The organism is Selenomonadales bacterium (assembly GCA_018335585.1).
Lineage (GTDB): Bacteria > Bacillota > UBA994 > UBA994 > UBA994 > UBA994.
The window spans coordinates 57200-114870 of the sequence record JAGXRZ010000046.1; the positions used below are offsets into that span (position 1 = coordinate 57200).

56 protein-coding genes (1 of these 56 cut by a window edge) are annotated in these 57671 nt (G+C 56.3%); 14 read left to right on the forward strand and 42 right to left on the reverse strand.

Going from position 1 to position 57671, the window contains the following annotated elements; translation table 11 throughout:
• The 15 genes from KGZ66_09045 to KGZ66_09115 all read right to left on the reverse strand — a co-directional run.
• Nucleotides 1-144: the 5' end (the start) of a cation:proton antiporter subunit C gene (locus tag KGZ66_09045; protein ID MBS3985731.1), read on the reverse strand. 204 nt of this gene lie to the left of the window's left edge; only the first 144 of its 348 coding nucleotides appear in the window; its start codon is at nucleotides 142-144; the stop codon falls past the left edge of the window.
• A gap of 10 nt (nucleotides 145-154) precedes the next feature.
• Nucleotides 155-595: an MnhB domain-containing protein gene (locus KGZ66_09050; GenBank protein MBS3985732.1), complete on the reverse strand. Its 441-nt coding sequence runs from the start codon at nucleotides 593-595 to the stop codon at nucleotides 155-157.
• Nucleotides 588-869 carry a hypothetical protein gene (locus KGZ66_09055; protein MBS3985733.1) on the reverse strand — a complete coding sequence of 94 codons (282 nt, stop codon included), beginning with the start codon at nucleotides 867-869 and terminating at the stop codon, nucleotides 588-590. The genes KGZ66_09050 and KGZ66_09055 overlap by 8 nt, the downstream gene beginning before the upstream one ends.
• Nucleotides 866-1108 carry a DUF4040 domain-containing protein gene (locus KGZ66_09060; protein MBS3985734.1) on the reverse strand — a complete coding sequence of 81 codons (243 nt, stop codon included), beginning with the start codon at nucleotides 1106-1108 and terminating at the stop codon, nucleotides 866-868. Before KGZ66_09060 ends, KGZ66_09055 begins: the two co-directional genes overlap by 4 nt.
• The gene (gene mnhG, locus KGZ66_09065) at nucleotides 1092-1400 is read right to left on the reverse strand and encodes a monovalent cation/H(+) antiporter subunit G (GenBank protein ID MBS3985735.1); all 309 of its coding nucleotides are present in this window, start codon (nucleotides 1398-1400) and stop codon (nucleotides 1092-1094) included. The genes KGZ66_09060 and mnhG overlap by 17 nt, the downstream gene beginning before the upstream one ends.
• 13 nt (nucleotides 1401-1413) lie before the next feature.
• Complete coding sequence (locus KGZ66_09070) at nucleotides 1414-1683, reverse strand: hypothetical protein (protein MBS3985736.1); 270 nt, start codon at nucleotides 1681-1683, stop codon at nucleotides 1414-1416.
• Entirely contained in the window at nucleotides 1683-2177 is a 495-nt protein-coding gene (locus tag KGZ66_09075; protein ID MBS3985737.1) for a Na+/H+ antiporter subunit E, read from the reverse strand. Before KGZ66_09075 ends, KGZ66_09070 begins: the two co-directional genes overlap by 1 nt.
• 80 nt (nucleotides 2178-2257) lie before the next feature.
• Nucleotides 2258-3097 (reverse strand): RnfABCDGE type electron transport complex subunit G, encoded by an 840-nt coding sequence (locus KGZ66_09080; GenBank protein ID MBS3985738.1) that lies wholly within the window; start codon nucleotides 3095-3097, stop codon nucleotides 2258-2260.
• Nucleotides 3098-3162: 65 nt separating this feature from the next.
• Complete coding sequence (locus KGZ66_09085) at nucleotides 3163-4191, reverse strand: glycosyltransferase family 4 protein (GenBank protein MBS3985739.1); 1029 nt, start codon at nucleotides 4189-4191, stop codon at nucleotides 3163-3165.
• 264 nt (nucleotides 4192-4455) lie between these two features.
• Nucleotides 4456-5133 carry a sulfite exporter TauE/SafE family protein gene (locus KGZ66_09090; GenBank protein MBS3985740.1) on the reverse strand — a complete coding sequence of 226 codons (678 nt, stop codon included), beginning with the start codon at nucleotides 5131-5133 and terminating at the stop codon, nucleotides 4456-4458.
• Complete coding sequence (locus tag KGZ66_09095; GenBank protein ID MBS3985741.1) at nucleotides 5130-5354, reverse strand: hypothetical protein; 225 nt, start codon at nucleotides 5352-5354, stop codon at nucleotides 5130-5132. The genes KGZ66_09090 and KGZ66_09095 overlap by 4 nt, the downstream gene beginning before the upstream one ends.
• 15 nt (nucleotides 5355-5369) lie before the next feature.
• Nucleotides 5370-5540 carry a hypothetical protein gene (locus tag KGZ66_09100; GenBank protein MBS3985742.1) on the reverse strand — a complete coding sequence of 57 codons (171 nt, stop codon included), beginning with the start codon at nucleotides 5538-5540 and terminating at the stop codon, nucleotides 5370-5372.
• Complete coding sequence (locus KGZ66_09105; GenBank protein MBS3985743.1) at nucleotides 5530-6516, reverse strand: HD domain-containing protein; 987 nt, start codon at nucleotides 6514-6516, stop codon at nucleotides 5530-5532. The genes KGZ66_09100 and KGZ66_09105 overlap by 11 nt, the downstream gene beginning before the upstream one ends.
• Nucleotides 6513-7691 (reverse strand): glycine C-acetyltransferase, encoded by a 1179-nt coding sequence (locus tag KGZ66_09110; GenBank protein MBS3985744.1) that lies wholly within the window; start codon nucleotides 7689-7691, stop codon nucleotides 6513-6515. The genes KGZ66_09105 and KGZ66_09110 overlap by 4 nt, the downstream gene beginning before the upstream one ends.
• Nucleotides 7692-7880: 189 nt before the next feature.
• Nucleotides 7881-8255: an NUDIX hydrolase gene (locus KGZ66_09115; protein MBS3985745.1), complete on the reverse strand. Its 375-nt coding sequence runs from the start codon at nucleotides 8253-8255 to the stop codon at nucleotides 7881-7883.
• Nucleotides 8256-8793: 538 nt separating this feature from the next.
• Between KGZ66_09115 and KGZ66_09120 the strand changes: the two genes are divergently transcribed.
• Nucleotides 8794-10281 (forward strand): aminotransferase class I/II-fold pyridoxal phosphate-dependent enzyme, encoded by a 1488-nt coding sequence (locus KGZ66_09120; protein MBS3985746.1) that lies wholly within the window; start codon nucleotides 8794-8796, stop codon nucleotides 10279-10281.
• 248 nt (nucleotides 10282-10529) lie between these two features.
• On the opposite strand, the gene KGZ66_09125 is transcribed toward KGZ66_09120, so the two are convergent.
• The 11 genes from KGZ66_09125 to murA all read right to left on the reverse strand — a co-directional run bounded on the left by KGZ66_09125 (nucleotide 10530) and on the right by murA (nucleotide 24614).
• Nucleotides 10530-11384, reverse strand: coding sequence for a response regulator (locus KGZ66_09125; protein MBS3985747.1), 855 nt, complete (start codon nucleotides 11382-11384; stop codon nucleotides 10530-10532).
• Between the two features lie 10 nt (nucleotides 11385-11394).
• A complete protein-coding gene (locus KGZ66_09130; GenBank protein ID MBS3985748.1) occupies nucleotides 11395-12663 on the reverse strand; it encodes a sensor histidine kinase in 1269 nt (422 codons plus the stop codon).
• 8 nt (nucleotides 12664-12671) lie between these two features.
• The gene (locus KGZ66_09135) at nucleotides 12672-14018 is read right to left on the reverse strand and encodes a TldD/PmbA family protein (protein MBS3985749.1); all 1347 of its coding nucleotides are present in this window, start codon (nucleotides 14016-14018) and stop codon (nucleotides 12672-12674) included.
• Nucleotides 14019-15410 (reverse strand): TldD/PmbA family protein, encoded by a 1392-nt coding sequence (locus tag KGZ66_09140; protein ID MBS3985750.1) that lies wholly within the window; start codon nucleotides 15408-15410, stop codon nucleotides 14019-14021.
• A gap of 24 nt (nucleotides 15411-15434) precedes the next feature.
• Entirely contained in the window at nucleotides 15435-16604 is a 1170-nt protein-coding gene (locus tag KGZ66_09145) for an LL-diaminopimelate aminotransferase (GenBank protein ID MBS3985751.1), read from the reverse strand.
• A 222-nt stretch (nucleotides 16605-16826) separates the two neighbouring features.
• Nucleotides 16827-17720 (reverse strand): DUF4392 domain-containing protein, encoded by an 894-nt coding sequence (locus KGZ66_09150; protein MBS3985752.1) that lies wholly within the window; start codon nucleotides 17718-17720, stop codon nucleotides 16827-16829.
• An 18-nt stretch (nucleotides 17721-17738) separates the two neighbouring features.
• Nucleotides 17739-19007, reverse strand: coding sequence for a hypothetical protein (locus KGZ66_09155; GenBank protein MBS3985753.1), 1269 nt, complete (start codon nucleotides 19005-19007; stop codon nucleotides 17739-17741).
• A gap of 65 nt (nucleotides 19008-19072) precedes the next feature.
• A complete protein-coding gene (panB, locus tag KGZ66_09160) occupies nucleotides 19073-19891 on the reverse strand; it encodes a 3-methyl-2-oxobutanoate hydroxymethyltransferase (protein ID MBS3985754.1) in 819 nt (272 codons plus the stop codon).
• 48 nt (nucleotides 19892-19939) lie between these two features.
• Nucleotides 19940-21202, reverse strand: coding sequence for a hypothetical protein (locus KGZ66_09165; protein ID MBS3985755.1), 1263 nt, complete (start codon nucleotides 21200-21202; stop codon nucleotides 19940-19942).
• A gap of 312 nt (nucleotides 21203-21514) precedes the next feature.
• Nucleotides 21515-23326 carry a GGDEF domain-containing protein gene (locus KGZ66_09170; GenBank protein MBS3985756.1) on the reverse strand — a complete coding sequence of 604 codons (1812 nt, stop codon included), beginning with the start codon at nucleotides 23324-23326 and terminating at the stop codon, nucleotides 21515-21517.
• Between the two features lie 40 nt (nucleotides 23327-23366).
• On the reverse strand, nucleotides 23367-24614 hold the full coding sequence (gene murA / locus KGZ66_09175; protein MBS3985757.1) for a UDP-N-acetylglucosamine 1-carboxyvinyltransferase: 1248 nt from the start codon (nucleotides 24612-24614) through the stop codon (nucleotides 23367-23369).
• Nucleotides 24615-25168: 554 nt separating this feature from the next.
• On the opposite strand from murA, the gene KGZ66_09180 reads away from it, so the two are divergent.
• Nucleotides 25169-26431, forward strand: a complete 1263-nt coding sequence (locus KGZ66_09180; GenBank protein ID MBS3985758.1) for an anion permease — start codon at nucleotides 25169-25171, stop codon at nucleotides 26429-26431.
• A gap of 8 nt (nucleotides 26432-26439) precedes the next feature.
• Here KGZ66_09180 and KGZ66_09185 read toward each other — a convergent pair whose 3' ends face one another.
• Genes KGZ66_09185 through KGZ66_09195 form a run of 3 tightly spaced genes read right to left on the reverse strand, consistent with a single transcriptional unit; the run spans nucleotide 26440 to nucleotide 30281 of the window.
• A complete protein-coding gene (locus KGZ66_09185) occupies nucleotides 26440-27633 on the reverse strand; it encodes a Ger(x)C family spore germination protein (GenBank protein ID MBS3985759.1) in 1194 nt (397 codons plus the stop codon).
• The gene (locus tag KGZ66_09190) at nucleotides 27617-28738 is read right to left on the reverse strand and encodes a GerAB/ArcD/ProY family transporter (protein MBS3985760.1); all 1122 of its coding nucleotides are present in this window, start codon (nucleotides 28736-28738) and stop codon (nucleotides 27617-27619) included. Before KGZ66_09190 ends, KGZ66_09185 begins: the two co-directional genes overlap by 17 nt.
• Complete coding sequence (locus KGZ66_09195) at nucleotides 28731-30281, reverse strand: spore germination protein (protein MBS3985761.1); 1551 nt, start codon at nucleotides 30279-30281, stop codon at nucleotides 28731-28733. The genes KGZ66_09190 and KGZ66_09195 overlap by 8 nt, the downstream gene beginning before the upstream one ends.
• Nucleotides 30282-30656: 375 nt before the next feature.
• Between KGZ66_09195 and KGZ66_09200 the strand changes: the two genes are divergently transcribed.
• From KGZ66_09200 to KGZ66_09225, 6 genes are all read left to right on the forward strand, one after another.
• Entirely contained in the window at nucleotides 30657-31946 is a 1290-nt protein-coding gene (locus KGZ66_09200; protein MBS3985762.1) for a 4Fe-4S binding protein, read from the forward strand.
• 94 nt (nucleotides 31947-32040) lie between these two features.
• Nucleotides 32041-32325 carry a serine kinase gene (locus KGZ66_09205; protein MBS3985763.1) on the forward strand — a complete coding sequence of 95 codons (285 nt, stop codon included), beginning with the start codon at nucleotides 32041-32043 and terminating at the stop codon, nucleotides 32323-32325.
• Nucleotides 32322-32651, forward strand: a complete 330-nt coding sequence (locus tag KGZ66_09210) for a (2Fe-2S) ferredoxin domain-containing protein (protein MBS3985764.1) — start codon at nucleotides 32322-32324, stop codon at nucleotides 32649-32651. The genes KGZ66_09205 and KGZ66_09210 overlap by 4 nt, the downstream gene beginning before the upstream one ends.
• Nucleotides 32652-32669: 18 nt before the next feature.
• Entirely contained in the window at nucleotides 32670-33140 is a 471-nt protein-coding gene (locus KGZ66_09215; GenBank protein MBS3985765.1) for an NAD(P)H-dependent oxidoreductase subunit E, read from the forward strand.
• Between the two features lie 11 nt (nucleotides 33141-33151).
• Complete coding sequence (nuoF, locus tag KGZ66_09220) at nucleotides 33152-34792, forward strand: NADH-quinone oxidoreductase subunit NuoF (protein MBS3985766.1); 1641 nt, start codon at nucleotides 33152-33154, stop codon at nucleotides 34790-34792.
• Nucleotides 34776-36497 carry a [FeFe] hydrogenase, group A gene (locus KGZ66_09225; protein MBS3985767.1) on the forward strand — a complete coding sequence of 574 codons (1722 nt, stop codon included), beginning with the start codon at nucleotides 34776-34778 and terminating at the stop codon, nucleotides 36495-36497. Before nuoF ends, KGZ66_09225 begins: the two co-directional genes overlap by 17 nt.
• Nucleotides 36498-36601: 104 nt before the next feature.
• Here the strand turns inward: KGZ66_09225 and KGZ66_09230 are convergent, their stop codons facing one another.
• The 8 genes from KGZ66_09230 to KGZ66_09265 all read right to left on the reverse strand — a co-directional run bounded on the left by KGZ66_09230 (nucleotide 36602) and on the right by KGZ66_09265 (nucleotide 46304).
• A complete protein-coding gene (locus tag KGZ66_09230) occupies nucleotides 36602-37411 on the reverse strand; it encodes a hypothetical protein (GenBank protein MBS3985768.1) in 810 nt (269 codons plus the stop codon).
• Nucleotides 37412-37502: 91 nt separating this feature from the next.
• A complete protein-coding gene (gene pstB, locus KGZ66_09235; GenBank protein ID MBS3985769.1) occupies nucleotides 37503-38261 on the reverse strand; it encodes a phosphate ABC transporter ATP-binding protein in 759 nt (252 codons plus the stop codon).
• 1 nt (nucleotide 38262) lies between these two features.
• On the reverse strand, nucleotides 38263-39105 hold the full coding sequence (pstA, locus tag KGZ66_09240; GenBank protein ID MBS3985770.1) for a phosphate ABC transporter permease PstA: 843 nt from the start codon (nucleotides 39103-39105) through the stop codon (nucleotides 38263-38265).
• 3 nt (nucleotides 39106-39108) lie between these two features.
• Entirely contained in the window at nucleotides 39109-40065 is a 957-nt protein-coding gene (gene pstC / locus KGZ66_09245) for a phosphate ABC transporter permease subunit PstC (GenBank protein MBS3985771.1), read from the reverse strand.
• Between the two features lie 107 nt (nucleotides 40066-40172).
• On the reverse strand, nucleotides 40173-41630 hold the full coding sequence (pstS, locus tag KGZ66_09250; GenBank protein ID MBS3985772.1) for a phosphate ABC transporter substrate-binding protein PstS: 1458 nt from the start codon (nucleotides 41628-41630) through the stop codon (nucleotides 40173-40175).
• Nucleotides 41631-41705: 75 nt separating this feature from the next.
• On the reverse strand, nucleotides 41706-42485 hold the full coding sequence (locus tag KGZ66_09255) for an EFR1 family ferrodoxin (protein MBS3985773.1): 780 nt from the start codon (nucleotides 42483-42485) through the stop codon (nucleotides 41706-41708).
• A gap of 60 nt (nucleotides 42486-42545) precedes the next feature.
• Entirely contained in the window at nucleotides 42546-44036 is a 1491-nt protein-coding gene (locus tag KGZ66_09260; GenBank protein MBS3985774.1) for an IS1182 family transposase, read from the reverse strand.
• A gap of 57 nt (nucleotides 44037-44093) precedes the next feature.
• Nucleotides 44094-46304, reverse strand: a complete 2211-nt coding sequence (locus KGZ66_09265; protein MBS3985775.1) for a PAS domain S-box protein — start codon at nucleotides 46302-46304, stop codon at nucleotides 44094-44096.
• A 191-nt stretch (nucleotides 46305-46495) separates the two neighbouring features.
• On the opposite strand from KGZ66_09265, the gene pepF reads away from it, so the two are divergent.
• The 3 genes from pepF to KGZ66_09280 are packed head-to-tail and all read left to right on the forward strand — an operon-like array spanning nucleotide 46496 to nucleotide 50661.
• Nucleotides 46496-48286, forward strand: coding sequence for an oligoendopeptidase F (gene pepF, locus KGZ66_09270; GenBank protein MBS3985776.1), 1791 nt, complete (start codon nucleotides 46496-46498; stop codon nucleotides 48284-48286).
• A gap of 6 nt (nucleotides 48287-48292) precedes the next feature.
• Entirely contained in the window at nucleotides 48293-50092 is a 1800-nt protein-coding gene (locus tag KGZ66_09275) for a 4Fe-4S binding protein (GenBank protein ID MBS3985777.1), read from the forward strand.
• Complete coding sequence (locus tag KGZ66_09280) at nucleotides 50089-50661, forward strand: indolepyruvate oxidoreductase subunit beta (protein MBS3985778.1); 573 nt, start codon at nucleotides 50089-50091, stop codon at nucleotides 50659-50661. Before KGZ66_09275 ends, KGZ66_09280 begins: the two co-directional genes overlap by 4 nt.
• Before the next feature lie 2 nt (nucleotides 50662-50663).
• Here KGZ66_09280 and KGZ66_09285 read toward each other — a convergent pair whose 3' ends face one another.
• From KGZ66_09285 to KGZ66_09295, 3 genes are read right to left on the reverse strand one after another with little or no spacing between them, the layout of a single operon-like run.
• Entirely contained in the window at nucleotides 50664-51017 is a 354-nt protein-coding gene (locus KGZ66_09285) for a DUF2085 domain-containing protein (protein ID MBS3985779.1), read from the reverse strand.
• The gene (locus KGZ66_09290) at nucleotides 51014-52108 is read right to left on the reverse strand and encodes a beta-lactamase family protein (protein MBS3985780.1); all 1095 of its coding nucleotides are present in this window, start codon (nucleotides 52106-52108) and stop codon (nucleotides 51014-51016) included. Before KGZ66_09290 ends, KGZ66_09285 begins: the two co-directional genes overlap by 4 nt.
• 21 nt (nucleotides 52109-52129) lie before the next feature.
• Nucleotides 52130-52891 carry an NYN domain-containing protein gene (locus KGZ66_09295; protein ID MBS3985781.1) on the reverse strand — a complete coding sequence of 254 codons (762 nt, stop codon included), beginning with the start codon at nucleotides 52889-52891 and terminating at the stop codon, nucleotides 52130-52132.
• Nucleotides 52892-53182: 291 nt separating this feature from the next.
• On the opposite strand from KGZ66_09295, the gene KGZ66_09300 reads away from it, so the two are divergent.
• The 3 genes from KGZ66_09300 to KGZ66_09310 all read left to right on the forward strand — a co-directional run bounded on the left by KGZ66_09300 (nucleotide 53183) and on the right by KGZ66_09310 (nucleotide 55423).
• Nucleotides 53183-53554, forward strand: coding sequence for a M23 family metallopeptidase (locus KGZ66_09300; protein ID MBS3985782.1), 372 nt, complete (start codon nucleotides 53183-53185; stop codon nucleotides 53552-53554).
• Nucleotides 53555-53565: 11 nt separating this feature from the next.
• Nucleotides 53566-54108 (forward strand): DUF4256 domain-containing protein, encoded by a 543-nt coding sequence (locus KGZ66_09305; protein ID MBS3985783.1) that lies wholly within the window; start codon nucleotides 53566-53568, stop codon nucleotides 54106-54108.
• 151 nt (nucleotides 54109-54259) lie between these two features.
• The gene (locus KGZ66_09310; GenBank protein MBS3985784.1) at nucleotides 54260-55423 is read left to right on the forward strand and encodes an OFA family MFS transporter; all 1164 of its coding nucleotides are present in this window, start codon (nucleotides 54260-54262) and stop codon (nucleotides 55421-55423) included.
• An 8-nt stretch (nucleotides 55424-55431) separates the two neighbouring features.
• Here the strand turns inward: KGZ66_09310 and KGZ66_09315 are convergent, their stop codons facing one another.
• Both KGZ66_09315 and KGZ66_09320 read right to left on the reverse strand, forming a co-directional pair.
• Complete coding sequence (locus KGZ66_09315) at nucleotides 55432-56700, reverse strand: helix-turn-helix domain-containing protein (protein ID MBS3985785.1); 1269 nt, start codon at nucleotides 56698-56700, stop codon at nucleotides 55432-55434.
• Between the two features lie 109 nt (nucleotides 56701-56809).
• Complete coding sequence (locus tag KGZ66_09320; GenBank protein ID MBS3985786.1) at nucleotides 56810-57268, reverse strand: hypothetical protein; 459 nt, start codon at nucleotides 57266-57268, stop codon at nucleotides 56810-56812.
• Between the last annotated feature and the right edge of the window lie 403 nt (nucleotides 57269-57671).

Here is a 57671-nt window from a genome sequence, read left to right on the forward strand (position 1 = left end):
ATAGCCAATAGCGACAAAGAACAAGAACAGCGACGTGTCCATGATGTTCATCCCCATGATTTTTTTAAGCAGGTTGTTGTGAGTAAGCATAGTATGAAAGCCAATAATAAAGAGCATTACAGACGTTAAGTAGTAGATGTTCATCCATAGTCGCTCAATGATGGCCATCCGGTCCTGCGCCCCCTTCCAGCAGTTCTTGGAACAGCGTAAACACCGTGCCGGCGACCTTTGCTCCGATGCCTAGTGTCACCAGCAAGATCATGCCGCTGCTCCAGAGGCGACCCGGTTCCCCGGTCGGAAATACTCCCTGGTTGGTAAGGAAGTGTCGTCCTACCAAGATACCCACAAGGCCCGCGCCTACGTAGATTAGTGCTCCGCCTACCTCAAACAGGAGCGATGTCTCGTGCTTTAGGCGGTGCTTCTTGGCCGTAAACCGATAGACTAGGCTATAGAAGATAAAGCTCGCGCCGATGATGGTGCCGCCGGAAAAGCCCCCACCTGGCGAAAGGTGGCCGTGAAAAAGAATGTACGCGCCAAAGAGCTGCGTGGCTGGGATAAGCACTCTCCCAAGCATCTCTAGAATCATGTCATGCATGTTCGTACCCTCCGTAGAGCGCGGCCCCTACAGCTACGACCGCCACAAACAAGACGGTGGCCTCGCCTAAGGTGTCGTAAGCGCGGTAGTCGATGATAATCGCGGCGATAGTGTTAAGTGCACCGGTATCGCGCACACTATCGGATAGGTACTTCTGCATAATGCCTTGGTGAGCGGGAGCGCTCGCGTCGCCATACAGCGGCATCTCCGCAACCATCAGCGTCAGCAGCACGCCGATGCCAAGCAAAATTATTACGGTTATGGTCTTTCTCATTCTTCGTGCCTCCCGGTGCGGCTGATGGCGGCAAGAAACAAGAGCGAGGTTGCCCCGGCACCGATGGCGGCTTCAGTAATGGCGACGTCAGGCGAATGCAGCTGTTGCCAGATAATGGACATGACCATGCTGTAGGCACCGAAAATAATCGTCGCGCTGAGCAGGTCCTTAGTGCGCGCCACGACTATAGCACAGACCACCAGAAATGCCAACAAGAGGACATTAATTGCCGCTAGCATGCTTGTCCTCCCTTCGCGTGCGGTAAACGGCTCGCGCCATATAATGCGCCGCTGCCGGGGTTGTAACCCACAAAAAGACAATAAGCAGGATGACCTTAAGCACAAGGTATACGTTGCCGCCCTCAAAGAATGTTAGGCCGACCAATACCAGTCCGGCACCCAAGGTATCACATTTTGTCGTAGCATGCATGCGCGAGAGCGCGTCGGGGAAGCGCAGCAGACCGACCGTGCCGGCCGTGAAAAAGAACAAGCCCGCAAAGAGAAACGCTGTGCCAATAAGGGTTGCGATCATAGTTTCGTACCTCTCATACGATGGTGCCCCGTTCGATGTAGCGAGCCACTCCTATAGTTAAAAGGAAGCTTATTAGCGCGTAGACGATGGCGACGTCAAGGTAATACGGGACTTCATGAAAAATGTAGCCAATGAGCATCAGCACGACTACCGTTTTTGTGCCGATAACGTTAATCGCCACAACTCTATCAGCGGGCGTCGGGCCCACAACTGCGCGATACAAGGACGCGAAAGTGAGCAACATGAGCCCTAAACACGTAACCAAAAGTACGGTTCGTTCCATTAATGTCGCCTCTCTATCTCTGCCAGCAAATTCTCGATGTGCCAGCCGGCAAGTCCGGCCGCGGCGCCGTCCGTCAGGGCATGTACGACGAAGTTTCCTTGCGCCGGCGCTTCGACCGAGATTGTGCCCGGCGTCAGGGTAATGCTGTTCGCCAGGAATACGCGCATCATCGGCTCCTTGAGCTTGCTCTCGTGCGTGACAAACTGCGGCTTTATGTCTAACTTGCGCGCGAAAGCGAGTTCGGCAACTTGCACGGAGGCCTTGATGACGTCAACGATTAAGTACCTAACATAAGTCAGCCAAGCGGAAAGGTTTGTACGGCTGATGTGCAGGTCATTGGTGAAACTAAGCAGCAGGTCGCGGTTAACAAAGGTTACTAACCCCGCCACCAGCCAACCGGTAATTACAGACTGAACATCAAAACTTTGCGCAAACAGCATCCAAAGCAGGAACAAAGCCAGAGTCCAGCCGAATAGTCGAGTATACCGCGACACAAAAATCCCCCCACAAAGTTAAGAGCTACCACCAACATGACGGCAGCCCTTATAGCTCACTCTGTTCTCGCGCGTCTATCCTACCTGTTAGGTGCCTTTTCTAATGCATCGATGACTGCTGACACAAAGCCTTCACTCGAGCCGGTCGCGCCCGAGACGGCGTCAACTTCTGGGTCTTGCTCGCGGATTACGGCCTTAGCCAGCTCCACGAAGGCGGGATTAGCATACTCCGGCGTGTCTTGATGGGCCAAAACCCTGACACTTTCCACTCGGCCGGACTTGACGGTGACTAAAACTCTAACCGGCCCAAACAAGCCGCTTCCTTCACCCTGATACTCGCCGTCAGGAATAGTCGCGAGGTCGCGCACAAATCTGTCGACCGGAACAGGCGGCGCTGCGCCTAGGACGTGCTGTCCAAACATGAGCAGTGCATTCCTCACCCCGGCAGTTACGCCACGTACCGACAATGTCGCGCCGGAGATGGCTTGGACATCGCCTCCCACCGCCAGTGGGTCGCGCGCCGTCTTGCCGGTGAACTGACGCAGAAACGCCGAGGCCGCTACCCGGTCTCCGATTCCCGGCGTCTCGCGGTGCCCGGTAATGCGCACGCCCTGCGCCGCTCCGGACATGTCGACTGCGACTAACAGGTTGATAGGACCTGCGTAGCCGCTACCGGCGCTCTGCATTATTGCTCCCACGGGCTTTCCGTCTTTAGTGGCTAGAAAGAAGGTGACACCGTCACGCGTTGTTTCCTCGAATCTGTCGGCGACAGGCAAAAGATCGCCGAGTGCCCGTTGTAGCTCAGCTTGTTTGCGCTCGGCTATGACGACGCTAGTGACAGAGTGAGTGGCCGCTAAGGCTGCTCCCGCAATAGCGCAGATTAGAGCGAGTGTGACGCTTAGCTTAAAAACTTCCCTCATGTGTAATCCCCTACCTCGGTGATTGCTTGACTATTTCTTTGCTTATTCTAGCACAGTGTAGCCCCTTAACCAAGAGAAAGATGTCCGCGCGAGTAAAGCGCCAAAAACTCTCGCGCTGTGCGCTCCCACGTAAAAACGCGACTGCGCAAGAACCCGGCCTGTGCCATTGTCTTCTGTAGCATGGAGTTTGAGATTAGCGCGAGCAGCCCGTTAGCCCACGCCTTAGCGTCAGCAAATTGGCGAATAAAATGTCCGGCTTGCGGTCCTACCACCTCGGGCACGCTCCCGCGCAGGCTAGCCACAACCGGTAGCGCCGTGGCCATTGCGGGTAGACAATCGTGTCCCGCCGCGGCGCGGTCTTGTGTCGGGTAAAGGAACATGTCGGCCGCTCGATAGATTTTTGGCTGAAGAGGGGTGCTGCCAACGACCAAAATCTTAACGCGGCTCAGTTCTGTGCCAAGCGGACAATTTTGCAGTAGCTCCAGCCCTTTTGGGTCATGCGCTGTGTGGGCCAACAACAGAACCTTCTCGTCCGGCTCCACTTCCCAGAGCAGGCGCTGCTTTTGTCGCTCCCGCATAAGTCCTCTATCGCCGTGTGCGGGAAGGAAGACCGACCCATCAACACCGGGGTAAACGACGTTCACGCGCAAGCGCAAGCCATAGAACCTCCCGATAAAGAGGTTCTTTAAGAAGAAGCTATGGACGACTACTTGGTCGACTAAGCAGAGCGACAGGCGCAGGTCACGGCGTGAAATTGCGTCTTGGGCAAGGGGCCGCAGCGACTGCAAGTGGAGCAGCACATAGCCTTGATAGGTTTGGCGTAAGGCGGGCACTAGCCACGGGCAGTTCTCAACGTGCACTGCTGTCGGCCGCGTTTCCCGAAGTACCTGTCGCAGCACTTCCGCAGAAAAAACGAGCGGCCAACGGTATAGGCGTATTCCGAGCACCTCCGGTGCTTGCATGCCGGCCGGCAACAGGATCGATACCTCTATTCCTTGGCGCGACAGCAGTGCGGCCACCGTAAAGACTGACGGATGTGACTCGTCCACTTCGAGCGTCGAACCGTCCGGCGGCAGTACATATAGAACTTTCACCCTGCACTCCCCCAACGCGCACTTTACCTCAGTGTACGCAGGTGAGCGGTGGGCGGTGAGGCGCGAGCCGCCAGGAAATTGTCGCTTGTGGCTTGTCGCTTGTGGCTTGGGGAGAGGCTTTAGGCTTGAGGCTTGAGGCGTTAGAAGAACGGGCTTTGAGCTTTGAGAGCACGCTCTGTCTCCACGAAGTGCGAAGTGCGAAGTGCGAAGTGCCCGTCCTCTGCGGAGCACGAAGCACGCTCTCTCTACCAGCAGCCCCCATCTTCATAGGTTACTAAAGATCAAATAAAGCCCTACGCCGACAAACAGCAGGCCGGCTACGTACGCGCCATAGTCCCAGTAGCGACTTAGACCGCGCCAAGCGCGGAGGGCTCCCGCTGCGCTTCCCACAAGCAGCAGCGGCACGCCCTGCCCTATCCCAAACGCAAACAGCAGTAGCCCACCCGTATAGATGCGCCCGGAGGCCGCAGCAACACCGACGATGACGCCAAGTACTGGCCCCGCGCAGGGTGACGCTGCAAACCCAAACACCAATCCCACTATGTAGGCCCCGAGCAACCCATCCGTGCGCAGAGGAAGCTTACTAATGGCGGAAACAGGTAGCTGAATGAGCTGCATCAGACTAAGTCCCATCAAAACCAGCACTGCGCCTAGCAAGAGCGGCAGAAAGTCGGAGGTGATGCCAATCATGCCGCCTAGGAGGGCTGCTACCACCCCGAGCCCCGTAAAGGCGCTGGCCAGCCCGAGGATTAGACAGAGCACAAGGAGCAGGCTACGGCGCGTCTTTATGCCCTTAAAGACGCCTACATAGCCCAAAACCAACGGCATCATCGCAATGATGCAGGGAGAGAGGCTAGTTAATACCCCGACTGAAAATGCAGCCAGCAAGGCCCAACCAAGCTGCCCCGCCAGTATGTTCTGTAGCGTTTCCAGTGCAATCATGGGTCAAGCCCCTGCAGCAGAAACTGCCGCAGTGTTTCCTTAGACATACCCCCGACGCGTTGCTGTTCACGCCCGGTTGCGGAAATCATCACGAAGTGAGGGATAGTCCGCACGTTGAAGCGCAGAACGAGCTCCCCCGTCTCCCTTTCCGTCGTATCCGCGACAACAAAGGCGACCTGTGTGCCAAACTCGGCCTTAAGTTCCCGCACCGCGGGATACATTATTACACAGGCGCGTCAAGTGTCCGCGGTAATCATAACGAACACCGGCCTGCTCTCCGCTATCGCGCGCTGAAACGCCGTAAAGGGCTGGCGGGTCTTTAGGTCGTCGCCGCCACCCGGCCGAGCCAGAAACCAGGCCACGGCTGCGACGAGCAAAACAAGTACCAGAGATACGCTACGTTTCACTCTTATCGCCCTCCCAGACATCTGCTAGGATGCTTCGCTCAAGGCGCCTGTCCCACGCCGACCAGCGCTCGCCAAGCGAAAGGGTCTCGTTAATTATCTTGTCGACCTGAGCTAGTCTGCTACTGGTTAAGTCGGCTAGGTGCAGTGCCACGGCGTTAGCGGTTTTCGGTTCCTCAGGCGAGCCCCATTCCCGCTGGCCGTGGTGACTAAGGACGAGATGCTTTAGTTCATCTCGCAGGGCCGTCGGGAAGGCGGGCAGGCCCTCTGTCAGACTTCCGATTAGCTCTGCTCCCAGCACCACATGGCCGATGAGTTTGCCTCTATCTGTAACTTCAAACCCAAAGGCGCGCGGCTCGTATTCCTCGGTTTTAGCGGCGTCATGAAAGATTGCCCCTGTAAGCAGCAGGTCGCGGTTTAGGCGTGCGCCTTGCACCTCTGCCATGCGCTCGGCATAGGCTATGACTTCTAAGGTATGCATAAGGAGCCCACCTACATGGGCGTGGTGTACGTCGCGACCGGCAGGTGCCTGCTGGAAAGCATGCTGCACGCCAGGCAGCGAAAAATAGCGTGACAATAAATCCCGCAAACACGGGGTTTTGATGTTCGACATAATCGCCTCTAGTTCGCGCCACATTTCGGCAAGCGGACGCGGCGGAGGAGTAGAAAAGTCAAGGGCGTCAACGTCTGCAATGTTCGCGCGCGCTATTTCCTCGATGTAAATCTGCTTGTCGCCGCGGTAGTCTTGTACGCGACCTGACACCCATACGATGTCGTCTTTGCGGTAGGAGTTGTCGGCCACAAGGGCTTCGTTCCAAGCTACCGCAGATACTCGACCTGTACGGTCGCCAAGGGACAAAACCATGCCGCAAGTGGGCACACCGTTCTTAGTGTAGTTGACAAGCCTTCTTTCGATAACAAAGAAATGGCTCTTTACCTGTGTGCCCACAGTTAAATCTTTGGCGTATATCTTTTTCACCTGATAACCTGCATCTCCTTGCCTACAGTGGCAAACGCATCGAGTGCGTAGTCGAGGTCAGCTTCTGTGTGTGAGGCCGAAATCATGGCGCGAATGCGCGCTTTACCCTTAGCGACGGTCGGGAAGCCGATCTTGGTGGCAAATACTCCCCTCTGGAATAGGCGGCGACTCATTTCGCCTGCGACCTCGGCCTCACCTAGCATCACCGGCGTTATGGGCGTCTCGCTGCTCCCAATGTCAAAGCCTAGGTTACGCATGCCTTCTTTGAAATAGCGCGCATTACTCCACAAGCGCTCTACCGGCTCACCGCTCGCGGTAAGGATTTCGATGGCCTGCTTCGTGGCCGCCACATCAGGTGGAGTGAGGGCCGAGCTAAAGAGGAAGGGCCGAGCGCGCTGCTTTAGGTACTCGATCAGCCGAGCGCTCCCCGCAGCAAACCCGCCGATTGTGCCGATAGCTTTCGAGAAAGTGCCGACTTCGACGTCAACCTGCCCATGCAAATGGAAGTGGTCGACAATGCCGCGCCCGTTCTCGCCGAGTACCCCTTCGCCGTGGGCATCGTCGACCATGGTCATTGCCCCATAGCGTTTGGCGACGGCCACGATTTGGGGTAGTTTGGCTATGTCTCCGTCCATACTAAAGACGCCGTCGGTAATTACTAGAACTCGCCCGGCACCGATGCCCTTAAGTACCGCTTCAAGCGAATCCGGGTCATTGTGCTTATACACCTTAATTTCGGCGCGGCTTAGGCGTGCTCCGTCGATAATGCTAGCGTGGTTTAGCTCGTCGGAGACAATGGTGTCGTCCTTGCCGACTAAGGCGGGAATGACCGCGAGGTTAGCCATAAACCCCGATTGCAGCGTAAGCGCAGCCTCGACGCGCTTAAACTTGGCTACTTCCGCATCAAGCTCAGCATGCAGGCTCATAGTGCCGGCGATGCTGCGCACTGCCGACGGGCCGACGCCAAACTGAGCTATTGCTTCTATGGCTGCCTGCCGTAGCCGCGGGTCGTTGGCAAGGTTTAAGTAGTTGTTGGAGCATAGGTTGAGTTTCCTTTGTCCACCGATTACAATCCATGCGCCCTGCGCACTTTCTATTACCTTGATGTCGTTGTAGAGTCCGCTGCTTTTAAGCTCCTGCAGGATTTCGTCAATGAAGTGCATGTTGTCTTGCATGTGGGACCTCCTTGCTTGTTGGTCGCTTGTGGCTTGTCGCTTGTCGCTTGAGGAGAGACTTTAGGCTTTAGGCTTTAGGCGTTAGAAGGACGGGCTTTGAGCTCTGAGCTTTGAGCTCTGACCGAAGGAAAGCCGGGTGCTACCGCGACACCGCTCTACTGAGCACTGGTCACTGAGCACTGGGCACCCCTACTTCCTCTCTTTACCCGACAAGTGCTTTTCATAAATGGTTTCTTTGAGCTCCTCGGAGCGCAAGCTACGCCAGTCTACTTCGGTAGAACCGCGTCGGGACGCAGGGTCATACTTCAGGGAGAGCTGTTCGGCTAAGAATGTCAGCACCATGCGATGCAAGCTTTCGTTGCGCTTTTCGCGCGAAAGATGACGCGTCACCCTAACCTCCGCGCCGGTCTGTTCGGCCACGGTGCGACGCACGGCATCCTCAGGCGTCTCGCCCTCTTCCACGTCGCCCCCAGGCAGTGCCCATACGCCCCCCGGCGGTCTAACCATAAGTACATGATGGCCGTTAAGGACAATAGCTTGAACGTAGATTCTGCGATAATCCATGTTCGTCTCCCCTTTCCATCATCTTCTCTAAGCTTAGCATACCAGAGGGCGTAAGGCTGTGCAACGCGCCGCGCAAGGCGCGAGGAGACTGTCGCTTGTCGCTTGTCGCTTGGGGAAGCGCTGAGCGGTGAGCTGTGAGCTGTGAGGGTGCGCCGTGGCAATCATGAATCAGGAATCGTGAATCATGAACTAGGGGGCGGGATCAGGCTCTAGGCTTTAGGCGTTAGGCGTTAGAAGCTTTGAGCGGTGAGCTGTGAGCTTTTTGCCACTGCGACACCGCCCTACTGGGCACTAGGCACTGAGCACTGGGCACTCCATCAACCCCTCGTCCTCCACGAAGTGCTAAGTGCCAAGTGCAAAGTGCATCCCCACAACACTTGAACATTCCCCTCCTTAGGTTTAATATATCGTTGTATGCGTAAAGCGGGAGAATCATGCGCAAAGCTGAGCAAAACGCTACCAAAAGCATGGGAAAGCAGTTTAAGGCACTTTACGCGACCTAGCGCAGCATTAGGACGGACGATAGGAGGCTCTCGGGTTGAGCACTAAAAAAGACATCGCGCATATGGCACTTCTGCGCCGACAGAGCCGCACACCACTCTTTGACGCGCTGCGCAACTACGTGCGCGAGGGCACGCTCTCTTTCCACGTCCCCGGCCACAAACACGGCAAGGGGCTACCGGAGTTTACGCGCTTTGTCGGCAAGAATGTCATGAACATTGACCTCACCATCATGCCTGACCTCGACAGCATCTACAAGCCGCATGGGCCGATAAAAGCAGCACAAGACCTCGCCGCCGAGGCCTTCGGTGCAGACTACGCCCATTTTCTCAGCAACGGCACGACCGCAGGCATTCACTGCATGTTGATGTCTACCTTGCGCCCGGGCGACAAGTTTATCGTACCGCGCAATGCCCATAAATCCGTGATTTCAGCGATGATTTTAACCGGGGCTGAGCCTGTATACATCCAGCCCTACGTGGACAACTACCTAGGCGTAGCCATGGCCATTACCGCCGACGAAGTACGCCAAGCACTGCGCCAACAACCCGACGCCAAGGCCATATTTGTTATTAACACGACCTTCTACGGCATGGCGCCGGAGCTAGAGCGCATTGTGGAGATTGCGGAGGACTACGAGATACCGGTGCTAGTTGACGAGGCTCACGGAGCCCACCTTAAGTTCCATCCCAGTCTGCCACTGTCAGCGATGGAAGCTAAGGCGGACATGGCTGCCCTAAGCACGCATAAGCTCCTTGGCTCCATGACCCAGAGCTCCCTGCTACTCACGCGGGGCGACCTGATAGACGCCCAGTATGCGAAGACGACCCTGAATTTGACGCAGACTACCAGCCCAAGCTACCCGCTATTGGCCTCGCTAGATATGGCGCGCAAACAGGTCTTCTTCCGCGGGCAAGAAATGCTTACACACGCCATTAACCTCGCGAACTGGGCGCGCTACGAAATCAACAATAACATCCCCGGCCTCTATGTGTACGGCAACGATATGGTCGGACAGCCGGGCTGCTATGAATATGACCCTACTAAACTGTGCATAAACGTGAGAGCCTTAGGCATCTCCGGCTTTGAAATGGAGCGCATCCTGCGGCAAGGGTTCCACATTCAAGTAGACCTCTCCGACCTGTACAACGTCCTATGCGTAGTCTCGATTGCGGATAGCAAAGAAGCCGTGCGCACCCTCGTGCATGCCCTGAGCGAGATTGCGCGCAAATACCAAGTTCAAGACGTGCGCGAGCAGCCCATTGAGCTGCCGCCGCTCCCGGCACTTGCCTATCTGCCGCGCGAAGCCTTCTATGCCGAGACTAAGCGCGTGCCTTTAGATCAGGCTAAGGGGAAAATCGTGGCCGAGATGCTTATGGCTTACCCTCCCGGTATTCCGCTTATCTGTCCGGGAGAAATCCTAACCGAAGAGATTATCGACTACGTGCGCATGCTCGAAGAGGCAGACGCACAAATATACGGCACCGAAGACCCTAATGCGGAGTATATAAAGATTGTGAGGTGAGTGGGAATCATGAATCATCAATCGTGAATCGTGAACTACTGGGGCTCTCAGCTTTTAGTCGCTAGGCATTAGGCTTTAGGCTTTAGGGGCAGGCTGGAAGGTGGCAAGGTTAAAGGGGTACCGGGCACTACCGCGAGATCGCCCCACTGGGCATTGGGCACTGAGCACTAATCTACGAAGCACGAAGCACGAAGCACGGAGCACGCGCTCCCCTCTCCTGGCGGCCGGCGGCTGGCGGCTGGCAGCTCCTACCGCTCCGCGGCATGCGCCAAAGCATTTAAAAAGCGCTTCAGGCTAATCTTGCCGCCATATGGCGCGCTGTGCTCCACGTGACGCATTTCGCGCCGTACCTCGGCAAAATCAAAGAATGTGGCAGCGTAGTTTTCAAAGCGAGGGTGCGCGTAATCCTCGAGCCCTAGCGCAGCGAGGTGATGCAGAGCCGACTGCACGGCTCGCCGCATGCGCTGTTCAGCCGCTTTTTGCGCGGTGAGGCTATCGCCGGCGATATGTAGAAGCAAGTCTTTCATGGAAAGGGTGTCCCGTGTGCGGGCGCGCGCAATAAACAGGGCCGCGTCTTCTAGGTCGCGTGCGCCGGATTCTGCCCCAATGCCTAAGTCGTGTAGCAGCGCCCTGATTTTTAGCCTTGTCTTATCTGCAACATCCGCGCTTGGCTGAGAAGTCGAAACCCCAAGCTCGGCCATCGAGCGGTAAATACTACTTACCGTGCGCTTAAGGGCTAATGTTTCGCACACTTTGGCCAGGACGGCGCGCACTTCGCGCGAATTTATTGGTTTGTGGATAAAGAAATCGATGCCGGCTTCGTAAGCAGCCTCTACCATTACCTTAGCCTGTACCTGGGAGATCATCACAAAGGAAGGGCTGACGGCGCCGGACAGGAGACGCACCAGCTCGATGCCGTCCATATCGGGCAGCAGCAAATCGACCAAGACAACATCTACGGCGGTAGAGAGCAGTGCCAGACGTGCTTCTTGCCCGGAACTAGCCGAGCCCGCTACCACGCCTAACCCGCTGTCTTGGATTATCTCCTGGAGCATACGCCTGACGGCAAAATCATCGTCGACTACAAAGAATCGGTATTGCACGCTACCCCCCCTATCCTTCGGATGAGTTCGCCAGCGGTATTTTCACCGTAAACGTGCTGCCCTTCCCGGGCTCGCTGTGCGCGGTAATCTCGCCGCCCTGTCTTTCCACTATCGCTTTGACTTGGGCCAGACCTAAGCCTGTCGAAGCCTGCCCCGTAACGGGGTTAAATTTCGTCGTGTAGCCCGGTTCAAAGACTACACCTAGGTCTGGTGCGCTTATTCCTTTGCCGGTGTCGCGCACGGCGATATATAGACTCGCGTCGGACACCCGCACATCTAACCACACCGAACCTACCTCGGCTATGGCTTCGATGGCGTTGCCCATCAGGTTGTTGATAACGGCTAGGATGCGATGGTATTCCGCGACTTCAGCTTGCCCGGCAATGGAATAGTGGACAGCAACCTCCTTGCCCTGCTCCTCTGCTAGGGCTTGGTTTGCTTTTACCGCTACTTCCGCGAGCGTAGAGAGAGCCAGTGTCTCGCCTTGGCTTTCCCTAACCACGACATGGCGGAGGCGCGCCGCGAGGCGCGCAAAGTCTTTCTTGGCGTCGTGGATTTCTCGCGCCACCGCCAAGGCAGCATCAGCGTCTTCGACGCCGGCGGCTCTTAGCTTTTTGTACAACTGGTGGCTTTGCACCATGACCGTTTCCACGTGCGCTAGTGTGTTTTCAAGATAGAGCAGCTCGCCGGTTACATCCGAGGTCAAGAGCAGGAGGCGGCGAAACTCGCGCTCTTTCTGCTCTTGCCCGATGATGACCTCGCGCTGTCGCCACGCCGTGAAAGCAAGGCCGGTTAAGGCTCCCCTAACCAAGGCCACTAAGCCTAGGAGATAGAACATCGGTAACACGTCGCGATTAGCGAAGTCGCCTCTCACCAACAGCTCCCCGATGTTTGCACCCATATCCAAAAAGGCCAGTGCCCAGACAATATCCAGCCCTCCGCTGTTTAGCCCCTGCCGCCAAAGCGCCAGCCCTACTCCAAGCAGAAGATAGAAGACTCCGGCCGGATAGTGCTGGTCTAGGCCGTGCAGAAACGGGACATCTGCCAACAAGAAGCCGGCTCCGGCGCGAAAGACGGTGACGGCTACGCCTGTCGTCAGGCCTGCGACCGGACGACTAAGCCGCTCCTCCATAAGTAAATAAAAGCAGAACACACTCACCGCTAGGCTAAACCTAAACCCGGTGCCAAACGGGAAGAAGCTGAAGTTGCTCACAAAGACCGTGAGAAGTGCGAGATACGTCAGCGACTTGGTGTTCAGCCAGAGCAGAGGCGCGCGCATCTGTGCTTTTAGGTTCCGGACACAGCTAATGACCCTATGTAGAGCGACGGCGCGCCGATGGCCCCTACGCCAAAGTCGAGGTCGTCGGCAACCGCTCTCACGTCAGAGAGCATGGCAAAGAAATTGCCCGCGACTGTAATCTGATTGACGGGACGCGCAATTTGCCCGCCGCTGACTAAGTAGCCATAGGCCGAAAGCGAGAAGTCCCCCGAAACAGGATTAGCTCCGGCATGGGTGCCTTGGATGCTGGTGATGACTAAGCCTTCGCCCATCTGTGTAAGCAACTCCTGGAAGCTGTGCCGACCCGGTGCGATATAGAAGTTGCTCGGCGCGACGCCGACAGGCGCGTTGTAGGCAGCCTTATGCGCGTTGCCGGTCGAGGCGGAGCCGTCTTTCTTGGCTGTTTTTTGGTTGTGTAGCAGCGTGTTAAGTATGCCTGCTTCTACTACTGCTTTCTTCCGCGTCGGGAAGCCTTCGGCGTCAAAGGGGGCTGCATTAGGGCGCTCCGCGAGGTGTGGGTCATCCACAATGGTCACAATATCGCTCATAATCCGCTGCCCTACCTTGCCTTTGAGCAAAGACATCCCCTTCTGCGCGGCATCCGCCGAGAAGGACGAAGCGAACGTAGACAAAAAGGCCTGCGCCACGTCTTTGCGTAGCACCACAGGGTAGCTGCCGGAGGTTACCGGCGCTGCGCCTAGCAGTGACAGCGCTTCTTCGACGGCTTCCTTAGCCACCTTGGCCGCATCAAAGCGCGAGAAATCGCGGGCCGCCACAAAAGCATAAGATTGCTTGGTGTCCTGACCCTCTTTGACTACGGCCGAGATGTACCCGGCGGCAAAGTTGTCGCGGTGACGCAGTTCTAAGCCGCGGGAGTTCATAATCAGCGTTTCCCCGGCAGTGTCGCCTACGGAGACTTGTGCGGTAAACACCCGATTGTCTAGCGCGTAGGCCTGTTTTTCGACGTCTTTAACCCAAGCGATTTTTTCACCGGCTACGACTTCAGTCAACTGCGCGCTGAAGGCATCAACTAGCGCATACTCCGCAGGGGCGGCCCCGGCGAAAATCTCTTCGCCCTCATCGCTGTCCATGATGTCTGCATTATCCAAAGCGTCCTTAAGCAGCGCCTCTATCCCCTCGGCGGCGAAATTCTCGGTAAAGGAGTAGCCCATCTTGCCGTTGACGAGGCCGCGGAACATCAGGCCGCGCGATTCTGCCAGCGTGTAGCTGTCAATTTCAGTCTTAAATACGCCCACGCGGAACTGATTGCGTGATGACGCATATACCTCCATATCGCCAAAACCGAGAGCGCTGCCCTGTGCGAAGAGCTCACGTGCGAAACTGCGTACGTCCACTTACTTGTCCCCCTTTCTTCCGCCTACGGTAATCTCTGACACGCGAATGGTGGGCTGCCCTACATCGGTAGGAACACTGCCACTCAGCGAGCCGCACATCCCTTGTCCGCACGCTAAGTTATTGGCCACCATGTCAACGCGCATTAACACCTCGGACCCCTTGCCAATCAAGCTCGCTCCGCGCACTGGCTCCATGATTTTGCCGTTACGCACCATGTAGGCTTCATTGACAGCAAAGTTAAACTCGCCTGTCGCCGGGTTCACCGACCCGCCGCCCATATAGCGGGCAAACAAGCCGTACTCCGTGTTGGCAATAATCTCTTCCTTGCTGTAAGGCCCGGGCAAAATAAAGGTATTGGTCATACGCGAAGTGGGCGCGAATCTATAGGACTGGCGGCGGGAACTGCCGGTGGCGGCAGCGTGCATGCGGCGCCCGTTTAGCATGTCAATGAGATAACCCTTAAGAATCCCGTTTTCGATTAAGAGATTGCGCTGTGTGGGATGCCCCTCGTCGTCGACGTTAAGGCTGCCCCAGGCATTGGGAATAGTGCCGTCGTCTACCGCGCTGACGACGTCTGAGGCAATTTTCTCGCCTAGTTTGTCGGCAAACACAGAGGTCTTCTTGGCTACCGACGTGGCCTCTAGACTGTGCCCGCAAGCCTCGTGGAAGATTACGCCGCCAAACTCGTTGTCGATAATTACCGGCATGCGGCCGCTCGGCGCGTAATCGGCATGAATCATCGTGCTGGCAATGCGGGCTGCCTCGCGCGCGTATGTATCGATGTCAATCTTGTCGTAGAACTCAAATCCCATATGTGCTCCCGGTGCGTATGTGCCGGACTGCTTTTCCGCACCCTTGGAGGCAATGGCGGTAATGCCGGTGCGCGTGCGCACGCGGCGATCCTCAACCAAGAGGCCGCGGGAGTTGGCGATTTGCACATGTTGGTCTTCGTCAAAGTAGCGCACGGAGACCTGCGAAATAACCGGGTCGTACTCCTTAGCCATCTGATAGGCGCGCGTCATCAAGGCTACTTTGCGCTGTTTGTCAATAGTATCTGGCAGTGTGCGGATTAGATTAACCGAAGGGATACTGCCCTTCAACAGGTTCATGCACAAGGTGTCGCTTACTCCCGGCAACGCCTGTGCCGCATCGACGGCGACTTTTACTAGGTTGTCGCGGCTGTAATCGTTTGTATAGGCGTAGACGCAGTTGGTGCCCTGAAAGATGCGGATGCCTACCCCATATTCGCGACCGGATACGCTGCTGTCGATTTTCCCTCCGACCATCGATAAGGTGTTGCTGAAGCGGTCTTCCACAAAGACTTCCGCGAAGTCGCCCCCGGTGCTGAGGGCCGCAGTAATGCAATCTTCCAGTAGGGTTTTCGCAAGCACAGTCTCCATCCTCCTTCGTTGAATTTAACGTCTAAGGAACGCCGCGATACGCTCTAAGCCGGCGGCGAGGCGTGGGTCCGGCGTGGTCAGGGAAATGCGCCAGTAGCCCTCGCCAAAGCGTCCAAAACCGATGCCGGGTGAAACGATAACGCCCTGCTCGGCCAAAAGCTGCATGGCAAACTCCTGGGACGAGGCAAAGCCGGCCGGTATGGGCAGCCAGACATAGAGCGAAGCACGCGGCACCGGGCACGGCAGGCCCATCTTGCCGAGCGCGTCTATGACCAAGGCACGCCGCGCCTCATAGATGTTGCGCATGCGCGCGATAGTGCCGGTAGGGTTCGCTAACCCCTCCATGGCCGCAAACTGTATGGCGGTGAACTGACCGCTATCGGTAGCCGTCTTGACCTTGCGTAACGCGGTAATAAGCTTCTCGTTCCCGTAGGCAAAGGCCACCCGCCAGCCCGTCATGTTAAAGGGTTTTGAAAGCGAGTTTAGTTCAATGCAGCAGTCCATAGCGCCGGGTACCTCCAGGATGCTTGGGGCCACAAACCCGTCGAAGGTGATTTCCGAGTAGGCGTTGTCGTGGCAAATCACGATATTGTGCTGTTTTGCGAACTCTACCGCCTTGGCAAAGAAAGATAACTCTGCCGTAGCAGCCGTGGGATTATTGGGGTAGTTAAGGTACATGAGAGACGCACGCCGCAAGATATCTGGCGGGATGGCGCTAAAGTCCGGCAAGAAGTTGTTCTCCGGCAGCAACGGCATGTGATAGGGTTCGGCATTTGCCAAAATCGCCGCCATTTCATACACGGGATAAGCCGGGTTTGGCACCAAAACGACGTCGCCCGGGTTCGCTACCGCCAAAGCAAAGTGGGCGATGCCTTCCTTAGAACCGATAAGCCCTACTAGCTCGCGGTCTGAATGCACGCTTATGCCAAACCGCTGCTGTAGCCAAGTGGCGGCGCTACGGCGGAAGGCGGGGTCCCCGTCGTATTCGGGGTATTGGTGCGTAGCGGTTCTATTGCGCACGATATCGACAAAGGCCTCTACGATAAAGTCAGGCGTCGGCACGTCGGGGTCGCCTACGCCAAGGTTAATTAGGTCAACGCCGCGTGCGCGCGCCTCCCACTTGAGGCGGTCAATCTCGGCAAACAGATACTTAGGCATGTTGTGAATGCGTTCTGCTATGTGCATGTGTTTCCTCCTTTAGTGAACGTGGTGAAGTGCTCAGTGCTCAGTGCCTAGTGCTCAGTGCTCAGTGCCTAGTGCCTAGTGCTCAGCAGAGGTAAAGGTGCAAGGTAAAAGGGGAAAGGGTCCCACTGCGACACGGCTCTACTGGGCACTGGGCACTGGGCACTCCCTCTACTAGGAGCAAGGAGCGAAGCAAAAAGCTCCGTCCCTTTCCTTTTGCTTCCTTCATCCTCGCCTGGCCCTTGCCACAGCTACATGTGCTTGCGTTGCTAGGTACTGTGCGGTAAGGTCGTGAAGTTCGTTCAGGAAGGCGGCGCACACGTCGGCCGAAAGTCCGTCTACGGTCGGCTCGCGGCGTGCCGTGCAGCCGTCAACCACACCTGCCTCGCAAAGACTCGTTAGCAGAGCCTGCTCCTCCGCCGCAGTAGGCAGTAGATTCTCATTCTGCAAGACTGACAACGCGGCAATCAGCGCGTAGGCTCCCCAATTGCTCACCCCCGCACAGACGACAGACTGCGCGTCGCTAGCGGCCGCGATAGATGTGCCATTGACAGCCGTGGCAATACGGCGTCCGGCGCTCCCGCAGCCAAGTTCATTGCCGCCGTCGCCGATGGCAATGGTATAGATGCCTGCGCGCTCTGCGGCGGACAGAGCTGCATCTAGCATCGGCACATGCTGCGAAATGTCTATCCCGCGCATATTGCGGCACTTCCCGTCACTGCCTTGGCCTGGATACTCTAAGGCCACAAACACTTGGCAAGGATAGTCCTGCCAGAGGTCACTGGGCACCTTTCCGGGCTGCAAAGCGACAAACTGGGAGCGCAAGGCTAGGTTGCCGCGGCATACCGCTATGGCCTCGCGCGCGCTCACAGCGCCGAGGATATAGACAGCCTTGCCTAAGCGTTCTAGAGCTCGCGCCAAAAAGGCTGCTCCGGGCGGTCCGTCACTTTCGACCGCTTGCGCGGACGGGATGTAGAACCCTGTGGCGATGGCGACGGCTTCTGCTTTTCTTAGTCGCTCGGCCGCAATGGCTAGTGTTCCCGGCCTCTGTTCCTGCGCTAACCCACGCTGCCCGGGGTCTTGCCGGAGGTGCCATTCTAGTGCTGCGAAGTGCCCCATAGTTGCCTCCTGTGACAATCAGAATTGCGGCAATAGACGCCGCTGTGCCTCTAAGAGGTCGGCTACCAGTAACTGTGCTATCTGTTGGTTAGGCACCAACGGGTGCATGCGCATGGCTTCAACTGCGAGTTGACGGTCGCCTTTTAAGGCCGCCGCAACATTTAAGGCTTCGGCTCGCTCCACGCGTACAATTAGCTCCTTTAGGCCCGCGTCTAGCTCCCCCGGTACCGGCAACAATCGCGCTCCCTCGCTACTTACGTGACTTGGCACCTCGACAATAGCCTCTGTCGGCAGCCACGCAATTACTCCCTGATTGCGACCGTTTACCACAAGGCGGTCGTTGCGCCTAGCTTCCATGCTGGCGATTACCTGCACGGCTAAGTCACCGTGCCCCGGGACACCACGCCGCAAGCGCAGGCGCGGCTTGGGTTGCTCCGCTTGCTCACGGTAGTGACTGTACACAACGGGGAGTTTAAGCATCAGGTCTTGCGCTCGCGTCCGCTTTTGCCTCTGCTGCTCGCGGAAAATCTCCTGGGTATAGTAGTAATACAAGAGATAGGGTGAAGGTAGAACCCCGAAGCGCCGCAAAAGGCGCGCCATTCTCCCCACGAAACCGGGGACATGCGCTAGCGGGCCGCTAAGCGACCGTAACCAAGGCAAGACGTCGCGCCCCTTGTAACGCGCGGCTGTCAACGCGCCGCAGTGGTTTACGCCGACGTTATCTATGACGAGCTGTGTCGGGTTGACGCGCAACAACTGCCCCAGCACTACCTGCATGCCGAAGGGCTCGTCGCAGATCGCCGTGATTTTGTCAAAGCCGCTGTCCAGCACGGCACGGGCTACCTGCCCGGTGGGATTGGTGTAATTGATAAGCCTTGCGTCAGGACAGAGGCTCTGCATACGGCGCGTCAGCTCCAGCATATAAGGAATAGAGCGCCAAGCAAAGGAGAAACCGCCCGGGCCGGTAGTCTCTTGCCCGATACAGCCGAGTCGCCGCGGTATCTGTTCATCGAGCGCGCGGGCTGCGAGGCCCCCGATGCGCACTTGTGACAAGACGTAGTTAGCTCCCGTCAGCGCCTCGTCGAGCAGCAAAGTGTCGGTTATGGTGTACTGTGCCCCCCGCGCCTCTACCATGCGGCGCGATAGCTTGGCGATTATGCTTAGGTTCTCGCTGTCGATATCCATGAGGCAAATCTCGGCCCCGGCGAGGACTGCCTCCTCCGCCAACAACCCTTCTATGATGCCGGGAGTAAACGCGCTAGCCCCGCCAATCACTGCGATCTTCACAACCGGAAACACCGCCTTCCAACGCTTTATTTCGCGAAGGCAAGGCGGTCTTCCTGCGTTTTATATTATTTAGAGCTATACTCGGCAAACAGCGCCTGAAATTCCTCGATAGGGTCAAGCACACGGTACACGTGTTCCTCTCCCGGGAAAGCCCCCGCCTTGACATCGGCGATATAGGCCTTAAAAGCATTCGTCTCGACCTCGGCGACATTGGCGTACTTTTTCACGAACTTAGGCGTAAAGGCTTCGAATTTGCCTAGCAAATCGGCGCTAATCAGGAGCTGCCCGTCGCAGCGGCCGGCCCCAATGGAATATACAGGAATGCTAAGCAAGCGCGCCAAAAACGCAGTTACTTCCGGGGGCACCGCCTCAACTAAGATGCACAGCGCACCCGCGGCTTCTACGGCCAACGCGTCTTCAATCACGGCGCGCGCGCCTTTAATGTCGCGCCCTTGCGCCTTGTGCCCGCCAAGTTGCCCGGAGCTCTGCGGCGTAAGCCCAATATGCCCCATTACTACTATACCGGCCTCGTTAATGGCCCTAATGCGGCTGGCGACGCGCACGCCGCCCTCGAGCTTAATGCAGTCTACCTCGGCCTCTTTCAAAAAGCGTCCGGCGTTGCGCACTGCGTCCTCGTCCGAAACTTGGTAAGACATAAACGGCATGTCGCCAATGACAAACGTGTTTGGCGCGCCGCGGCGCACCGCCTGGCAATGGCGAATGCAGTCTTCCATCGTCACCGGGACGGTGCCGTGGTAGCCGAGCACCACCATACCTAGCGAATCGCCGACTAGAATCATGTCCATGCCTGCTTTCTCGGCAAAAGACGCTGTGGGAAAATCGTAGGCCGTGACCCAGGCGGCTTGTTCGCCGCTCTTCTTCATCTTGTGCAAGTCGAGAATGGTTTTTTTCTTGGGCACGTAGCTCACCTCCTAATAGCGGTGCAGATTGCGCGCGGCGATAAAGGACAGACCTTTCTCGGTTAGAGCACGGGCAGTGCCGTTGACGGCGGCGTGTTTGTCGAGGTAGTTTTGTTCGAGTTTAGCCATTTCGCCTGAGGCCTCGACCTCGGACTTGTTGCGGAAGTAATCTAGGATATCTGAGGGGTGCTCGCGGGTAAGCTCGACTTCAGGGTCGCCGCCTTCGTGCTTGGCGGCTACATTCGGCACGGTCATAGCCAGCGCGAGCAGCTCCTCGCGCCGGTTATAGGGCTGGCGCACGATGCTCTTGTAGGCCTCGGTAATATGGTGCTCAAGCCGCACATTGCCCTCTAGCCCTAAAGCTTTACGCACATAGGAGCTCTCTTCAATCGTGTGGTTATTGACGGAGTTGCCTAGATTAAAGCCGGCAAGCGGCGTGGTGCCGTCCTCACGCGCCATCAGGCGAGCCATAAGCAGCGTCCACAAGACGGAGTAAGGATTGTCGTTGCCCATAAACACAGAAATCTTAAAGGTAATGTTAATGCCCATCTTGTAGAGCATGTAGCCCAGAAAAACGGTGCCCGGGTTAATATTGAGCACCTGGCTGATGCCGTAATTGGTGTAATAGTAGAGGCACTCGTCGACCCACTTTAAGGCGTAATCGTTTGGCTGACCGATGCCGCCAAAGTAGCCGGTAATAGTGCTCGGGCCGCCTAAATGCACGTTTGAGCCGTCTGTGCCTTTGGTGTCGAGCGTTTCCACATAGCTTGCGCCGACAATCTGCATGGCGGCGGCGATAGCTAACGTATCGCCTTGGTCGGCTTCCTGTTCCTTCATCTTGCGCACGCGTATGTAGCGTCCAGGCATAATCTCTTGCCGCGCGATAGCTTGCTTGGCCTCGGCAATCAGCCACGGGAAGTACTGCAGCGCGCTAATCTCGAGCGTAACCGCGCGCCCTTCGTCAAAGTACATACGGTCGGCTTTTTCGCCAAGGACCTGGCGGCGGTAAGCCGAGAGCGGCACAAACGCCCCTTTGTCGCGCTCGCGCATCAGCCACTCTAAGTCGTCGCGGTAGGGGGAGCCCATGTTCTCTAGTCGCTGCAGCAGGTTAGGCAGGAGCTTTGCCTGCTCGGCCCGGGCGTTAATTTCCTGCGGCGTGCCGTACTTATGCACTACCCGCGTGAGGGCGTTAATGAGTCTGTTGTCAGGCTGGGCAAGAAACTCGGAAACCTCGGCAAAAGCTTGTTGGTCGATGCGAAAAATGTCGTTCTTCAATGGGGGACCTCCTTACGTTGACTAGTAAAATGTGAGGGGTCGTTGGCTCCTAGCTCCTGGCTCCTGGTGGGGAAGTGCCCAGTGCCTAGTGCCTAGTGCTCAGTAGAGGGTGGTCGCAATGACACGACCGTGTCTTTCTGCTTTCCGCTTTCCGCTAGGGGCTGGACGCCGTAAGCCGTATGCTGTACGCCGTAGAGTGCAGAGTCCTCTACTGGGCACTGAGCACTGAGCACTGAGCACCTTTCCTATACCAGGAGCTAGCAGATGGCAGCCCCTACGGCTCACAGCTCAAAGCTCACAGCTCAAAGCCGCCTACGCTCCTACCGCGTGGCTGGTGTCGGCGCTGTAGCAGTAGACCCTGTCCTTACCTGCCTGTTTGGCGGCATACATGGCGGTATCCGCGGCGCGAAGCAGCCCTTCGGCGTTAATAGCGTCCTGCGGATATGAGGCAATCCCTGCGCTGGCGGTAACTCTAACGGTCGCTACTCCCACGCGATACTCAAGTTCTCGTATGGCCTGCAGGATGCGCGTTGCAATCGTCCGGGCTTCTTCCGACAGAGTGTTGGGCAGCAACACCGCGAACTCGTCTCCACCGTAACGCGCCACAATGTCGCCAGCACGTACGCTGTCACGGATAACTTCGCCGAGGCGACAGATATGCTCATCACCCGCGAGATGCCCAAAGCGGTCATTGATGTGCTTTAGGCTATCGGAGTCTATCATCGCTAGGGACACAGAGCCTGACTGCTCTGCTGCTAGTGCTACTAGTCGCGTGATGGACTCGTGCAGGGAACGTGCATTGGCAAGACCGGTCATGCCGTCGGTCATAGCGAGCTTCAGCGTGCGCTCATAGAGCTGGGCGTTGTCTAGTGCGATGGCCGCTTGGTTGGCGATAGTGGACAAGAGCTGCACGTGCTCGTCTGTAAACGCTTCGGTCTGGTAACTCTGCGCGGATAGCGCGCCAATCACTTGTTCCTGCAGCATGATGGGCACTACCAATACGCTTTGTACAACCCGCTCGGGGTTGCCGTACATCTGCACTCCGGGTATGTTGCGGCTGTCTTGATTGTACAGAACAGGGGCTTTACTCAAAATGGCACGCGATGTTGGGCCTTGGTTGATGGCGAAAGTGACCGGAGGCTGTCTTTCCCCGTCGTCGTAGGCATAGAGCATCTCAACCTCTTGGCGCTCTTCATGGTACAGGGCCACAAAAAATGCACCTGCATCCATAACACGGTTTGTTTCTGCGTACATGGCGTCAAACAAATCTTCGAGTGACAGATTTGCGGCAAAGCGCCGCCCAAGCTCGTTGAGCAGCTTAAGATAGCTCGTCTGCTTGCGCTGTACTTCTAGCGCCCGGCTCTTGATTAAGGCCGTAGTTACACTTCTGGCAACATACTCAAGCGTGCGCAAAGCCGTACGGTAACGACGCCTAGGACCGCGCAGAGCGACTGCTAAGGCCCCGCTACCTGCTTCATCCGCGGAAAACCCGACTGTGAGTACGTTATATGGCGCACTGTAAGACGCAGTCGCCTGTGTTGTCTTGCCGACTTCGCGCAAGTGCCCCATAAGCTGCATCGGCCAAGTGCCGACGGTACAGTGCTCCTCTTTCTCGCCGGCGATAACCCAGGCCGCACCCACGGCAGAAGGTAACTTCATCAGCTGTTGCAGTGCAGAATCCAACACCTCATGACCGGCACCAACGGCTGCGGCTATACCGACGCTCGACTCCATCACCCGACGTAGGCTCCTCAGTTCGCGGCGCAAAATATGCTGCCTGCCGTGGGCCGTGCGTACCTGCCGCCAGATGGTAAGTGCTAAGGCCTGCACTATGTAAGCCCCGGTTGCCGTTGCGGTGAGCTTAGCCGCAAGCAAGCCCCACTCAGGATACGAGGCTCTGGCTAGCCAAAGCAAAATTGCCGACGGAAGTGCGTACATGGCCAACACAACCGCGGCTCCCGAAAGGCCGTAGTACCCCGCAGCCACTAGCGTACTGATGACAACCACGGTGTCTACGCCGAGCGAAGGCGCGTCTATAACCCAGACGGCCAACAACGCCCCCGCAAGAATAGCTATGGCTCCTAGGGGAACATGGCGAAAGAACCCCTCACGCCTCTTTTGCACCACCACTACCACCCCATTTATTGGGATATTACTATGGAGCCTATACTCGCTTCACCAGTGCCCCAAGCTCAGCCAACTTAAGGTCTAGTCTCTCGTATCCGCGGTCCATGTGGTCGATGCCATGTACTAATGTCTCGCCCTCCGCCACCATACCCGCAAGCACCAACGACGCGCTGGCTCTAAGGTCACTACCTCTTACCTCCGCGCTTGTTAGGCACTCCACACCTTCGATTATCGCGCTGCGTCCTTCGATACGCACGCGTGCGCCCATCTTAGTGAGTTCTTCTAGGTGCTTAAAGCGTTCGTCCCAAATTGTCTCGGTAACAATGCTTGTCCCATCAGCAACAGCTAGCAAAGTGCTCATCGGAGCCTGAAAATCGGTAAAAAAACCAGGATACGGCAGAGTCTTTACGTTCACAGCAGAAGGCCTAAGCGAACCGATGACGCGCACAGCATCCTCTCCTGCCACGACAACAGCACCCGTTTCCCTGAGCTTGGCAATAACCGCATCAAGGTGCATGGGGATAACGTTGTTTAGAGTGACGTCTCCGCCTGTCAGGGCGGCGGCAATCATGAGTGTAGCTGCTTCGCTCTGGTCTGGGATAATGCTGTGACGACACCCATGCAATCGCTTTACCCCTTGGATGCGGATTGTTTCCGTGCCGGGGCCAAAGACGCGCGCGCCCATGGCGTTAAGCATATTGGAAAGGTCGATAATCCACGGCGCCTGGTAGGCGTTAACGATTGTCGTCTGGCCTTCTGTGAGCACGGCGCCGAGCATAATGTTTATAGTAGCCCCCACACTGGCCACGTCCATGTACACGGAGTTGCCGGAAAGCTTGCGGGCGGAAAGCTTGACTGCGCCGTGCTCTATATGTGCGTCAGCACCTAGCGCGCGAAAGCCTTTCAGGTGCTGGTCAATCGGGCGCGGCCCAATGTCGTCGCCACCCGGCAAAGCCCCCTCGGCACGGTTAAAGCGCGCGAGCATGACGCCAAGCAGATAGTATGAAGCGCGCAGTTTGCGCATCAGTTCCGGCCTTGGCACGCCGTACGACAGGCCGCGCGGGTCTACCGTCACAACGCCGTTATCGAAAGTAGCCCGCACACCTAAGCCGCAAAGAATCTCACAGTAGACCCGTACGTCGCTTAAGTCGGGCACATTCTCTATCGTCACCGGTTCGTCGGCCAACAAGGCCGCCGGGATGGCCGCTAAGGCCACATATTTGGAACCATTCACATTTACTTCGCCGCGCAAACGTGTTTTTCCTGTTACCAATGCACTTGCCATCAAATCGCCTCGTCCTCTTCTATGCCCTTTATTATCCTAGAGTGGTGACTCGGTGTCAACCGAATTGAGGCGCATGTTGTCGCTTGTGGCTTGTGGGACGAAGGGGCCACCAAGCGCCAGCCGCCAGCCGCCGGCTTTGAGCAGTGAGCCGTAGGGGCACCTAGCTGCTGGCTCCTAGCTCCTAGTAGAGGGGAGGTGCTCAGTGCCCAGTGCCCAGTGCTCAGCGCCCAGTAGAGGACGCTGAAGTCTACGGCGTACAGCATACGGCATACGGCTTACAGCGGAAGGCGGAAAGCGGAAAGCCACTGTCGTGGCACTGCGACCCCTCTCTACTGAGCACTAGGCACTGGGCACTGGGCACTCCCCCTTGCTAATTGCCTCCGGCACTGCTATTATGGAGCTGACCACGAGGGGAGTAGCTTACTTGCGTCAGTCGTCATCACGTGCCATTCTTGGCACCGGCTGCGCACAAGGGTTACCTTGAAGCAAGACCTCTGTTCGCTTAGCGGGCAGAGGTTTTTGTCTGCGGTTAAACGGTGTGGAGGTGTTTTAGCTTGAGCGATCAACTCGTAGCTATTCTGGTTTTTGCCGTTACATTTCTTTTGTTTATTCTAAACCGCGATCGGGCGCTCTTTTATGTATGGGGCGGTAGCCTAGTGCTCCTCGCGCTCGGGGTTATAACTGCTCATGACGCTTGGCAGGCCATTAACTGGAACGTGCTCGGCATCTTCTTTGGCACGATGATTCTTGCCGAGTTATTCGTCCTATCGCAAGCCCCGGCTTATCTAGCCGCAAAAATGGTAAATGCAGCAGGGAGTGCTGCAGTTGCCCTCTTAGCCATCGTGGCTTTTGCCGGCGTTCTTTCCGCCTTTATCGAAAATGTAGCCACGGTCTTTATTGCCGCTCCTCTGGCCTTTGAAACGGCAAAGCGAGTTAAGGTCTCCCCCGTACCGGTGCTCATAGCGGTCGCTATCGCCTCAAACCTGCAAGGCGTAGCTACCATGATTGGCGACTCGCCTAGTATGTTGCTGGCGACAGCCGCGCGCATGACCTTTGCGGACTTCTTCTGGATGCAAGGGAGGCCCGGCATTTTCTTCGCCGTGCAGCTTGGAGCCATCGCGGCCGGCGCCATTATGTTCTTGTTCTTTCGCGGTGCGGAGGGCAGAGTCGGCAAGAAGACGCCGCCTAAAGTCACTTCTTGGACGCCGGCACTACTTATTGTCTTGCTCGTACTTACGCTCGCAGCATCATCCTTTATCCCCGAGCGTCCGGATGCGCTACCGGGCCTCATTACGGCCTCATTTGGCGTAGTAGCCCTCCTCTGGAACTCCCGCCGGGAGCTGTTTGCCATGGAGCTGACTAAACTAGACTGGCAGACATTCTTTTTGCTCGCCGGCTTATTTGTGCTGATAAGTGGGCTTAGCGTGTCAGGCGTCGTGGCTACCGTTGCGGACTACATGAGTGCTTTTGCCGGACACTCGGTACTTACCGCCTTCGTGCTGATTGTGCTAGTCTCGGTGGCCGTCTCCGCCTTTGTCGACAACATCCCTTACACGATTGCCATGCTCCCGGTTGTCGGTCTATTAGCCGAACGCATGGGGGTTAGTCCCCTGCCACTTCTGTTTGCCCTCGTGCTAAGCACAAGTCTTGGCGGCAATATTACGCCCATTGGCGCGTCGGCGAACGTCGTGGCCGTGGGCATGCTTAAGCGCCATGGCTACAAAGTATCTTTCTTTGAGTTCTTTAGAATCGGCTTCCCCGTCACGGTAGCCGCCGTAACCTTAGGCACGCTGTTTATTTGGTTTGTCTGGATGTAGGCCACAGCTTACTCCCTGCGCACTGCAAACAGCCGCATCAGCATACTGGTATCTTTGAGTCGGGCCTTAGTATCTACGCTTACGGTCATTTGCCGGTAATGCTCGCTCCAACGCGGCTCTAGGTGACTCCATGTTCGCGGTTGGTTGCGGTAAATCATGTTGCCGACACCTAGGCTATCGCTCCCTATCTCCTGCATTAGCGCAAAGAGCTCTGTTACTTGGGCTGTAACGTATTGCTCCACAACCTCAAGTATCGGCTGCGGCCCTGCTTGGCGCAAGTCGTACCCGGCGCGTGTCTCGGTGAGGCTCGCGTCAATCTCTATTTTTACCTGTAGCGCTACAGGCCCTTGCGGCGATGCCTCGGGCTTCAATTGCGCCCGAAAGCGCAAAAACTGCAAAGCCATCGCCCCGCCCGGCGCGGTAGGGTGCGCAATCGACAGGGCGCCCTGTGTCACATCGCCTGAGAGCAAGGTAAGTGCCTGCGTCTGAAACACATCTAAGTCATGCACCCACCTGTCGCGCACAAACAGCGCGGTGCGCCCGATAGTCACCTCCATCAGCTGCTGCCCCTGTTGACCCGTGCCATCCGCGGGTTGATGGTCGGCAGCTTCTAAGCGTAAGGGGGCCAGGTCCAAGATAGGTAGCGCTATCTCTCCCCCAAGCCCCGAAAGCGTGTTAACTGCATCGTAGAGCGTGACCACGCGCCCTAATGGGAGGCGCCGCATATTCGCCAACAATTCTAAGACGTCCGCCCCCGGCGCCCTCCCTACGCCGGAGCGAGCGCGGAGCACTTCCTGCGCACTGCCCGCCGCAACCAATACTGGCACCGAGCCGCGAATCGTTATCTTCCCATGGAGCCCCCCTAACACTGCCCCAATCCCTGCCCGCGCCATTTCTTCGCCAAATACCACGAAGCCTAAGTGCATCAGGAAAGGTTCCCGCCGAATGTGCGCCGACAGCAGCAGCATAGCCTCGGTCACCGTAGCCGCCTCGACGCTCAAGACGCGCAAACTAGTCGCACCGGCTGGGCCTGCGTCAGCGCCAACTGCCTGGGGAGGAACTATCTGTGCGGACAGCCTAATTGTCCCGGGCAGCGTGCCGACGTCAAGACCAAGACCTGTGACCGGGGCCACTTCAGTGATTTCGTGTAAATCCCAACAGCCTGTCAGTGCAAGGCAGGCCAGACTAATGGCGACGAGCAACGCGAGCCGACGCAGGTATTTTCGCCTCCTTCCTGCCTCTTAGATAGGCAAACAGACAGACGAGGGGCAAGAAAGCGTACATTAACATGAAGAAGGTATTGTCCACCCGGCTAATAGAGGCGACAAGCTCTGTAAAGCTACCGGGCAGAGCAGAGATGACAAGAAACAACACCCCCACCGCGAGGCCCCGAAATGGTTGCCTAAAGCCACCATAGATGCCGCGCAAGCTTTCCGAGACTAGGACAAACGCTGCAGTCACTTTGACATACGAGAAGATAGCCCACATCGGATAGAGAAGCCCCTCTAGTCCTTGGAGAAAGAACCCGATGTGTATGACCTGCGTCAGTTCCACCGTCGGATAGACGAAGCTTTCGGTGACGGAGCGCCCGAGCACCCCCAGAGTAAGCACAACCGTCAAGGAAAGCAGCAAACCGGCCACTGTTATCGCTAGAGCGGCTAACCAGTGCAGGTTCTTGCGCGTATTAACGTACACGCAGGCGAACAGGGCAAACAAAATGCCCTCCATGACCCACGGCAGGGCGAGCAGCGACGCGTGGGCAATGCGTATGGGCGCTTCGGCGAAGAGAGGCAACAGGTTTTCGACGCGCACTACACTTAGGGCAATAAGAATGTAGATGGCAATGACAGGTGTGCTAAAGAGCAGCAAAAGCTCGAGCGTGCGCATAAAGACCTCGACACCTCTTAGGTCAGTAAGGACAACGAGCAGCAAAAGGGCCACATTAAGTACTACTTGTGGCGTGTCAGGCAAAGCTGTAGCCTGCGTAACCATGCCGCTCTGGGCTAGGAGCAAACCGCCCAACCAGGCCCAGATAAAGCCTAAGTATAGGAGAAACAACCGCCCGAGCCAGGGGCCTAGCCAAGCATGCACAGCCTGCCCGAAGTCACCTACCGGAGCACGCGCAACCAACCACATCGCGCTAAATACCCACGGCAGAGCCACGGCAAAAGCCAGGAGTACGGAAAGCCAGCCCGCGGCCCCCGCCAAGGGCACTACCACTGCCGCCACAGGGAAGAAAACTGTCCCAATCGTCACCAAGAGAATGGCCGCAGCGGCGTGAAAAGGGTTGAGACGGGCGTCAAGCATCGCCGCCAGGCCTCCTCTTAGACAGACTTGGAGTTTTGCCCATGCGCCGCGTATTCTCGGACTGCAGAGTAGGGCGCAGTGGCTGCCACTGCATAGGCGCGCGCACGAACACGTCTAGGGCGCCGCGCCAAGCGAAGGGCGAGAGCGGATACATATAAGGGTACCCAAAGGAGCGAAAGGACGAGACCTGCAGCGCCAGCAAGATAATGCTCCAAGTTGCGCCAAAAAGGCCTAAGGCACTACAAAAGACCAGGACTACGTACTTTATTACGCGTAGCGGACCAAGCAACGCCGGCGAAGGTTGCGTGAACGTAGCCAGACCGGTCAGGGAGACAATAATAACTTTGCCCGGACTGACAAACCCGGCTTGTACAGCGGCTTGTCCAAGGATAATGCCCCCTACTATGCCTAGCGCCTGCCCGACGCGCATAGGCATACGTGTGCTCGCCTCGACGATGATGTCAAAGGCAATGAGTAGCACAATCATCTCTACAACTGTCGGGAGAGGCACGCCTTCTCGCGCTGCCTGAATGGAGCGAAATAGAGCCGGCGGCAGAATGGCGTGGTGAAAGCCGACTGCGGCCACCCACAGGCCGGGTAGGAAAGCAGCAATGATGGTGCCTAGCAGCCTTACGCCACGCAGAAAAGTGGCCACCGCCGGGCGCTCATAGTAGTCCTCTGCCGACTGCAGCGCTTCCGGCGCAAATGACGGGATAATAAGTGCGCCCGGGTCGCCATCAACAATAACAATAACTCGCCCTTCCAGGAGGGCGGCCACGGCTCTAGGCGGACGCTCCGTATTGCGCAGAAGTGGCAAGATGGCTAGCGGCGTATCGCAGATAAGGTCGCCTAAGGAGCGCGCGTATAAGTGGTCGATATCTAGCCGCTCGATGCGTTGCAGAACTTCTTCCACAAGCTTGTCATTCACGATGCCGGCGACATAAAGCACTGCTACCCCTGTAGACGAAACTCGTCCCACGTTTAGGAGCTTGTGCTTCAAGTTAGGACTAGAGAGGCGCTTGCGGAGTAGTGCCAAGTTGGTGTCTAGCGATTCGGAAAAGCTGTCGTGCGGGCCGATTAAAACGTCTTCGGAGGCCGCGCGCTCGATGTTGCGCTCGGCAACTTTTGTTGCGTCAAGGATTAGACCCTCGCGGTAACCGTCGCACACCAGGACTGCCTGCCCGCCGGCAATAGCTTGTGCAAGCTCTAGCGCGGCTCGCGCCATATTGTACCCCGGAACCTCGACTACCGCTTGCGCAAGCACAGCCGGTTCGAGTGGGCATTCGTACCTTTGGATAGGGCGGATAACGCCTTGGCTAAGGAGCGTGACGTCCACCATGTTCGCAAAGTAGAAGAGCGCCGCGCGGTGATGCCCACGCGAGTAAAGTAGACGCCACTCTAAGTCGCCCTCCGTGCCGATGAGGCGCTTTAGCGTTTCACAGTCCTCGTCGAGGTTCCCCGTAAGCTCCCCCGGTATAGCCTTACGCGCGTGGCAAACCAAAGGGCGCGGCTTTCTAAGCAGATTCCGCGCTTTTCTGGCCAACGGCGGTCACCTCCCCTCCCCCTAGAGGTTAGTGTATCTTTTTGGTGGGAGGGTTATCCACGCGTCTAGTGCTCAGTGCCTAGTGCCCAGTGCTCAGCATAGACGGGGCGCTCCTGGCTGCTGACTCCCAGCACCGCCACGACACCATTCTACTAGGCACTGAGCACTAGGCACTGGGCACCTCCCCTCTACCAGGAGCTAGGAGCCAGGAGCCGACAACCCTCACGTCTCCATTCGTGAAATTCTTCTCATGTCATGTGCAATAAATAACTAAAGATGGAGCAGTAGCTTGTCGCGTCCTTGGCAAAGTCGTAATTTTAAGATTATACTTTATCGCGAATTTGTGATATTATTATCATTAGAGGAGGTGCGCCGGTGTCATATTTCCATTCCGTACGTCTTGACGCGGAGCGCTGCAAGGGCTGCACGAACTGCATTAAGCTCTGCCCTACCGAGGCGATTCGCGTGCGCGACGGCAAGGCCGTCATTATGGAAGAGCGCTGCATCGACTGCGGCGAGTGCATCCGCGTGTGCCCAAACAACGCCAAGAGCGCCTACAGCGACGGGCTGCAAAAACTGCAGCACTTCGCTTACCGCATCGCTTTGCCTGCACCCTCCCTCTACGGGCAGTTTAGGCAGGATATCACCGCTAGGCAACTGCAGAGCGCGCTTCGTTTAATAGGCTTTGACGATGTTTTTGAGGTTGGCCAAGCGGCAGATTATATCACCTGTGCCCTGCGCAGTTTCCTGCGCGACAACCCGGAACGGACTTGGATTTCGTCAAGCTGCCCCGCTATCGTGCGCCTAATTCAAGTGAAGTTCCCCGAGCTCTTGCCCCAACTTATGCCGCTCGACACGCCCATGGAGCTAGCCGCACAGCTTGCCAAGCAGCGCGCTTACGCTAAGTGGGGCCCGCGCGCGCAAGTGGGGGCGTTTTTTATCACACCCTGCCCGGCCAAGACGACTGCGGTGCATCAGCCCGAAGGCAACCCGTCTCATGTAGACGGCACCATCTCCATTAGCGAAGCGTATGGTGCTTTGCTTAAGGTGCTGCCTGCCGCGGACGACACATTGCCTGCCCACATGGGGCGCTTCGGAGCGGGCTGGGCACTGCCGGGTGGCGAGACTATTGCCCTGGGTAAGACTCGTTCCCTGGCCGCAAACGGCGTGCGCGATGTGTCGCACCTGTTTGAGGAGCTTGAACTTGGGCACGTTGACGGCATTGACTTTATCGAAGCGCAAGCCTGCCCGGGCGGGTGCCTTGGCGGGCCCTTGACGGTAGCCAATTACTTTGTGTCTAGGGTGCGCTTAGAGCGACTGCTGCCCCACCTCCCCTTGGTCGCCACCGAGGATTGTGCGCACATCACACCGCTTATCTCATTCACGCAGCCGCTGCGCCCCCGCCCTATTTTGCCGCTTGACAGCGACGTTTCTGCCGCTATTCGCCTGTTAGAACACCTAGAAGAACTTCTGCAGGGGCTACCACAGCTAGACTGCGGAGCCTGCGGTGCGCCAAGTTGCCGCGCACTCGCCGAGGACATAGTACGTGGGCTTGCCACCGAGACTGACTGCGTCATTAAGCTGCGGGATAAAGTTAAGCGACTGGCCTTAGAAATGGTGGACTTGGCCACCAAACTACCGCCCGCCATGGGCAGAGAGGGATAGTATATGCCAGACCATTATCGACGCCCTAGACCTCAAGGTGCTCACTCCCCTAAAGTCGCCCCCCGTCACAGTAGAGTACGCCTGTGCGTCCGACTTGTTAAGCAACGTGATGGCCACGTGCCCGGGCCACTGTCTGTGGATTACAGTGCAGTGCCACATCAATGTCGTAGGCGTCGCCTCGTTGCTTGACGTGCAGGCAGTGGTGCTAGTAGGTGGAGCCGCGCCCGAGCAAGCCGTGCTGAAGAAGGCGCGCGAAGTGGGGGTGACTTTGCTTGCCACCCACGACTCCGCGTTTAACCTCTGCGGCAAGCTCTACAACCTAGGCGTCCGCGGCGTAAAAAGACACGAACTGACCTTAAAATCCGGAGGTGTGCTATGAAATCGCTACAAGAACTAAAGGCCATGCGCGAGCGCATGGGCGAAGGTAAGCAGGTTACCAGAAGTACCGGCACGACCAAGATTACCGTGGCCATGGGCACATGCGGCATAGCCGCCGGTGCGCGCAGTGTCCTTTTGGCCATTATGAGCGAGCTCGCACAGACAGGCCATAGCGACACGACTGTCGCGCAAACGGGGTGTCTTGGCATGTGCGAGCGGGAACCTTTAGTCGAGGTTGTCCACGACGGACAGACCACGCTATATGCCTATGTTAACGCCGAACGTGCGCGCCAAATCGTGCGCGACCTAGGCCTGCCGAATGCTTAGGGAAAAGAGGAAGAGCCGATGACAGAACAACAAACTAGCACCAGCCGCAGACAGTCAATCCTGCCCTATGTAAACGAGCCGGGGGGACTGCTAAAGGCGTTGCACGTGCTACAGAACGCCTCACCCGACCACTTCTTGGCACCAAGCGACCTTAAACTCGTGGCCGAGGTGTTTGGCGTGCCCGAGGCCAAAGTTTGGGGTACCGCTACGTTCTATTCGCTCTATGCAACGACGCCGCGCGGACGCCACATTATCCGCGTCTGCGAGAGCGCGCCCTGCTATGTGGTAGGTGCCATGGACATTTTAAAGGCCCTAGAAGAATCACTAGGCGTCAAGCCGGGAGAGACCACCGGGGACGGACGCTTCACGCTCGAAGTCGCCAGTTGCCTCGGAGTGTGTGGCGTAGCACCGGCGCTCATGATTGACATGGACGTGCACGGCAACCTTAGCCGGGACAAACTAAGCGCCATTTTGGCTGAATACGTCTAGGAGGGTGTGCTGTGAAATACTATCGGGCTCATGTACTCGTTTGTAGCGGCTCTAACTGCGCCATTAAGGGATGCAGAAGCATCAAACAGACATGCGAGCAGGAGATAGCCCGCCATGGCCTACAGGGCGAGGTTAAGGTCGTAGACACCGGGTGTCTTGGTCTGTGCGAACAAGGCCCCGCGCTAGTGGTGTACCCTGAGGGCGTCATGTACGGGAGATTGACGACCAACGACGTGGCGGAGATTGTCGCCGAGCACCTGTTGAAAGGCCGCTTGGTGCACCGCCTAATGCAGCAGCCGACAGGCCCTACCGGCGAAGTATCGCCGCTAGCGATGACCCCCTTCTTCCAGAAACAGAAGCGTGTCGTGCTTAAGAACTGCGGCATGATTGACCCCGAAAGTATCGAGGACTATGTGCGGGCAGGCGGTTACACTGCTCTGGCTACGGCACTTGATACAATGACGCCGGAACGCGTTATTGACGAGATAAAGCAGTCTGGCCTCAGGGGGCGAGGCGGCGCGGGGTTTCTGACGGGCAGAAAATGGGAGTTTACGCGCGCCGCGGCCGGCCAGCAGAAGTATCTTATCTGCAATGCCGATGAAGGCGAACCGGGCACTTTTAAAGACCGCCTGATTCTCGAAGGCGACCCGCACTTAATCATAGAAGGGATGGCCATAGCCGGCTACGCTATTGGCGCGACGCGCGGCATAATCTACATTCGCGGCGAGTATGAGCTGTCTATCCAACGCATGGAGCAGGCGATTCGCCAAGCGCGTGAAAACGGTCTCCTGGGAAGTGCAATCTTAGGCTCCGTATGCTCGTTTGACCTAGAGGTGTGTGCGGGTGCCGGCGCGTATGTGTGCGGGGAAGAAACCGCGCTTATTGAATCGTTAGAGGGAAATCGCGGGGAACCTCGTTTTAAGCCGCCCTACCCGGCACAAAAGGGCCTGTGGGGGCTGCCGACCTCGGTCAACAACGTAGAGACTTTGGCCAACGTTCCTTCCATTATTGAGAATGGGGCTGCTTGGTACCGTTCCTTGGGCACCCCTAGTTCACCCGGCACAAAGGTTTTCACGTTGACCGGCAACATCGTCAACAGCGGTCTCATTGAAGTGCCGATGGGCATTACGTTGCGCGAGGTTATTTACGAGATTGGGGGCGGAATTCCTGGCGGCAGGAAGTTCAAAATGGCGCAGACCGGTGGGACTTCAGGCGGATGCTTGGCTCCGGCGCACCTCGATATCCCTATGGACTATGACTCTCTGCAAAGCCACGGCTCAAGCCTAGGCAGCGGCGCGCTCCTGATTATGGACGACTCCCACTGCATCGTCGACCTCACGCGCTGCTTCCTTAAGTTCTTTGTGCATGAATCCTGCGGGCAGTGTACGCCTTGCCGCGAAGGGACGCCTGCCCTGTATCACCTGCTGACAAAGGTCAGCGCGGGTGAAGCAAGCCGAGCGGACATGGAGCTAATCCATAGGCTGTCCCGCACTTTGCAGAGCAGCAGCCTGTGTGCGCTAGGACAGACCGCGCCGGTGCCTGTGTTATCCGCGCTACAGCACTTTTCCTCGGAGATAGAGGCCCACCTTGCGGGGTGTTGCCCCGCCGACAAATGCGTGATCGGAAAGGCGGTGGATAGAAGTGCTGACTAATGTAACGATTAACGGCAGGGCTATTGCGGTACAGGCAGGTTCGACTATTCTTGAGGCTTGCCGGCAAGCGGACATCAAGATTCCTACTCTCTGTCATCACCCGGATCAAGCGGTAAAGGCAGCCTGCCGCATATGTGTGGTGGAAGTGGTTGGGAACAGGCTTCTGCAGCCTGCCTGCTCTTACCCCGTCAGCGAAGGGATGGCCGTCAACACCGCGACTCCGGCTGTACGCGAGGCGCGCCGCACCATCCTCGAACTAATGTTGTCCAATCACCCCGCAGACTGCCTGCAGTGCCCGCGCAGCTTCACATGTGAGCTGCAGCAGTTAGCTAACGAGCTCAATGTGCGCGAAACGCCTTTCCCAAGCCTCTTGCGCCAACAGAAAACAGACCAGAGCAGTGTGTCGCTTAGGCGCACGCCAGATAAGTGCGTCAACTGCAGGCGTTGTGTTCACGCCTGCCTTTCGACCCAAGGCATCGGGCTTCTTTATACGGCAGGCAGGGGTCGCTCCACAGTGGTACAGACGACGGGCAGCGCTCCGCTCAGCGATATCCCCTGTGTGTTGTGCGGACAGTGCCTGCAAGCGTGTCCTGTAGCGGCCATTACGGAGGTAGACGAGACAGAAAGGGTTTGGGAGGCCCTTGCCGACCCTGCCAAACACGTGGTTGTCCAGGTGGCTCCCGCTATTCGCGTAGCTTTGGGCGAGGAGTTTGGCGGTGAAGCGGGCAGCGTTGTCACAGGAAAGCTTGTGGGCGCACTGCGCCGCTTAGGTTTTGACCGCGTGTTTGACACCGACTTTACCGCCGACCTGACCATCATCGAAGAAGGTCATGAGTTCCTGCATCGCCTCTCGCACGGCGGAACTCTCCCCATGATTACGTCTTGTAGCCCCGGCTGGATTAAGTTTGCGGAGCATAATTACCCAGAACACCTCGCGCATCTCTCTAGCTGTAAATCGCCGCAACAAATGTTTGGCGCGCTCGCTAAGACCTATTACGCCGAGAAGGCCGATATCCGACCGGAAGACGTGTTTGTAGTTTCCATCATGCCCTGCACCGCCAAAAAGTACGAAGCTGCCCGTCCCGAGATGACGAGCAGCGGCTACCGCGACGTAGACGTAGTACTGACCACGCGCGAGCTAGCGCGCATGCTAAAGCAAGCCGGCATAGACTGGGCAGGGGTTCCCGCCGGAGAGTTTGACGCGCCGCTTGGCATTTCCACCGGGGCGGCGGTAATCTTTGGTGCGACGGGCGGCGTGATGGAGGCTGCCCTTCGTACCGTCTACGAAGTTGTGACCGGCCAAGAGCTCGGCAACCTGGATTTCACCGAGGTCAGGGGCATGGTGGGCGTAAAAGAAGCCGCCGTACCTGTCGGCGACCTGGTAGTAAAGGTTGGGGTGGCGCATGGCTTAGCCAATGCACGGCAGCTGATGGAACAGGTGGCGAACGGCACGTCCCCGTATCACTTTATTGAAGTCATGTGCTGCCCGGGCGGCTGCATTGGCGGCGGCGGACAGCCAATACCTACGACTAATGCCGTGCGCGAGCGCCGCATACGCGCGATTTACAGCGTAGACGAAGCGATGACCCTACGGAAGTCGCACCAAAATCCTGCCGTGGCCAAGCTCTATGAGGAATATCTCAAGCGCCCGCTCGGCCACAAGTCGCATACGCTGTTGCATACGGAATATGTGGAAAGACGGTAGGCTGCACTTAGCACTTAGCACTTAGCACTTCGTGAAGGCCACCCCCGTCCCCTGCAAAGTGCGAAGTGCGAAGTTCGAAGTGCGCTCTCCTCTACTAGCAGCTATCAGCTCTCCGCTCTCCTATACGTCAACCTCGACACGTACGAATGATGCACGCACAAAAGTTCTGCCACCTCGGTTACAGGGTAATGGTGTTCCGTCACAGCCGTAGTGATGAGCATGCGTCTCGCCGCTACGGCTTGCGCACTTCTCCCCTTGCTCTGCATGACGCGCAGGCTCACCCCGGTTCTTTGGCTGATTGCTGCCGCGATTTCCGCTAGCGTAGGGGTCGGTAACGCGACAGGGGTAGGGCTCTCCGGCACAACTGCCCTCAAGGCTTGTGCCAACTCGCCTGTACCTACCGAAGTTCCGGACATGGCCTGATACCGGCGACGCGCTTCACTGCGGTCTTGCGCAATCAGGGCGAGTAGTTCGTCGCTGTCGACAAAGCTGTACCGCGTGTCGCCAAGATACGCGGTGTGACTGGTAAAGCGAGCGAGGTTCGGGTGATGCGTTAGCCCAAAAGTAACCGGCAGGTAATGCACGTAGCGAACAATTAGCAGCAGGCGTTGATCGCTGTAGCACACCCGCTCGGCATAGCTGTCTAAAAAGACGTTGCCGTCTCGTCCGTTGCGCTTGCTGTAGTGAACAGCATATGCCTCGCGCAAAGCTGCGAGCACCGATTGTAGACGCTTAGATGGGACAGCCACTACCAGATGCACCTGTGCTTCTAACAGGGCAAAGGCGTAAACTTTAATCTGCGCAAAGCGCTTGGTTTCGGCGATTGCCTTGATAAAGTCATGCTTGTCGTGGTCGGACGTAAACGGCGTAACTCGCGGTCGCCCCTGTAGCACGCAGTAGTAAACTTCCTGCACCCACCCTCCACCTCTCTCTGGCTGCAATTTCGCTCTCAGACCATGAATTTGCTGTAGAAGTGGAGACTCCTGCTACGCGGAAAAATCTTTCTTAGCCTATTTTCCAGGTCAAATAGGCTTCGGTACGCGGATCCTTTGGCGCCAGGAAAAGCTCGGCCGTGGGGCCTGTTTCGACTAGTTCGCCGTTTAACACAAAGGCCGTCCGGTCGGAGATGCGACTGGCTTGGTGCATGTTGTGCGTGACGATTATTACCGTGTAGTCGTGCTTTAGCTCGCTGATAAGCTCTTCAATGCGGGTCGTGCCGACAGGGTCCAAGGAAGCGCAGGGCTCATCCATTAAGAACACTTCGGGTTCAACCGCCAAAGTGCGCGCGATGCAGAGCCGCTGCTGCTGGCCGCCGGAAAGCATTCCGCCTGGGCGCCGCAGGTGATCCTTCACTTCATCCCAAAGCGCCGCTTTACGCAGGCATGCTTCCACGCGTTCGGCTATCGCGTTACCGCGAGCTACGTCGTGCAGGCGCAATCCTTGCGCTACGTTGTCAAAAACCGAGAGGTAGGGGAACGGGCTGGGTTTCTGAAAGATCATCCCCACGCGCCGGCGCAGTTCTACCGGGTCTACGGCAGGCGAGAATATGTCTTCGTCGCCTACAGCAATGCGCCCTGACGCCCTACTCCCGGCGTGCAGCTCGTGCAGACGGTTAATGCTGCGCAACAAGGTAGTCTTGCCGCAGCCTGAGGGACCGATTAAGGCGGTTACCTGCCGCGCCGGGACAGACAGAGAGACGTTCTTCACTACTTGGTTGCGCCCGTACCAAAACGAGAAGTTATCTATGCTTACACCTTGCGCCATGTTAACGCCTCCTATTACTTAGGCCCAAAACAAGTTGTGCCGTCACATTGAGCACAAGGATAACGGCGACCAGAACTAGTGCCGCACCCCAAGCCTGTGCTTGCCAGTCGACAAAGGGAGATGTGGCGTAGTGGTAAATTAAAACTGGGAGCGAGGCCGTCGGCTGAAACAAGGAATTGAGCCAAAAGCGACTGGTAAGAGCGGTGAGTAGTACCGGGGCGGTTTGCCCGGCGGCTAGTGCTATAGCCAGCATGACGCCTACAATCAGGCCGCCTGCCGCGCCGGGAAGTATCAGCCGAAAGACCGTCTGTTGTTTGGTCGCGCCTAGCGCCATAGAGGCCTCGCGCTGACTGCTTGGCACAAGGCGGAGCATCTCTTCCGCCGAAAGCGTGATTACCGGCACCATGACAATACTTAGAGCAATCCCACCTGCGAGGGCGGAGTAACTGCCTGTGCGCAAAACCAACTGGCCAAACACAAACAGACCTATCACCATAGAGGGAACGCCGGATAGGACGCGGCTAGCAAAACGGGCGAAGGCGGAGATTTTGCTGGTGGGATTTTGGTCAAGAAAGACGGCGGCCGCTATACAGATGGGCACGGCGATAAGCGCACCGACCCCCACCATTAGAAGGCTGCCAAGCAGCGCGTTCCCTATCCCACCCCCCGTTACACCAACCGGAGCGGGGAGGCTAGTCAGGAACGATATGTTCACGACGGCCAGTCCGCGGCGAAAAACATAATAGAGGATTAACGATAATACCAATGTAGCCAAGCCTGCGGCCAGTACGCACAGTGTCTCAAAAACCTGACCCGCAACTTTTCGCTTGCGTAGATTCGTCATGACCTAGGTCCCCTTTCGCAGCAGCTTGGCCCATAGCGAACCTTTGACGGCACCCTCTGCGGTCTGGCTCGGGCGGTAGAAAAACCAAGCGGCAATCAGGTTAATGGCGAGCGTGATTAAAAAGAGCAGTGTCGCTAGCAGTAGTAGCGCAGAGAGGTGCAAATCAAAGGCCTCGGGGAACTCGTTAACGATTAACGAAGCCATAGTCTGCGCCGGCGCCAAAAGGGAGACCGGAATTAAGTTCGCGTTTCCAATTACCATAGTTACGGCAATGGCCTCGCCGATAGCGCGACCGAGGCCTAAGAGGATGGCCCCGACAATGCCCGGTTTGCTGCTTGGCAAAATAACCTTTGTGACTACCTCCCAGCGCGTTGCGCCTAAGGCAAACATGGCTTCGCGCAGCTCCGTGGGCACAGCCCGCATCACTTCGCCGGAGATAGCCGTAATCGTCGGCATTACCATGATCGCGAGCACTAACGACGCTGTCAGGACGCCAATTCCGAGCGAAGGCCCGGCGAAAACAGGCAAGAAGCCTAGGTGTTCGGCCAAGAACTGACCAAGGCCGGTTCTTAACCACGGTGCGAGCACAAACAACCCCCACAGCCCGTACACTACGCTTGGCACAGCTGCCAACAGCTCCACCATGAAGGACAGAGGCCTACGCAGCCGCTGGGGGACAATCTCACTGAGAAAAACGGCGGCGCCGATACTGAGCGGTGTCGCCACAGCCAGAGCAAGGACTGCGGTGGCGAGTGTCCCGAGCAACGCCGGCACAACTCCAAACTCATTACGCATGGGGTCCCAAATCGATGTCGTCAGGAACGAGACACCAAACGCGCGCCATGCGGGTGCCGCCTGCATAGTCACCACAAGAAATATGCCGAGAACCAGCGCTATTAACCCAAGCGCCGCAAATAGGGTTATATAGTGGAAGAGGCCTTCCCGTGTATTGGCTCGCATAACAACCTTCCCTCGCATGCTTTTAATTGCTTCTTCACGCAAGCGGGGGCTACGCCGACTCGCGGCGTAAGCCCCTTACGAGCTCCGTTAAGCTCTAATTGCAGCCTTTATCTCCAGACAGGTTGCCCATTGAAGGTAATGCTCTGTAGGAGCCTGCGCACCCTGTTGATGCCGGTTTCTGTCAATGGAGAGTAGTGCAATTCCGCAGCGAATGGTTCAAGGTTACGCTCGACAATGGCCCAGCGCAGGAAGTCTACGATGGCGCGCGCTTTCGCTTCGTTGTCTTGGTCGCGATACACCAAAATCCACGTAATCCCTACTATGGGATAAGCCCTATGCGCGACTGAATCCGTGGGATGTGTCATAAACGAGGAATCTTCCATGATTAAGGCTGCTGCCGTAGCTGCCTCTACCGAGGGCGCAATAAAGTTGCCCGACCTGTTCTGCATATGAGCCATGCTCAGGAGGCTCTGCACGGCGGTGGACAATTCCACATAACCGATGGCTCCAGGGATTTGACTTACCTGTGCGGCTACACCCGCATTACCCGCGCCGCCGATGGTCGTACCTGGCCACCGCACGGTCGTGCCTTCGCCGACTTCGCTGCGCCACTGGGCACTTACTTTGGACAGGTAATTAGTAAAGATAAAGGTGGTACCGCTGGAATCGGAACGACGAACTAGGGTGATGCGCTGGTCTGGCAAAGTAAGTGTCGGGTTCTGTGCTCGGATGGAAGGGTCGTTCCAGTTTGTGACACGCCCCAAGTAAATGTCGGCGAGCGTCCCGGGCGTTAAGCGTAATCCGCTACCGATACCGCCGAGATTGTATACTACGGCAACAGCTCCCATAACAGTCGGGATATGTAGTACTTCGTTTGGCCTAACTTGGGCCTGCTGCTCCGCTGTCATCGGTGCATCCGTTCCGGCGAAATCGAATGTTCTCGCCAATATTCCGCGAATACCTGCACCAGAACCTACCGAGGCGTACTCGATTTGCACGCGCGGGCTGGTGATTGCAGCGTACTCTGTGATCAAACGGGTGTACAGTGGAAAGGGGAAACTGGCTCCGCCTGCGGTTATCCGCAGTTCACTCGTTACCGGGGAACGCATGCGCGACTGTGTTGCGCTCGTGATGCGCACTGTACGCTGGGCCTCGTCCCACTCCACGGTGGCACCGAGCGATTCGGCCACAAAGCGCACCGGCACAAAGGTCCGTCCCGCAATAATCTGCGCGGGTTGGTCGAGGGAGACTGCGCGCCCGCCGACGGTGGCACTCCTGTTGCCGATAATCAGACTAATACTAATGTTCCCTTGCCGACCGCCGACCGTTTGCGTCGCCTCGGTCCACGTAACTTCCGCACCTAGTGCTTCAAAGATAAGGCGCATCGGCACCATAGTGCGCCCGCCGATAATCTGCGGCGCGGCGTCGCCCCTGATTTCGCGCCCGTCCAGCACGATAGCAATGGGCCTAGTTTGAGCTACTGCCATAGCCGGCACCAACGAGACTAAGGTACTTAAGCAAGCCAATACAGCCAGTACACGAACGAATAATGTGTGCTTTCTCATAGCAATCTACCCTCCCGGCAATTTTGGTGACTCATCTCACCGCCATGAGGGTAACACGGTGTTGTTAAGCCGAGGTTAAAGTAGTGGCAAATCTTGCACAAGGCTACCGCGCCAGTAATCGTAGCGCCGCTTGCCGACGGTTAAGCGACCTACCTCTATCGCCGCGGCCGGGCAGAGATTGACGCAGCGCATGCAGTGCTCACAGCCTTTGTGCCAGCGCGGCCTTTCGTTTTGCATGGTGATGACTTTAACAGGGCAAAGGTCTTCGCAGACTCCACACCCGGTGCACTTTTCCGTGGCGCGATAGAACTTGTGTACGTGCAGAAGCCCTTTCTGGAAGCCACTGTACGCAAGGCGCAGCAGGTACCACTTGGACATCTTGCGTGGAACTGCGGTGCCGTTAGCCACGGCGAGCGCTAATTCGCGCGCGCGACTGCACCCTTCTGCTATCTGTGACTCGGCTTCGCTTGGCACGACAGCTTCGCGGCCGAGAATGTAGTTGCTCGGCATCAGTATCCAATCGGAGGCGACGACCCGGTAGCCCTTCGAGCTCAGCGCTTCTGCCACCATGGCAGGCGCTGGACCGGCCATACCGGCGGCATTAGCAAACACAGCTGCCCGACGGCCTTCGCCCTTTGGCAGCTGCTCTACAAACTTGTTGACTATGCGCGGGGCACCAAAGCAGTACACAGGAAAGAAAATGCTCAGCAGTTCTGTAGGCTTGCCTCCTGCGTATGCGGTTACGTCCACCAGCTCTACTTGGCAACCACGCGCAATAAGTGTTTCAGCATACGCTCTTGCTAGGACTAGGGTATTGCCTGTGCCTGAGAAAAAATAGACATGCGAGTTAGGCATGTCGCACTCCTCCGGCAGACCGTGCTCAAACGGGAGTTGTAGCAGGTGATAATTGCGTGGTTAACCGAGTATTTCACGGAAAATGACGATGCGAACCCGGTTCGGCCAGAGCACAAAAGAAATGGCTACCGCCTTACTAGCCAGTTCCTTGAGCATCCGTTCCACGCCGAGCAGCGAAATCGCCCGCTTGAGGTTATACCCTAAAAATGCCAAGGAAGCCTCCGCCCTGACTGACTCTAACCCACGAGTCAGAAAGTGCGTGAACCCCATGCTTCGCTTCAAAGTGCCAAAGACATGTTCGATGATTGCCTGTCGTTTCGCGTAGAGCACTCTGTTTGCCATTGTTCGCATGTCTACCGTGTTCATGATTGGCTGGTACTTTGAACGGCTAATCCTTCGCCCGCGCTTAGAGGTGGTGCACAACTCCCGTACGGGGCACTCCTTGCATGCTTTCCAGTTGCGATATTCCGCTCGTTCGGCCTCGGCCTTGTCATTGAGCCTAGTTAGGACTTTGCCTTGTGGACAAGTATATGTGTCTGTCTGGGAGTCGTAGACAAACTGATCGTTCAGGTACTCCTTTACGCCAGTTGAGTTCGCAGGGGTAGGCCTTGTCACAAGTGCTATAATGCCAGCGTCTTCGCAGCGCTTAAGATCTTCAGCTACGTAGTAGCCCTTATCTGCCAAGACCTTGATCTCTTCTACCCCCAGCGCCTCTTGTGCCTTGATCCCCATGACGCTGAGTTGCCCTTGGTCTGCCGCCGAATTAATGACGTCAGCCACAACGACTAAGCTGTGCTTCGCATCTACTACTGCTTGCACGTTGTAGCAGACATCAACGCCGTTATTGTGAACGCCCATTAACCTTGCGTCTGGGTCAACCGTAGATACTTCGCCGTTCTTGCTAATTTCCTCGGCAAGTGCGCGGTAGGCCTCCTTGCGAGCCTCGTTATCTTTGAGTGCTTGCACAATGCTTGCCCGAGCGAATGGCGGGGCACATTCAAATGAATCGCATTCATCAAGCTCCTCGAGATAAGCAACGTCCTTAGTCGCAAGGTGCTCCAAGTGCCGTTCTACTTTTCTAGCGCTGTAATTATTGCGCTTGGAGTTAGATGCTCGTATTTTGGTGCCATCAGTAGCGACCACTTCTCCCCCAATGAGTCCCCATTCCCTACACAAGGCATTAAACTGAGCGAGCACTCTCGTCAAAGGCTCACGGTTATCGCGACGGAAATCTGCGATAGTCTTGTAGTCAGGGGTGAGTTTGCGAAGCAGCCACATTACTTCTTGATTGCGGCGTGCTTCTGCCTCTAGCTTACGTGTTGAGCGAATCCCGTTTGTGTAGCCGTAGATGTACAGACGAATCAAATCACCAGGATGAAAAGGCGGTCGCCCAGTTTTAGCGAGAGTGGCCTTCTGAAAACCAAGCGTATTAAGGTCAAGTGTATCAACGAAAACGTCAATTACCCTAACGGGATTGTCCTTTCCTACGTAATCGTCAAGACACTGCGCTATTCCTAGCTGAAATCTGCAATCGCCGGTAATGTAAGGCATAATACACCGCCATTTTCATACTTCTAGCGATAATTATACCATAATCACTACGTTATGTCATGACTTTTCGCACAGTCTGCCGTCCCTCAAAGACATTTCTCCCCTTACGGTCTCGACAAGGACTTCCACCAACATAGGGTCAAACTGGGTGCCGGCATAGCGCTGTAGCTCTAGGATGGCGTCCTGTGACGACATGCCTTGGCGGTAGGGTCGGTCGGAGGTCATGGCGTCAAAGGCGTCGGCAATGGCGACGATGCGGCAGGCCAAGGGGATATCGTGCCGGGATAGACCGTGCGGGTAGCCTGCGCCGTTCCACCACTCGTGGTGCTTAAGTATTAGGTCAGCCACGGTGGCTAACTCGGGCGAGGCCATAGCGATGCGGTAGCCTATTTCGCAGTGCCGCTGCATCTCCTTTTTTTCTTCGGGGTTAAGCGGCCCGGGCTTCTGTAAAATGCTGTCAGCGACCCCTACCTTACCTATATCGTGAAACTTTGCAAATAAAACGAGCTCAAACATCGCGTCCTCAGGATACTCTATAGCACGCGCCAGCGTCACAGCCAGTTCGCCCATGCGCTCCACGTGTTCGCGCGTTTCAAAGTTCTTGCTCTCTAGCGCACCCATCAACACGTGGACCAAACTGCTCCGGCTGCTTTGTTTTTGCAGCAACTTCTCGCGGTACATGTGGTCGTCGGCTTCTTTGTAGAGAGCATAAACCCCTCCGCCAAACTCCGTCGCAGTCTTGTAGCCGAATGACACGCTAAACGGGTAGTGTGGCGTGGTGTTATTGCACTCGACGATGGCGCCTTCAAGCTGCAACACACATTGGGCAACATCCTCGCTCCTGGCATCTGGGATAAGAATGACGAATTCATCTCCGCCAATGCGAGCGCATACCGCGCCGTCCGGGGCGTTTTGCTCTAGGAGACGGGCCACAGATTTTAGGAGCTCATCGCCTGCCACGTGACCGAATGTGTCGTTAATGAGCTTTAACCCGTTAAGGTCGGCCACGATAATGGCCGGAGAGGGCATACTCCCTTCCGAGAGCAGCTTCTCAAAATAGTGGCGATTATAAAGGCCAGTCAATGAGTCATGCCAGTAGAGGTATTCCCTAGCCTCTTGCACGCTCCTGCGTTCGGTGACATCGCGCATTAGGAGTAGCATTGCTGCTTCGCCTTCATAGTCGATAAGCGTGCCGTAAATCTCGAGCCACATCGTACTGCCATCTACTCGCAGGCAGTGGTATTCCGCTGTTACCTTGGTACCCTCTAAAATGCTGACAAAGTCTTGCCTAGCACTCTCACCAGATGCTGGATGCAAGAATCTTTGCGCCTTGCCGACCGCACTACCAGTTGGTTCACTTACCCCAAACATTTTTGCTGCTGAAGGATTCCAGAACACAACCTCGCCGTCAGCGCGTACAATGGCCATGCCTTCGAGCAAGCTCTCCACAAGCGAGCGATAGCGTTTTTCGCCCTGGTGCAAGGACTCTATCAGCTGCCGCTGGTCTTCAATGTCCGTGGCTATAGACAGCACTCCACGCCTGCCTCCGCCAAGTGGAATGGCGCGTTCACGCAGCAGTTTGCGCCTCACCTCGCCGCTTCGCTCTAGGGAATATACCTCATGCACCAATGTTTCACCGGCCGCGATGCGAGCTAAATGCCCTGCCACAAGGTGTTGGTGGTCAGCTGGTACGAAGAGTCGCACATTAGCACCAATTAGCTCCGCGCGCGTATATCCCGAGGCTTTATAGTAAGCTTCGTTAGCATCCATGATGTTGCCCTCTAGATCTAGGACAACGATTTTGTCAGGGGACAGCTCAAAGAGGTGGCGATACTGCTCCTCGCGGTTAGCGAGCTCGATTTCTACCAGCTTTCGTTTTGTGATGTCCGTGACGAATCCCTCAAGGTAGGCTACCCGACCATCCTCTTCAAACACCGCCTTGCCACGGTCCCACACCCAACGCACTTCGCCACTAGCAGTGACTATGCGGTATTCCACCTCTAGCGGGAGACCTAACGTTAGGCGCGTCTGAGCCCCTACCCAATCGCGGTGTTCTGGATGGATAATATCGTTGTACGCCAGCTGTTTATTGTCAATTAAGGCCTCCTGCGCATAACCGGTTATCGCCGTGAAACCCTCACTAAGGTAAGACATTGTCCATTGCGGGTCGTTAGCGCAACGATAGACAAAGCCTGGAACCGTATTTATAATCATGTCCAAAGTAAGCTGCGTCTGTCTAAGCGCAGCCTCTAGTTTTCTCTCTCGCATAGATTTTGACCTAGAGATTTTCACACAAACGCACCTCGGAGTCTCTATTCGACTCACGGTGCACTAATCCTCTTAGTGAAGCAAAACTGAAGCAAAAGGGACGGAGCTGCAGGAACGGTGCTTGGCATAGCGAAATATGTGCATAGGGAGACCGCCTTGGCTCCCGACTAAATCTACTGGGAGGCGATTAAATGGCAGTGCAGCTTACCCGTGCAGAAGTCCCCATTGCGGAAACTTGGAACATTAACGACATCTTCCCCACCCCCGAGGCTTGGGAGCAGGAATTACGTGCACTAGCGAGCATAGTGGCTAGCATAACCCAGTACAAGGGCCGACTCCAGGAAGGGGCGGCAGTGTTACTTGGCTGCCTAGAAGCGCAGGAGGCACTGCAGAAACGCGCCACCAAAGTGTTTGCCTATGCCTCGCTAAACCTCTCCGCTGACGGCACTAACCCTGCGTACCAAGCCATGGCCGGCAAAGCCGGAGCAATAGGGGCCGAGATACAGGCAGAGACTTCTTTTGTGCAGTCCGAAGCGCTCACCCTGCCTGACGGCACGCTGCAGCAGTATCTTAGAGATGAGCCAGGGCTTTTGCCTTATCGCGTCACGCTTGAAAAGTGGATTGAGAAGAAACCGCACATGCTCACTCCGGAGGCCGAAATGGTTCTAGCGGCACTCGGCGAAGTGCTAAGTTCTCCGGTAGAAGTTTACGAGCGCTCCCGCACGGCAGATTTGAAGTTTGACGCGGTCGCAGACAGTGAGGGCAAGCTTTACCCCATGTCACTCGGACGACACGAAGGAGCCGCAGACCATACTTTGCGCAGAAACGCCTATGCGGAACTCAACCGCGGGCTAAAGCAGTACCTGCAAACCTACGGCACTACCTGGGGAACAGAAGTAAAGAAAAATGTAGTATTGGCTAAGCTGCGGGGATATAAGTCTGCCGTGCATATGCTCGTTGACCAGCAAGAAGTAAACACAGATATCTACCACAACATTCATGACGTCATCCTGACGGAGCTTGCGCCGCACATGCGCAAGTACGCGCGCCTACGCAAAAAAGTGCTCGGTCTCAGTGAGATGCTCTACTGCGACATCGAAGCGCCACTTGACCCGAGCTTTAACCCCGAGACTACGTATGAAGAGGCGTGTGCGCTGCTGCTCGCTAGTCTACAGGTGCTTGGGCCGGAATACGCGGCCATTATGGAGGATGGCCTTACCAACCGCTGGGTGGACCGGGCAGACAATGTGGGTAAGCGCACCGGAGCCTTCTGCAACTCGGTCTACGGCGTGCACCCCTACATTAGCATGACTTGGGGCAACCGCATGCGCAACGCCCTAACGCTAGCGCACGAGTTAGGCCACGCCGGGCAGGGCGTGCTAGCGCAGAGATACCAGCGCCTCGCTAACACTCGCCCCACCATGTTCTTTATTGAAGCTCCTTCTACGATTAACGAGCTATTGGTGGCCGACCACATCCTAGCAAACAGCACCAGTCGCCAGATGCGCCGCTGGCTCATTATGCAGCTACTGATGACCTACCACCACAACTTCGTGCGCCACCTCATTGAAGGTGAGCTGCAGCGGCGGACTTACGCCCTGGCAGAGCAAGGTCATCCCATTACCGCAAGCGTGCTCAACAAAGTGCAGGGCGATATTCTAGAGGAGTTTTGGGGCGGCGAAGTAGTTATTGACGAAGGCGCCAAAATGGTCTGGATGCGCCAAGCTCACTATTACCGCGGCCTCTATCCGTACACGTATGCTGCCGGCCTGACTGTAGGAACCGCCGTGGCTCGGGCCATTCAAACGGAGGGCGCGCCGGTCGCCGCACGCTGGGTCGAGGTGCTTAAAGCCGGAGGAACACTTAAGCCATTGGAGCTCGCCAAGCTGGCAGGCGTAGATATGACGAGTAAGGAGCCTATCCGGGAGGCCGTAGCCTACGTGGGCTGGCTTGTGGACGAAGTTGTAGCGAGTTTCGAGTAAGGAGGAATGCGCGTGAGCGAACGCACCTTAACCTTAATGACAGGCAACGAAGCGGTAGCACGGGGCTTCTGGGAAGCTGGCGGCGTAGTGGCTGCGAGCTACCCCGGGTCGCCGACAGTGGAGATTATGGAACGCCTCAAGGAACACGAGGACATTCATGCAGAGTGGGCTATGAACGAAAAGGTAGCGCTAGAGATTGCCATCGGCGGCAGTTTTGCGGGCGCGCGCAGCATGGCCTCCATGAAGCATGTCGGCATCAACATTGCCGCCGACCCCTTTATGACGTTTACCCAGATTCGCACCAAAGGCGGGTTCGTCTTGGTGGTAGGCGACGACCCGGGGCTGTCGAGTTCTCAAAACGAGCAAGACAGCAGGTTTTTCGCGAAGTTTGCCAACTGCGCCTTACTTGAACCAAGTACGGCGCAGGAAGTAAAGGACTTTATAGGTGAGGCTCTTGCCATTAGCGAAGAGTTTGGCATGCCGGCAATCGTTAAGCTGACCAGCACGCTCTGTCATAGTCGCGGCGAGGTCGAGCTAAGCGAACGCAAGCCGCCGCAGATTGAGGGGTTTGTGCCGGACCAGTCCCGCTACTGCATGCTGCCTCCCTATGCCAATGTACAACAGCACTTTATGCAGGAACGCCTAGCGAAACTGCGCACACACGGGAACGCCAGCCCTCTTAACCGCTATGAGGATAGCGGGCGGCGTGACGCACTGGTTATTACGGCGGGGCTCACGTACGAGTACCTGCGTGAGATTAACCCCAACGTCAGCGTCCTTAAGCTCGGGTTGACGTATCCTTTGCCGGTGGAGCTAATTAAAGAAGTAGCGGCAGGGTACGACAGAGTACTGGTAATTGAGGAATTGATGCCGTTTATGGAGGAACAGCTACTGGCGCATGGCCTTACAGTGGAGGGGAAGAAGTACTTCTCCTTTACAGGTGAGCTAAACTCAGACCGCATTCGGGAGGGGCTGGTTAAAGCCGGGGTTATGGCGCCGCTTGAGATTAGCGCAGAAGTCGCACCCGCGGTTCCTAGGCGCACTCCTATGCTCTGCGCGGGGTGCCCGCACCGCCCCGTATTTCACATTCTACAGAAAGCCAAGGCGACGGTAATCGGCGACATCGGCTGCTATTCTCTGGGCATTCTTGAACCCTTTGAAGTGCTGAAGACAAATCTTAGCATGGGCGCGTCGCTCGGCATTATCCAGGGCATGGCGAAGGCCCATAAGACGGCCGGCAAAGCGAAACCATTAGTTGCGGTTATAGGTGACGGGACTTTCTTTCACTCGGGGTTAAGCGGCTTCGCCGACATCGCCAATACCAAAGACAATATTACCGTGGTGGTGTTAGATAACCGCACCACTGCTATGACCGGTGGGCAGATTACTCCGACCACCGGGGAACTTACCGGCGAGGCGAGCCACATCATCAGCATCCCCGCTGTGCTTAAGTCCTTTGGCATTAACGATGTGACGGTGGCAGACCAGTTTGAGCACAGTAAGACTCGCTCCGTAATTGTTGAAGCCATAAAGCGCGAAGGTCTGTCGGTAGTAGTGGTTACCCGTCCCTGCGCCCTAAACTTCCGCATTCGGGAGCCACACTACTATGTCGACCGCGAAATCTGCATCAGCTGCAGGAGTTGCATCGGCGTGAACTGTCCCCCCATCTCCATGCAGGTCTACGAGGGGTACGACAAGAAAAACTCCTATATCAACCCGGAGATGTGCGTGGGTTGCTCGGTGTGTTCGCAGGTTTGCCCGGTTAAGGCCATTAAAAAGTCCTCGCAGGCAGGTGTCGAGGAATGAAAACCACCAATATATTGATTGCCGGCGTTGGTGGTCAAGGGCTGGTGCTGGCCACCCGCATTATAGCTGGGGTCGCCTATAAGGCTGGTTTCCAGGTGAAAACGAGTGACGTCATTGGCTTGTCGCAGCGGGGAGGTATGGTTTGGGGGAGTGTGCGCTTTGGCGACGTCCACTCTCCGCTGATTCCGCGCGGCCAGGGAGACTTCCTGCTCGCCCTAGAGGACCTCGAAGGCCTCAGATGGGTAGAGCTTATGAAACCCGGAGCCGTGATCATCACCGGCAAGGAGGAGATACTCCCTAACCGCGTGCTAATCGAAAAAGAGGAGTATCCCAAAGACATTACCGGCAAGTTGACTGAACTTGGGTTTAGCGTGCAAACGCTCGATGCTAAGGCTATTGCCCGGGAAATTGGCAATTTGAGGCTTGCCAACACCGTGCTGCTTGGGAGTCTCTCACGCCACCTGCCCTTTGCCGCGGAGCTGTGGGCAGAAGTCTTACGCGAAAGTGTGCCTTCGCACACCATTGAGCAGAACTTGCTGGCGTTTCAGAAAGGGATGTCTCCGTCTTAAAATCAACGCAACCACCCTAGTTCAATCACCACCTGAGCGAGGTATCGCCCGCCGATAACCACTAGGCCGGACTGACCCACCCCAGAGAGAAGTCCTGTAATGACCCGTAAAGTGTTGTTGCTTTCCCGCCACCCCCTGTACTGCGTATAGCCGTCAAGAAGAGCGGGCAGCTGCATACCTAGGCAAATTAAGACGCCAATCTCAACCAAGTTAAGCAGCATTAAGGGATAAGCTAGGTAGCCAAGTAGCATGCCGGTACACCTAGCGCAGACAGGGAGTTGCTTGCCCCTAAAGAACAGCGAGCGGTCGCTCCGCCGATGACAGTGAAGCAAAAGGGACGGAGCCTTTTGCTTCACTTGCGTGTGCTCTGCTCGCGCTGAACGAGCATCAATATGTCTATAAGCAGCCTAAAGCTCGTGGCCATGTCCTTGGTGTTTCCCACATTTAGGACGTAGGTCGCTTGGGAAGCATGATCATACCACGCATGCACACCGGTAACGCCTAGATGCCCGCGCAGTCTAGGCAATCTGTTCAGTAGGAAAAAGAACTCGCCAAAGCGCACTTCCATCATGCCTAGGCCGTAATGTAGCCCTTGGCGGTAGCGATGGGTGAAGCTCGCCATGGCGGCAAGCGATGTACCTCTGATGTAATGGCCGTGCTGCAAATGACCGAGAAACTTAAGCAGGTCTCCGGCGGTAGTAGACAACCCTCCGCCTGAGAAGTCGCAACTGAGGCTAGTATATGTGTGGACATCGACACCGTTGACAAAGAGCGGGGCTAAGGCCGACTGGTCGAAGCCCTCGCCGTAAAAACACAACGTTGTCTGCGTCATGCCGGCTGGGGTAAATATGTAGGTCTTAAGCGCCGAGTGAAAAGGCATTTGGTATACTGCCTCAACTAACAGGCCTAGTAGCACATAGCCGGTATCTGAGTACAAGAACTTTTGTCCCGGGGCGGCAATGGCGCTTTGCCGGGTCCGAGTGAAATCTAGGAGGTCGCCTGGTTTCCAGAAGACATTTGGTTGCTTGATGACTTCGTCCACAAACGAGGCTCCGTCAAACGTCTTACTCTCAAAATAGTCGTTTACGCCGGACATATGGCCTAACAGCTGCCGCACTGTCACGTCGTCTTGATAATCCTGCCCCTTAAAAACACACAAGCGGTCTAGCATACCTGGCTCTAGGATGGGCCTAACTTTGCTGTCAAGACTAAGCCTACCCTGCTCGATAGCCATAAAGACTAACGTAGCGGTCATCAATTTGCCGACGCTTGCGCTGTGAAAACGCTGCTCGGGCACCGTGCTGGAAAAGCTATAGCTCAGATCTAGCTCCGGGTTGTGCATGGCAAATTGCAGTGTCTTTGCTCGCTTAGCTGCCTTCTGTAACATGGCATCGAGGCGCCCGACTAACAAAGCAGAACAAAAGGGACGGTTCTTCTTGTAAATCATCTATGTCGCGCTCCTCCGTCCCTATTCCGTCTCCTTGTTCCGCACGTACTTTAGGCTTACGCTGGGGTTGCTGGTGCGCGTGGAACGCAGTTCGAATTGCTTGAGCGAGGCCACAAAGGGCGTAAGCTTGTTGTAGCCATAATTGCGCGTATCAAAATCTGGGAAGCGCTTAGTTAGCACGTTCCCAAGCTCACCAAGATAGACCCACCCGTCTTCGTCGGAAACCTCGGTGATAATGGTCTTGATGGCCAGAATGAGCTCGCTTTGCGGCGTCATTCTTAGTTTGGGTTCCTCGGCACTTGGCTGTCCCTTTTTCGCAGCATCGGGCGCGGTAGGCTTTGCCGTCGCCGGGGCTAGCACTTCGAGATACTTAAACTTTTCACACGACGAGATAAATGGCATCGGCGTTTTCTGCTCGCCCATACCGATTACCAACATCCCTGCTTCACGCAAACGGGCCGCTAACCGCGTGAAGTCGCTGTCGCTTGACACAATGCAGAAGCCGTCCACGTTCTTGGAGTAAAGAATATCCATGGCGTCGATGATTAGCGCAGCATCTGTGGAGTTCTTTCCGGCAGTATAGCTGTACTGCTGAATCGGCGTAATCGAGTAATTAAGCAGCACCGCCTTCCACGCAGCGAGCTGCGGCTTCGTCCAGTCGCCGTAAATGCGTTTATAGGTAGGTGTGCCGTGGTTAGAAATCTCGTCAATGATGGCCTTAATGTACTTTTCCGAAACGTTCTCGGCGTCGATGAGAACTGCTATCTTTTGCTCTTTACCCATCTTCCCATCTCCAGTCTTATCTCTCGCTCTTAGTCCACTTCGACAGACCTGCTCAAAACCCTGCTCAGAAAATGGGGAGCGCACTCGCTTGGCCGAAATGGGCGCCCCCGGGGAAGGATGCCAACAGTTGCGCAGAACATGGTAGACAAAATCAACTTAAAGGAGCAGTTCTCTAGATGAACGACGCTATAATTGTCGATTTTCCCCTGCGAGGGGAATGGGTCGCTCCCAATACCCCAGGCAGCAAAGTCCCCAGTCACGGCACCGACCAACTCGGTCAGCGATACGCCTTTGACTTCACTTAAGTTTGCCAAGCGCATCTCCCGCCGCGACCCAGAAAACGCCGACCTGCATGACCTAGTGGGCAACTATGTCATACTCAAACATGAAGCCTGTTATTCATTTTATGCCCATTTACACCCTGAAACTGTGCAGGTCAAAGCGGGTGATAACATAACTGCCGGGCAGTTGTTAGGAAAAGTCGGGCACACCGGCAATTCCACGTCGCCGCACCTGCATTTTCAACTGATGGACAGCGCGAGCCTCATGCAGGCCAAAGGTCTACCCTGTGCATTTACCCACCTGGAGATTTACGCAGACGGCACATGGACAAAAGTTGATCGCGCGATTCCTGCAAGCGACGCCCGCATTAGATACGTATAGGGGGGCTATTCGTGTCAAGCCAGGAAATTATGGACGTTCTCAGGGCCCGTTTTGCTGCGAACGCAAAGCGTCACCTCGGGATTAAGTGGGAGCAAGTGCAAGCGAGACTTGACGCTAACCCCATGAAGCTAGGGTCTCTGCGTGAAATGGAAAGCACCGGCGGCGAGCCGGATGTGATTGGTTGCGACCCGCAGACCGGTGCAGTAATCTTTTGCGATTGCTCGCCTGAGACTCCTTTAGGGCGCAGGAACAGCTGTTACGACCGCGCCGGGCAAGCAGAAAGGGAGAAGAAGGGCATCTTTCCCTCCGGAAACGCTGTCGACATGGCTGCGGCAATGGGCATCGAGCTGCTTACAGAAGAGGCGTATCATGAGCTACAGCGCTTAGGGAGCTTTGACACGAAGACTTCTAGCTGGCTTAAGACGCCTGCCGAGGTACGCAAACTAGGTGGCGCTATCTTTGGTGACCGCCGCTTTGGCCGCGTCTTTATTTATCACAACGGTGCAGCTTCCTTCTACAGCGTACGCGGGTTTCGCGGCTCGCTGCGAGTCTAATCTAATGGTTCAGCCCCTCCCCCCTTGCCCCCGCAGGAGAAGCACCTAGCGGGGGCGAATCTATGTAGTAGCATAGATTACGGAGGGGAAGAACATTAGACACGATTGGACGCGCATAAGTATCGTTTTTGCCGGATTCCTACTCGCCTTTTTGGCAGGGGTAGCCTACGCTTGGGGGCCGATGGTAGTGCCATTGGTTGAGCGGTTTGATTGGACAACGGCTGAGGCAGCCCTGCCCTTTACTATCTTTTTCTTGGTGTTTGCTCTAGTAATGGTTCCCGCCGGCCGCCTGCAGGATACAATCGGCCCCCAGAAGACATGTCTACTTGGGGCCGTGTTTATTTTGCTTGGGTTTGGTGGGGCGGCGTTGGTCGGGCGCTTTCCTTATCCGTGGTGGCTGTTCTTAACCTATGGCTTTACAGGCGGAATCGGCGCCGGCACTATTTATGCCTGTGTGGCTCCGCCCGTACGAAAATGGTTCCCGGACAGACCGGCTTTCGCTATCTCCTGCGCCGTAATGGGTGTTGGCCTGGCAGGCACGGTAGTTGCGCCACTTAAAGCCGAGCACTTACTGCCTGTCTATGGCATAGAAGGAACGCTGCTACTCATTGCCGTCATTGGTTTTGTTATGTGTCTTGTGGCCGCCGGGTTACTCCGTAACCCCGCCGAGAGCGTGCCGCGTGCAGGCAAGGCAAAGCAAGCCCAAAAAAGACAGGCCGCTACACCGCTTGAGGCTAAGCCAAGTGACCTCTTACGGAACCCTCTGTTTTGGGTTATGTGGCTGGCGTTTGGCGTGGTTATCGCGGGTGGCATGCTCTGTGCGGCCCTTATCCCGCCTTTCGCCAGGTTAATTATGGGCCTTAGTGCCACCGAAGCCGCGGCGGCTGTGGCGATTTTCTCTGGCTTTAACGGATTTGGCAGACCGTTTGCCGGATACTTAAGCGATAAGTTCGGCACGGTCCTGGTGATGACCGTAAGCTTCTTGATACAAGCTGTGACGCTACTGCTGTTTAACGTTATTGCCGTAAACTTAGTGACGCTCTATATTGCCGCAGCACTCGTCGGCTGGGGCCTAGCAGTGGTTTTGGCTACCTTCCCGGCGCTGACCGCCGCGGCTTTTGGCACCAAGCACCTTGGCGTTAACTACGGGTTAGTTTTTACCGGCTTGGCTTTTGGGGCCTTTATGCCGGCTGCGGGGGCTGCCATCTATGACGCCACCGGCAGCTTTACCCCCGCTTTCTTAAGCGCAGGTGTACTGGCTGCGGTCGGCGTAGTGCTCTGCCTGATTCTTAAGCACAAGTATAGGATGGCGTAGATCAACGGCTATTGCTGTGCATGCAATAAGTCGTACGCTTTACTAAGCATGCTGTATGCGGAATGCGTTTTCCCAGCGCGATTAAGCAATTTTGCCCCAAAACTGAGAACATCCGCAGCGTCCTTCAGCCTTCCGATGCTACTAAAAGCTTCAGCAAATGATGCCGCAGATGCAGCAACATCACCATGCCCCCGCATAAGGCGGCACTTTTCTAAGGCCCATTCGCCTTTTACCCTATCCCAATCGTCTTTGGGAAACTCGGCCTCTTTCAGAAGGTGGTTCAGATCGAACTCAAGACTAGTCGTATCCCAGGAGGGCGCTGCCTCCACTGTAGTCAGGAGCATTTCCCGTAAAGCTTTGCATCTTAAACTCGCGGAGATACCCTTTGATGACGTGATTTGGTCAAGGGCTTCATTTGCCAACTCCTGTTCCCCAAGTTGTACTAGGCAAGCCATTGCCCCAATCAGTGCTTCGGCTTTTAGCTGCAGAAAGTTGTGTTGTTCGGCCAGGGCAACCGCCTGCCGCGAAGAAGCAAGCGCCATCTTCCATTGACCTTGGCGAAACAGGCAGCTGCTCTCACCCAGCAATGCACAAAGATGTGCCTCTGTTGTGACTAAGGCGCATGCCCTTGCCTGCTCAAAGTAATTGCGCGCCTCTTGTACAGTGCCCTTGGCAAAATATGCGCACCCAATCATGTAATATGCCAAGGCCAAGCACCTGTAATCGCTACTGCCTAAAGCTGTTGCGGCCTCCATGGCGAGGGAAATCGCTTGATCCATGTAACCACCCCGATACATTGTGGATGCCGCGCTGTATCTGCATTCCCACGCCTTCATTGAATTGCCTGCATTGACATATTCATTGGCGGCCACAGTGAAGTAGCTAACGGACTGAGCAATAGCCCCTCTGTCCTGATGCAATTCGCCCTGCAACTCGTAATACAGCGCCAGGACCGCCGCAGACATAGTCCTCGTGCCTGTACATTTAGCGCCTTCAAGGATGGACTGAGCTTCCGATACATTACCTAGAACCATATGCACCTTGGCCTGATTGAGACTAGCTTCGATCTGCTGCATGGCCACATCTACATGGTCAGCAATGAAGTGAGACAGTGGTTGGCCCAACCGCTCTGCTAGTATCTGGAGATTGCCGGCCGACGGTGACACGCGGCCACTTTCTATGGCAGCGATGTATGAGCGCGACACAAGCCCTTTAGCTAAGTCGGCTTGGGTCATGCCGCACGCACGCCGAGCTTGCCTAATGCGTTCCCCAATCATAGGCGCACCTCCACGCGTAATCATAAACCGTTCTGTGCGCATGCCCTCAACACAGACACCGGCAAGCAGGACAAGGACCCGCGAGCGCGAGTCCTTATGCCCCCCAACTTTATGGCAACGGAACTTGTAGGCGAAGAACTCTGCGTTGGCCCGTCCCCGTCAAGTATGAGAGGCCCAACGCTGTATCGTCAAGGGGCATAGCGAACGAGGCAGTAATAGTGACTGTTACAGCTTGCCTAGACTCCACCCTGTGCCCGCCCGCAAGACGATTTCCGTCTATCTGGACGTCTTCCAAGCGGTATTCGCCTATCACGTCGAAGAGAAGGAGCTCCAGCCTTATCGGCATCAAGGACCTATTGCGCAACACAAAAGATATCTCATATCGACCCTCTGCGCGTGACGTCACGTGGATGCCTGTAGCATACGCGTAGTCTGTCAGCTGCAGGAATGCGAAAGAAGCGAAAACAGCCACAAAGAGTATGTAAAGCATGATTGGCACTTTGACAGTGGCGACACCAGACCTCCTAGCTCTGAAGTGGCCGTATAGTAAAGCAAGCGGCACCGCCAAGAGAAGTCCCGCTAATATCGCATGCAGCACCACAAACTAGGTGAAAATCCCAATGCGCAAAATAGCCCCACCGAACACAGTAAGAACCTCCCCAACGTTTCCCGCGCCAATCATTGTCGCTTAACCCTGTTTACTACAGTGGGGTAAATCAATAGAAGCTCAGTTCCGCCATCGTGAATAAGTTGGACCCGCATCGGTTCCTGTAATACCTCCTCAAGCTGTAGAATGGTCTCAGCTGTCTGCGGAAGGAGCCGCATGGATAGGCTGAAGCTTAGGCTCGGTTGTGGAGGCCCCTGCCGAATATCAACCGGTGCGTGCATTTGCACTGTGGTGTTACCAAGCTCAACAAAAGGGCTCACTCCGCTTGGTAGTTGGGCTGCAGCAACAGCTCCTTTTAGGTAGC

Excerpts from the sequence above, each read along its gene's own strand:
- KGZ66_09315 (MBS3985785.1), bottom strand. The coding sequence starts at position 56,700 with ATGATTGGGGAACGCATTAGGCAAGCTCGGCGTGCGTGCGGCATGACC.
- KGZ66_09055 (MBS3985733.1), bottom strand. The coding sequence starts at position 869 with ATGAGAAAGACCATAACCGTAATAATTTTGCTTGGCATCGGCGTGCTG.
- KGZ66_09090 (MBS3985740.1), bottom strand. The coding sequence starts at position 5,133 with ATGATTGCACTGGAAACGCTACAGAACATACTGGCGGGGCAGCTTGGT.
- panB (MBS3985754.1), bottom strand. The coding sequence starts at position 19,891 with ATGAAGAAGAGCGGCGAACAAGCCGCCTGGGTCACGGCCTACGATTTT.
- KGZ66_09095 (MBS3985741.1), bottom strand. The coding sequence starts at position 5,354 with ATGTATCCCGCGGTGCGGGAACTTAAGGCCGAGTTTGGCACACAGGTC.
- KGZ66_09265 (MBS3985775.1), bottom strand. The coding sequence starts at position 46,304 with ATGCGAGAGAGAAAACTAGAGGCTGCGCTTAGACAGACGCAGCTTACT.
- KGZ66_09080 (MBS3985738.1), bottom strand. The coding sequence starts at position 3,097 with ATGAGGGAAGTTTTTAAGCTAAGCGTCACACTCGCTCTAATCTGCGCT.
- pstB (MBS3985769.1), bottom strand. The coding sequence starts at position 38,261 with ATGGCGCAAGGTGTAAGCATAGATAACTTCTCGTTTTGGTACGGGCGC.
- pstC (MBS3985771.1), bottom strand. The coding sequence starts at position 40,065 with ATGCGAGCCAATACACGGGAAGGCCTCTTCCACTATATAACCCTATTT.
- KGZ66_09275 (MBS3985777.1), top strand. The coding sequence starts at position 48,293 with ATGCGCGTGAGCGAACGCACCTTAACCTTAATGACAGGCAACGAAGCG.
- KGZ66_09260 (MBS3985774.1), bottom strand. The coding sequence starts at position 44,036 with ATGCCTTACATTACCGGCGATTGCAGATTTCAGCTAGGAATAGCGCAG.
- KGZ66_09210 (MBS3985764.1), top strand. The coding sequence starts at position 32,322 with ATGAAATCGCTACAAGAACTAAAGGCCATGCGCGAGCGCATGGGCGAA.
- KGZ66_09070 (MBS3985736.1), bottom strand. The coding sequence starts at position 1,683 with ATGGAACGAACCGTACTTTTGGTTACGTGTTTAGGGCTCATGTTGCTC.
- KGZ66_09060 (MBS3985734.1), bottom strand. The coding sequence starts at position 1,108 with ATGCTAGCGGCAATTAATGTCCTCTTGTTGGCATTTCTGGTGGTCTGT.
- pstA (MBS3985770.1), bottom strand. The coding sequence starts at position 39,105 with ATGACGAATCTACGCAAGCGAAAAGTTGCGGGTCAGGTTTTTGAGACA.
- KGZ66_09290 (MBS3985780.1), bottom strand. The coding sequence starts at position 52,108 with ATGATTTACAAGAAGAACCGTCCCTTTTGTTCTGCTTTGTTAGTCGGG.
- KGZ66_09110 (MBS3985744.1), bottom strand. The coding sequence starts at position 7,691 with ATGCAAGACAACATGCACTTCATTGACGAAATCCTGCAGGAGCTTAAA.
- mnhG (MBS3985735.1), bottom strand. The coding sequence starts at position 1,400 with ATGATCGCAACCCTTATTGGCACAGCGTTTCTCTTTGCGGGCTTGTTC.
- KGZ66_09215 (MBS3985765.1), top strand. The coding sequence starts at position 32,670 with ATGACAGAACAACAAACTAGCACCAGCCGCAGACAGTCAATCCTGCCC.
- KGZ66_09130 (MBS3985748.1), bottom strand. The coding sequence starts at position 12,663 with ATGCGCGCGCCTCTGCTCTGGCTGAACACCAAGTCGCTGACGTATCTC.
- KGZ66_09150 (MBS3985752.1), bottom strand. The coding sequence starts at position 17,720 with ATGGGGCACTTCGCAGCACTAGAATGGCACCTCCGGCAAGACCCCGGG.
- KGZ66_09190 (MBS3985760.1), bottom strand. The coding sequence starts at position 28,738 with ATGCTTGACGCCCGTCTCAACCCTTTTCACGCCGCTGCGGCCATTCTC.
- pepF (MBS3985776.1), top strand. The coding sequence starts at position 46,496 with ATGGCAGTGCAGCTTACCCGTGCAGAAGTCCCCATTGCGGAAACTTGG.
- KGZ66_09145 (MBS3985751.1), bottom strand. The coding sequence starts at position 16,604 with ATGCACATAGCAGAACGCATTCACAACATGCCTAAGTATCTGTTTGCC.
- KGZ66_09115 (MBS3985745.1), bottom strand. The coding sequence starts at position 8,255 with ATGGATTATCGCAGAATCTACGTTCAAGCTATTGTCCTTAACGGCCAT.
- KGZ66_09280 (MBS3985778.1), top strand. The coding sequence starts at position 50,089 with ATGAAAACCACCAATATATTGATTGCCGGCGTTGGTGGTCAAGGGCTG.
- KGZ66_09295 (MBS3985781.1), bottom strand. The coding sequence starts at position 52,891 with ATGGGTAAAGAGCAAAAGATAGCAGTTCTCATCGACGCCGAGAACGTT.
- KGZ66_09050 (MBS3985732.1), bottom strand. The coding sequence starts at position 595 with ATGCATGACATGATTCTAGAGATGCTTGGGAGAGTGCTTATCCCAGCC.
- murA (MBS3985757.1), bottom strand. The coding sequence starts at position 24,614 with ATGGCAAGTGCATTGGTAACAGGAAAAACACGTTTGCGCGGCGAAGTA.
- KGZ66_09255 (MBS3985773.1), bottom strand. The coding sequence starts at position 42,485 with ATGCCTAACTCGCATGTCTATTTTTTCTCAGGCACAGGCAATACCCTA.
- pstS (MBS3985772.1), bottom strand. The coding sequence starts at position 41,630 with ATGAGAAAGCACACATTATTCGTTCGTGTACTGGCTGTATTGGCTTGC.